This window comes from Bacillus sp. RC51 (genome assembly GCF_044908115.1).
Classification (GTDB): Bacteria; Bacillota; Bacilli; order Bacillales; family Bacillaceae_G; genus Bacillus_A; species Bacillus_A mycoides.
Genome location: NZ_JBIYCW010000010.1, coordinates 173,015 through 220,413, shown reverse-complemented (window position 1 = coordinate 220,413; position 47,399 = coordinate 173,015). Strand labels below are relative to the sequence as shown.

Below are 47,399 nucleotides of genomic sequence, written 5' to 3'. Positions count from 1 at the left end.
GCTAGTGCCGCTGCTTTTGCTTTTGCAGCTGCTGCAGCTTTCGCCTTCGCTTTGGCTTTTTCTTCGTCCGTTACTTCTTCTGATCCTTCTCGCTTCTGCTTCGCTAATACCGCTGCTTTTGCCTTTGCAGCTGCTGCGGCAAGACCTTTCGCTTCTTCTACATTAATCCCCTTATCTTTTGGTAGCGCTTTCTCTTTTTCTCGATGTTCTCCTTCAAGTTTAGACATTTCCGCCTCATGTTTCGCAGCAAGACGTTTTCGCGCTTCCTCTTTCGCATGACGGGCTGCTTCTCTTTTCATACTTTCTAAGTCTTTATTTGGATCACTCATTTATTCGTCACCTGCTTCCCGGTCCTCGCCTCGTAACGAATTTTTTCTTTTAATTTATTAATTCCATAAATTAAAGCAGCAGGATTTGGAGGGCATCCAGGAATATACACATCAACTGGTACAATTTGATCTACACCTTTCACAACAGCATACGAATTCACATACGGACCACCGGCTGTTGCACAAGATCCCATCGCAATTACCCACTTCGGTTCAGGCATTTGATCATATAGGCGCCGAACAATAGGTGCCATTTTCTTCGTTACCGTTCCTGACACAATCATGACGTCCGATTGTCTTGGTGAAGTCCGAAAAAATGACCCAAATCGATCTAAATCGTAATGTGATGAACCTACTCCCATCATTTCAATCGCACAACATGCCAGTCCAAATGTCATCGGCCATAAAGAGTTGCTCCGCGCCCATCCCTTCAACTGTTCCAATGTAGAAAAAAAGATATTTCTTTCTAATTCCGCTCGCTCCTGTGGGTGTAATTCCTCAAAATTTATAACCATTGTAACACCTTCTTTTTCCAAGCATACGCTAATCCAACTAGCAACATCACAACGAAAATTAGCATTTCAATCAGTGCAAATAAACCAAGCTTGTCATATGCAACAGCCCATGGGTATAAAAATAAAGTTTCTACATCAAAGATGACGAACAATAAAGCGAAAATATAATAACGAGCATGAAACCGAATATTTGCATCATGAAAAGGCTCAATTCCACTCTCATACGTCGTCGCTTTCGCTGCACTCGGTTTGTTTGGACGCAGCATTTTCCCTAATGTAAGAGCCACTACCGGCAGCAATATACCTAATAGCAAGAAAATCAAAACGATCATATAACTATTTTCATATACACTTGCCATTGTGAAACCCTCCCCCCTGAATTAAGAACAAGTTCACATAGTAAACAATATGTCTTACTTGCATCATTTATTATTTTTAAATTTTTCTAAATAATGCAACTATTTAATTCATTATAGCAAACTTCAAATTCCTATGTCGATATATTGGGAACAGAAACAACAATTAATACTTGCTGAGCAAATCTATTTTTACAACTCATAATAAATGTGTAAAATAAATATAGAAATTCTATATGTTTTCAAGCAATCATAAAAAACATAAACTACAAAAAGGTGGTTCTTATGTATATACAGTGGGTGATATAAATGAAAAAACAAACACATGTAAGTATTCTTATAAGCATTTCATTGTTGTATATAACTATTCATTACGTATCAATGCCCTTTTTATATGAATACGCACTCCCATTTCAAATTTTGACTGGAATAAGTACCATATTAATTGATATTACAATTTGCAGTTATATATTTTACTTTTCAAATGTAAAACAAGGATTAGCACGTTTATTTTGGATAATATTAACTATCGGAACCTTCTCTTATTTCATCGGTGATATAATAGTTGCTTATCAACGCTTAATTTTGCATGACTACTATACATTCGTTGATCCATCAGACTTTTTTTACTTATTATTTTTAGTTAGCTTTGCATTTGCCTTTCTATATGAAATTATTTATGGCCGAGACTTATTGGAACAGCTTTTTACGATATGTGATATTTGTATTATTGTTACGGCTCAATTTACTTTAAGCTACTATTTGCTTATTGAAAGAACCATTCATATTTTTACAACATCATATATCGACATGTTTGTTCAACTCACGTATCCAATGGCTGATTTACTCTTTCTTTTAATAGGAATCAATCTTTTATTCAGACCATTATTCTTACTACCAAAACAAGTTGGCGCTCTTCTTGGCAGTGCTTTAATTTTGTATGCTACTACGGATGCTATTTATGCTTATATAAAATATTTCCAGCCCGAGCACTCTATGTTCACAGTTGCTCCATTATATCAAGTAACCTTAGTATTAGTAGCAATCGCTTGTATACTTCACACAAAAGAGCCCGAAAAACAAGAACAAATATTACTAACGCCTCAATTTGGTGAATCAATCCGATTATCATTACCGTATATTTCTGTCGTGATGCTTATTGTTTTTATATTGGTCGAAAATGTTTTTGCACCTATCGTAGTAATTGGACTTATGGTAACTTTCGCCTTCGTTCTCATACGCCATACGTTAGTTCGAAGACAAAATAAAATATTATTGCTAGCCCAAATGCAATTCAGCTTAGAACTCGAGAAACAAATCGAACTACGTACAGAAGATTTAGTAGAACAAAAAAATGAGTTATATCATAACCAACAAATGTTTAAATCTTTATACGAGCATCATCCAGATCCAATTTTCACATTAGATTTGTACGGTAATTTTCTCAATGTGAACAACGCTGGAACTACTTTACTCGGTTATCAAACGAATGAATTATTAAACCAACCATACTATTCACTTATGTATGAAGAAGATTTGGAAGAAATCATTAATACCTTTCATCAAGTGAAAAAAGGGAAATCTATTTCTTTAGAAATACGGGCATATCATAAAAATAGAGATATTTACTACTTGCTTGTTACAGCTGTTCCCATCTTTTTAAAGGAACATATTTCTGGGGCCTATTTAATGATTAAAGATATTACAGAAAGCAAGCAGCAACAAGAACAAATTAATTTCCTAGCATATCACGATACTTTAACGGAACTTGCAAATCGCCGTTCATTTCATCAGTATTTAGAAAAAGCAATTGCACGAGCAAAAATATCGAAAAGCCCTTTTGCTGTTATGTTTCTAGACCTAGACCGCTTTAAAGTTATTAATGATACCCTCGGTCACCGGGTAGGAGATCTTCTATTAATTGCAGTAGCAAAAAGGCTCGAGCGAATATCAACACATAATATGAAACTTGCTCGGTTAGCTGGGGATGAATTCACAATCCTTATCGAAAATTATCAAAAAAGGACAGATGTAAAGAAGATAGCTGATATGATTGTAGCAGCCATGAACGAACCATTCGAAATCGAAAATCAACATTTACGAATCTCACCGAGTATCGGAATTGCCATATACCCTGAAGCAGGTGAAGATCCGCTGTCTATTTTACAACATGCCGATATGGCCATGTACGAAGCAAAAAATAAAGGGAAAAATCGGAGCTCTCTTTACACGAAAGAACTATATAAAAAAATGGAACGAAAAGCTCGAATCGAAAAAGATTTGCCACTCGCTTTAGTAAACAACGAATTTTATCTCGTCTATCAACCACAAATTGATACGACAGCAAATAAAATTATCGGTGCTGAAGCATTAATACGTTGGAAACACCCGCTCCTAGGTGACATTTCACCATGTGAGTTCATTCCAATTGTGGAAGAGACTCCGCAGGTCATCCCACTTGGACATTGGGTGCTACGAGAATCTTGTCTTCAACTAAAAATATGGCAAAGTTTTGGATACACAAACTTAAAAATGAGTGTCAATTTATCAGCGAAAGAATTTCAACAAAATCAATTAATCGAAAATATTTCACGAATACTAAAGGACGTTGAGATTGACCCGAAAGATGTAACACTTGAACTAACAGAAAGAATTGCGATGATTGATGAAAAAGAAACATTGTCTAGACTAAAGCAATTAAAAGAATATGGTATTCAAACGTCCATTGATGACTTCGGTACCGGCTATTCTTCTCTTGCTTATTTATCAATTTTCCCTATCGATACATTAAAAGTACCAAAAGAATTTACACAACTAGCCGATCATCGACCTGAAGAAAGAGCCATCGTTTCCACTATCCTTTCTCTTGCGAATACTTTAAATCTCTCCGTCGTTGCTGAAGGAATTGAAACAGAAAAACAGCTTAAATTCTTGAAAAAAAATAACTGTAAATACATGCAAGGTTACTATTTCAGTAAACCTCTAACAAGTAAAGAATTTATAAGGTTTCTACAAAAAACACCCAGTATGAACCAATAGTTCACACTGGGTGTTTTTATCCCGCTATTTAAAGTTTCACTTTATAGTGTCGGAATTTTTTTCTCGTAATGTTCTTCTGCAATCTCTTCGTAAAAAGCTGCTGACGTCGTATAAAAATATGGAATTAACCATAAAAATCCAATCCCTAATGTAATACAACTTAATATAAACCAACCAATAAAGCTTAAACATAAAATGAAATACTCCATTTTATGTCCATCCATCATACGACGACTTTCTGTAATAGCTTGATTTATGGAATACTCAGGATGATCATTTATAATAAAGTACGTCATTGCATAAGAAAATGATTTAATAATGCCTGGAATAATAAATAGTAAACACCATAAGAAAATATAAATGTTTACTACTATATATAATAAAAATGACTTTATAAACTTACTTCCTTCTGTAAACCATCTAAATATATGCCCAATACGCGCTTCTTTTTCACGAATTATATGTAGTGCTAAACAATAACCACCTAGCGTTAATGGACCTACCATCAATATTGCAATACCATCTACTAAAAGTGAATTATTCACTTCTTTCCAATCCCAAACCTGAGAGAAAATGAAATCAATACTAAAACTAAAAGCTGAAGTAAGAATCGAAATAAGTAATGTTGCCCCAACAGCTAATCCCCATTTCCCTTCTAGCGAGTCTAATGCTTCTCCTTTTAAATCGCTAATCATAGTCTTCCTCCTATACGTAATAATTCTATTAGTATAGCACGTCCCTACTGCAATTCACCTTTTGCAATATAGCGATAAAAATGTGCTGTCGTTGTACCTACATATGGACTAAGCCAAAGAAATCCTATTCCAAGAGTAAAAATCGCTAAGATAGCCCATCCTATGAAACTAAGCCATAAAAGAAATAAATCTAGTTTATGTCCCCTCATAAGGTTCTTACTTTCTTTCATCGCCTGTGAAACGCTATAATCTGGATTTTCAATCATAACATAATACGTCATCGCATAAGAAAAATACATCACAATCATTACAACAATCGAAATAGCTAATAGTACAAAGAAAGCAATTGTTAACGATACATTCCCTTCCTCACCAAAAAACGCGAATACACCTAGTAACAACATCGGAATCCACGTACCTGTATATAACAAAATCGCAAGCATAGCCCACATTGTTTTCATCATTCTTTTAAAGCCACGAAATCCTTCAAATAAATAATCTACTCTAGCATCTTCTCGTTTACTAATTTGTAGCAACACATTCGTATAACCGTATGATGTAATACCATAAGATGCATTACTCAAAATGATCATTATGCAATAAAAAATTCCAAATGTAATACCTGCCCCGACTGATATTGCTTCCTCTTCAAGTGATCCTGTTAAACCAGCAAATAAGAAAAATATAATAATTCCTGGAATTAAAAGTATAAGCATTGCAGCCATTGAAACAACATAACTTAAAATAATATGTAAAATCGTTGATCCAACACCTAGTCCCCATTTTCCCTTTAAAGAGTACAATGCTTCTCGTTTCATTTCACCGATCATTTGTTCATCTCCTTTATGAAATATAAATTGTTATATATTCTCTACTTATACAAACAATAATATAATTATACCAATTTTGTTAGTCTATTCCATATATTAAATTGAGTTTCAGTTTCGACATTTAAATAAAGCACAGCTATGCATGGCTAGATGCTCTCTCCTACCTAAAGGGAGGCGTTTTTTTCCCACCTAAATTTATAGCTATATATAACAAAAAGATAATCTGCAGTTCTTTTTATTTCTTGATTTTCACACTTGGCATCGGGCAGAAAAAGGCTCTGACCGCTTCTATGCACGGCTAGATGCTCTCTCCTACCTAAAGAGAGGCGTTTTTTTCCTCTTTTTATTTATATCCACAACAAAAAATCCGTAAAGGCAAGAGCCCTTACGGATTTTTTTACTTCATATCAGAAACGTTTAAACGGTTCACAGCACGCTGCAAGGCCATTTCTGCACGTCTAAAGTCAACATGCGCTTGTTTATCTTGCATACGTTGCTCAGCGCGACGTTTCGATTCATTTGCACGATGGATATCGATATGGTTTGCTTCTTCAGCAGATGATGATAATACAGTTACTTTATCTGGACGAACTTCGATAAAGCCACCGCTTACTGCTACATAATCAGTGTGCCCACCATTTTTCAGACGAACCGCACTAATTTTTAAAGGTGCAACAGTTGGAATGTGACCTGGTAAGATCCCCATTTCCCCACTCTCTGCTTTTACGCTTACCATTTCTACTTCTTTTTCGTAAACCGGTCCATCAGGAGTTACAATACTGACTGGAAATGTCTTCATAATTCGTCCCTCCTAAGGCCTTACGCCATCATTTTCTTCGCGTTTTCAATAACTTCTTCAATGCTACCAACAAGACGGAACGCATCTTCTGGAAGGTCATCATATTTTCCTTCTAGAATTTCTTTGAAACCACTAACTGTATTTTTTACAGGTACGTAAGAACCTTTTTGACCTGTAAACTGTTCAGCTACGTGGAAGTTTTGTGATAAGAAGAATTGAATACGACGAGCACGATGTACAACTAACTTATCTTCTTCAGATAACTCATCCATACCTAAGATAGCGATGATATCTTGAAGCTCTTTATAACGCTGTAAAGTTTGCTGTACTTGACGAGCTACTCCATAATGCTCTTCTCCTACGATTTCTGGAGAAAGCGCACGAGATGTAGATGCTAATGGATCTACGGCTGGGTAAATACCCATTTGTGTTAAACGACGCTCTAAGTTTGTTGTTGCATCTAAGTGAGCGAACGTTGTAGCTGGTGCTGGATCCGTATAGTCATCGGCTGGTACGTATACCGCTTGGATAGACGTGATAGATCCTTTATTTGTAGATGTAATACGCTCTTGTAATTGACCCATTTCTGTTGCAAGTGTTGGCTGGTAACCTACCGCAGATGGCATACGACCAAGAAGGGCAGATACTTCAGAACCCGCTTGCGTGAAACGGAAGATGTTATCGATGAACAATAGTACGTCTTGTCCTTGCTCATCACGGAAATGTTCAGCCATTGTTAAGCCTGTTAATGCAACACGTTGACGTGCTCCAGGTGGCTCGTTCATTTGTCCGAATACCATCGCAGTTTTCTTAATTACGCCAGAATCGCTCATTTCGTGGTATAAGTCGTTACCTTCACGAGTACGCTCACCTACACCAGCGAATACAGAGATACCACCGTGCTCTTGTGCGATGTTGTTAATTAATTCCTGAATTAATACTGTTTTACCTACACCGGCACCACCGAATAGACCGATCTTACCACCCTTAATGTAAGGAGCAAGTAAGTCTACTACTTTAATACCAGTTTCAAGAATTTCTACTTTAGTAGATAACTCTTCGAATGCAGGCGCTTGACGGTGAATTGGATCACGACGTACATCCGCAGGAACATCACCATCTAAGTCAATTGCATCACCTAATACGTTAAATACACGACCAAGTGTTGCATCACCAACTGGTACAGAGATTGCTTTACCAGTATCTTCTACTTCTGTGCCACGAACAAGTCCATCTGTGGAAGACATTGCAACTGTACGAACTGTGTCATCACCTAAATGAAGTGCAACTTCAAATGTTAAGTTAATGCTTGCTCCGTTTTCGTTGCTTTGTTTTACCGTAAGGGCGTTGTAGATTTCTGGTAGCTTTCCGCCATCAAACTTAACGTCTACAACCGGACCCATGATTTGCGTAACGCGCCCTTTATTCATCGGGTTCCCTCCTAGCTTTCTTTTAATTAGCCAGCTTTCTAAGAGAAGTCGGCTTTTAATTTTTATTAGTTTATAGCTTACGCGACTCTCCTGTTCTGGACGAGCCGCTTACGCTTTTTATTGAATCTAGCTCCAGCGGTTAGAATGTTCGGTGGCTTCGCTTTTTCCTGCGAGGCACAAATCGCCTCTACGTCAAAAGCTCCATCCCCCTCTCATTCTGAACGAACCGCCTACGCTTTTTAATACTATTCTAACGCCGCTACTCCACCAACGATTTCCGTAATTTCTTGCGTAATCGCTGCTTGACGTGCACGGTTGAATGAAAGTGTAAGTGAATCGATAACTTCCATTGCGTTGTCTGTAGCACTCTTCATTGCTGTCATACGCGCCGCATGCTCACTTGCTTTACCGTCTAGTAACGCACCGTACACTAAGCTTTCTGCGTATTGTGGCAATAATACTTTTAAAATTTCTTCTTCAGAAGGTTCGAATTCATAGGCTGTCGTCGGTTTATCAGACGCCACATCCGTAAGCGGTAAAATTTTATTTTCCGTTACTTCTTGTGAAATTTTACTTACATAATGATTGTAGTAAATATACAGCTCGTCATAAGCACCATCTGCGAACATCGCAATTGCTCGAGAAGCAATATCTTTAATATCAGTAAATGATGGGTGGTCAGATAATCCAACTACTTCATCAATGATGTTAAAGCCGCGACGTTTTAAATAATCACGTCCTAGTCGTCCAAGCACAATAATTGAATATTGGTTTGAATCCATATTATGACGTTCACGAATTACGTTACTTACTGTACGTAATACGTTACTGTTATAACCACCTGCTAGTCCGCGATCAGATGTAATAACGATGTATCCTGTACGCTTTACAGGACGCGCATTTAGCATTGGATGATTAATCCCTTTACTTCCTTGCGCAATGCTCGCTACTACTTCTTGAATCTTTTCCATATACGGAACGAAAGATTTAGCATTTTGCTCTGCACGGTTTAACTTAGATGCAGATACCATCTCCATCGCTTTCGTAATTTGACTCGTTTTCTTTGTCGAGTTAATCTTCGCTTTTATATCGCGTAAAGATGCCACAGGTTTTCACCACCTTTTTTCCGGAAGTTGGCACGATTAGTAAGAATCCTCTTCCTAATCTACGTTGCAAGATATTCTTGCTCATGATTGAAGGAAAAGAATAGGTGCACCTACTCTTTTCCTTTACATAACCGTCAGCAATCTCAAAAGCTGAGATGCCTTTTATATGATCTAGCTAAGCCACAGTCGACTTCACTTTTTATTTATCTAGCTCCAGCGGCTTGAATGCTCGGTGGCTTCACTTCTTCCTACGAGGCAAAGACCGCCTCTTCGTCAGAAGCTCCATCCCCCTCACATTCAGAACGAGCCGCTTCCGCTTTTATTTATTATTCAGAAGCTACGAATACTTTTTTAAATCCGTTAATTGCTGCTGCAAATTTGTCGTCATCCGCAAGTTTCTTAGTTGTGCGAATTTCGCTTAATAAGTCAGTTGCATTTGAATCTAACCAAGCATGGAATTCTTCTTCGAAACGAGTGATATCTACTACTGGGATATCATCTAGGAATCCACGTGTTAAAGCGTAAAGAATGATAACTTGTTTCTCTACACGTAACGGTTTGTGTAATCCTTGTTTTAATACCTCAACTGTACGAGCACCACGGTTTAGTTTCGCTTGTGTTGCTTTATCAAGGTCAGAACCGAACTGAGCGAACGCTTCTAACTCACGGTAAGATGCAAGGTCAAGACGAAGTGTACCTGATACTTTACTCATCGCTTTAATCTGAGCAGATCCACCAACACGAGATACAGAAGTACCCGCATCGATCGCTGGACGTACGCCAGAGAAGAATAGGTCAGATTGTAAGAAGATTTGTCCATCCGTAATAGAAATTACGTTTGTTGGGATGTAAGCTGATACGTCCCCTGCTTGTGTTTCGATGAAAGGTAGTGCAGTTAAAGAACCGCCGCCTCTTGCATCACTTAATTTTGCTGCACGCTCTAATAAGCGAGAATGTAAGTAGAATACATCCCCTGGATATGCTTCACGACCTGGAGGACGACGTAATAGTAATGAAAGCTCACGGTAAGCCGCTGCTTGTTTTGATAAGTCATCATATACTACTAATACGTGTTTACCATTGTACATGAACTCTTCACCCATTGTTACACCAGCGTAAGGAGCTAGGTATAATAATGGAGCTGGTTGAGAAGCTGATGCAGTTACAACGATTGTGTAATCTAATGCACCGTGCTTACGTAGTGTTTCTACTACGTTACGTACAGTTGATTCTTTTTGTCCGATAGCTACATAGATACAAACCATATCTTCATCTTTTTGGTTAATGATTGTATCAAGTGCAACTGCTGTTTTACCTGTTTGACGGTCACCGATGATTAACTCACGTTGACCACGGCCAATTGGTACAAGAGCATCGATCGCTTTAATACCTGTTTGAAGTGGCTCATGAACAGATTTACGATCCATTACACCTGGTGCTGGACTTTCGATTGGACGAGTGTTTGTTGTATTGATTGGGCCTAAACCATCAACTGGTTGACCTAATGGGTTTACAACACGACCGATTAGTTCTTTTCCTACTGGTACTTGCATGATGCGACCAGTACGACGAACTTCGTCACCTTCACGGATTTCTGTGTAAGGTCCTAAGATAATGATACCTACGTTGTTTTCCTCTAAGTTTTGTGCTAGTCCCATAACGCCGTTAGAGAACTCTACAAGTTCACCAGCCATAACGTTATCAAGACCATGAGCACGCGCAATACCGTCACCAACTTGGATAACTGTACCAACATCACTAACTTCGATTTCAGACTGATAGTTCTCGATTTGTTGCTTTATCAGTGCGCTAATTTCTTCAGCTCTGATGCTCATGTGCTTCACCCCTATCTATTCTTCATTAATTCACGCTGAATACGTGCTAATTTTCCTTGTAAGCTTCCGTCGTAAATGCGATTTCCAATACGTACTTTAATGCCGCCTAGTAAATCTTCATCTACAACATTTTTCACGCGAATTGCATCTTTTCCTGTTTTTTTTGCAAATGCTTCTGCAATGTTAAGTTTTTCGTCTTCTGATAGAAGACGAATAGAATATACAGTTGCATCCGCTACGTTACGTTCTTCATTAGCAAGAACAACATATTCATCTGCAATTTCAGGTAGAATATCAATACGCTTGTTATCAATTAAAATATATAACGTATTTAAAATAGATTCAGAAACAGATGCGAATACGTTTGCAAGAAACGTTTTCTTCTGCTCTTTTGAAATGTTCGGTTGCGTTAAAAAGCTATGTAGTTCTCCGTTCTTTACATAAACGTTTTGTACAAGGCGTAATTCCTCTTCAAACATTTCTAATACGTGTTTTTCTTTTGCAATTTTGAAAAGAGCGACAGCATAACGTTTTGCTACAATCCCATTGCTCATCGCGCTTCTCCTACTTCTTTAATATAATCGCGAATTAACTTCACTTGATCTTCTTCTTTTAACTCTTTTTCAATTACTTTAGAAGCAATTTGAACAGATAAAGAAGCGACTTGTTCTTGTAAAGCAGCAATCGCTTGCTCTTTTTCGCGTTGAATTTCTTGTACAGCAGATGTTTTAATTGATTCTGCTTCTTCTTTCGCAGCAGCAACAATAACATCTTTTTGATCTACAGCTTGTTTTTTCGCTCTTTCGATTAACTCTTGTGCTTCAACACGCGATTGTTTTAACATTTCACGTTGTTCTTCTACTAACTTCTTCGCTTCAGTGTTACTTCTTTCTGCAGCGTCGATTTCATTAGTAACATGCTCTTCACGTTCTTTCATAATTCCCATTAAAGGACCCCACGCAAATTTGCGTAGCATTACTAATAGAAGTAAGAAAATGAACAATGTATAAGCAATCGTTCCAAATGGAATGGAAGCCCCTAATAATAAAGTTGGCACAAGGATTCACTCCCTTCAAAATATCTAAATTGATCATATGAAAAAAAAAGACATACGTTTAGTTCATAAAGCAATGGCGAAGAAAGTTCAAAAAACACTCTTCGCCATCTATGTAAGGGGAGTCTCCCTTATTTGTTCATTACGATGAAAGCAATAACTACACCGATAATTGGAAGTGCCTCAACTAATGCAACCCCGATGAACATAATTGTTTGAAGTGCGCCTTTTAATTCTGGTTGACGAGCAACACCTTCGATTGTACGTGATACGATAAGACCGTTACCAATACCTGCACCTAATGCTGATAAACCAATTGCAATTGCAGCTGCGATTACACCTAAACTCATTTAATTTGTCCTCCTTTGTATTATAAAAAAATAAATTTTTTCTTACTTAAATTATATTAATGGTCATGGCTTACTTTATGAGCCATATAAACCATCGTTAACATTACGAAAATAAATGACTGGATTGAACCAACGAATACGCTGAATCCCATCCATGCTAACATCGGTACAAGTGCACCTAATGCTCCTAAGAATGATGCCCCACCTAACTTAGCAAGTAATCCTAATAAGATTTCACCTGCGTAAATGTTACCAAATAAACGAAGACCTAACGTTAATGTGTTAGCAAACTCCTCAATAACCTTTAATGGGAATAAGAATTTCATAGGTTGGAAATAACCTTTAGCATATTCTTTCGTACCCTTCATCTTAATTCCATAGTAATGGGTGAGGGTAACTACCATCACGGCTAATGTTAATGCAACTGCTGGATCAGACGTTGGTGATCTCCACCATGCAATATGTTCGCCAGCCTCAACTGTTGAATACATGAATGGTAAACCAAGGAAGTTCGATACGATGATAAACATGATAAGCGTAACGCCAAGCGTTAAGAATCGTCCACCTGTTTTCCAGTCCATCGTACTATTGATAATCCCTTTCACGAAGTCAAACACCCATTCCATGAAGTTTTGCATTCCGGTTGGGCGAAGCGCTAAGCTGCGAGTTCCGATAACAGCGATTAAGAAAACAATAACTGCTGCTACAGTAACCATCATAACTGATGACAAATCGAACGTTAAACCTAGAAATTCAACTAATTTACCGTGTTCCACTAGTAATTCACCTCTCTTCCCTGCTCGTATACTCTAAATAAAGAAAATCTATGATCATGACAAGGTATCCTGTCAGCAATCCTACACCTAAGCCCCACATCGCAATTAACTCTTGATATTTGGCTGCAAATAAAATTAATAACCCAATCGTGGCGAATCTTGAATATGTACTTACCGCTGTCGCCTTAAACTTCACGTTTTCTCCATTTGTTACGCGATCTAATAGCTTGTCTGTTCTACGTGCAATGATGCGCAAACTAAGAAAACTGAAAATCGTTCCGATAATCAGCCCAAGAAATACATCCTTGTAAGAGGTAATTCCCCATCCTAGCACTAGAAGCGCAAGCAAGTAGTACATATATTTCTTTTGTCGTTGGACAAGTCCATGTACGTCTATCATCATTGCTCTCCCGAATAGTAATGTTGAATGAGTCGAATCATTGCGTATACCCCTGTTCCTAACCCGAGTAATAACCCTATAATAAGAAACAACGGAAACGTTCCAACCTTATTATCAATCCATTGCCCACCAAAGATTCCAATAAGAATAGAACCAACTAACTGAGCAAGTATTCCTGACATTAAAGCATACGCTTTTATATGGCTGCGATCGTTTTTTTGCAAGGATTCATCCCTCCAATATGTAACCCTCATTCACGATGTGTTAATAATAACTCATTTTTCTGCATAAATTCTATACAAAATAAAAAGTTTACATTTTCGTCACGGAATAGATGCATTTTTGTCACTGAAAGCCCTACCATCTATCCCCGTTGTTAGCATACAATAGGGTATTAACAGTGTCAACGAGAAATCGTAAAAAATCAAAAAATTTGAGTATTAGGCATTTCCTCCCAAAAATGAAAACGTTCCCCTTCTAAATACTGGTTAGAGATATGCAATTTCTAACAGTTTTCTCTTTATAATAGAAGAAAATGTTCACAAGTTTGTCACTATTATATTTTTAAGATATAGCGCTTTCCTTCCATAATATAGTGTCCCCGAGACGTAAGACTTCTATATTATATGTGATGTGTATATAACTTATGTTGTATATACCCTGTATATTTATCTCCCCCTCCCCCGTGCGCTGAGGGCGAAAAAAAAACGAGCGGGGAATCCCCCTCTCGTCTGTTGTCTTACTTCGTTCCGAATAAACGGTCACCAGCATCACCAAGACCTGGAACTACATAACCATGGTCATTTAACTTCTCATCTAATGCCGCTACATAAATATCAACATCAGGATGCTCTTCCTGCACTACTTTTACTCCTTCTGGAGCAGCTACGATACACATTAATTTAATTTGCTTTGCACCGCGCTTTTTCAGAGAATTAATTGCTTCAGCCGCAGAACCACCTGTTGCTAGCATCGGATCTAGTACGATAAAGTCACGCTCTTCTACATCCGTTGGAAGTTTCACATAGTATTCTACCGGTTGCAATGTTTTAGGATCACGGTATAGACCAACGTGTCCTACTTTTGCTGCTGGAATTAATTTCAGAATTCCATCAACCATTCCTAAACCTGCACGTAAAATCGGAATTAAACCAAGTTTTTTACCAGCGATCACTTTTGTTGTCGCTTTGCTTACAGGTGTTTCAATTTCAATGTCTTGAAGTGGAAGGTCGCGAGTAATTTCGAAAGCCATTAAGCTTGCTACTTCGTCCACTAATTCACGAAAATCTTTCGTACCTGTATTCTTATCGCGAATATATGTAATCTTATGTTGAATTAACGGGTGATCAAATACATACAGTTTTCCCATGTGAATCTCTCCTTTAGATGATATTCATGCGTTTACACGCTTTTTTACACTATTTACGATTGTAAAGAAAACGCTACTAATATTCAAGGGCAAATTTGGTAAAATCGTGAATTAGAATGAATCTATCTAGTATCTTTACCAATTATGGGAGCTGTATCCTTCATTATATCGCCAAAATTTATTCATCATTTGTATACATACTTTAAAAATAATATATGTCCACAAAAAAGACTGCCAAAACAATTACGTTTCAGCAGTCTTTTTCAATCTATTATAGATCTGTATACATTGGGAATTTGCTCGTTAACGCTTCTACACGCTTACTTGCTTCTTCTAATGCAACTTCATTCTCATGATTTTTTAATGTATAAGCAATAAGTGCCGCAATTTCATCCATTTCTTCTAAACCGAAACCACGAGATGTTACAGCTGCTGTACCGATACGTACGCCGCTTGTTACAAATGGGCTTGCTGTTTCAAATGGAATTGTATTTTTGTTCACTGTAATACCAACTTCATCTAATACGTGCTCTGCTACTTTACCTGTAATTTCTAAGTTACGAACATCAATTAAGATTAAATGATTGTCTGTTCCACCAGAAACAAGTGTAAGTCCTTCTTTTTGAAGACCTTCAGCTAAGCGGTTCGCATTATTAATGATATGTTGTGCATATGTTTTAAACTCATCTTGTAGTGTCTCACCAAATGCAACAGCTTTTGCAGCAATTACGTGCATAAGTGGGCCACCTTGAATACCCGGGAAGATTGATTTATCAATTTGTTTTGCAAATTGCTCTTCACATAAAATCATACCACCACGTGGACCACGTAATGTTTTATGTGTTGTCGTTGTAACGAAATGTGCATGTGGTACTGGGTTTGGATGTAAACCAGCAGCTACTAAACCAGCGATATGTGCCATATCAACCATAAAGTATGCACCCACTTCATCTGCAATCTCACGGAATCGTTTGAAATCGATAACACGAGGATATGCACTTGCACCTGCAACGATTAATTTTGGTTTATGTTCTTTCGCTTTTGCTAATACATCATCGTAATTAATACGGTGAGATTCAGCATCCACGCCATATTCTACGAAATTATATTGTACTCCACTGAAGTTAACAGGGCTTCCGTGTGTTAAGTGACCACCATGAGATAAATTCATGCCAAGTACTGTATCGCCTTGCTCTAAAATCGTGAAGTATACTGCCATGTTCGCTTGTGCACCAGAATGTGGTTGAACATTTACATGCTCTGCGCCAAAAATTTCTTTCGCGCGATCACGTGCGATATCTTCTACTACGTCTACGTGTTCACAACCACCATAGTAACGTTTTCCAGGATATCCTTCAGCATACTTATTCGTTAGAACAGAACCTTGCGCCTCCATTACTGCTTCACTTACGAAGTTTTCCGAAGCAATTAACTCGATCTTTGAACGCTGTCTTCCTAGTTCTGCCTCAATTGCAGCAAATACCTTTTCATCTTGACGTTTTAAATGATTCACCAAAATCCCCCTTTTCTGAACGAATTACATCAATTCCCAATAGTTTTTTCTCATTTATTCAGAAAAAACGAAAATTCAGGTTGTAATTCTTTCGAACCTTCATGTTTTCAACTACATTCTAACATGACTTTCTATATCATAAAAGAAAAAAAAAGACCAAAATTGGTCTTTTCTTTCTTCTATTATAAAGTCAGACCACATACCTTTTACCTTTCGATATAAAGCTGTTATAAGACTTTATAATTTTTCATGTTTAACGGCACGGAATAGCTTCTTCATTTGCCGCATAAACGGCACGTGCTCCACCTATTAGTTTCCCACGTGTTTTCGCCATCGTTACATGCGCACTTCCTATTTCCTTCACACTTGTACGAACCGGTACAGCTACATGCTTTAAATGCATACCGATAAATGTATCGCCGATATCCATTCCTGCATCTGCTTTAATAAACTCAATTACTACCGGATCTTTAAAATTGTGATACGCATACGTCGCTAATGCACCACCTGCTGATCTAACAGGCGTAACTGTTACAATTTCAAATTGATATTTCATCGCTACATCTCTCTCAACTACTAAAGCACGATTTAAATGCTCACAACATTGAAACGCCAATTCAATACCTGTTCTCTCTTGAAATTGTTTTAATTCAGAAAAAATCGCCTCTGCCACTTCCATCGTTCCTGATGTTCCAATTCTTTCACCTAGCACTTCGCTCGTGCTACACCCCACTACAAAAATTTGGCCTCTTTGCAGCGTGGCTTGTTCTTGGAAATCAGAAAGCGACATTTGCAGCTGTTCTCTTACCTTTACGATCTCTGTCATTACGCCTCTTCCTTTCACAGGTTGGTTCACCAAATTATATTTCATACTACTTATAGTTAGAATCTATTACTTTGTTTCGTACGTTTTAATTTTTCCTACGCGGTTTTCGTGACGGCCACCTTCATAGTCAGTTGTTAGCCAAATTTTCGCGATATCACGCGCTAGACCAGCTCCAATTACACGCTCGCCCATTGCTAACATGTTAGTGTCATTATGCTCTCTCGTTGCTTTCGCACTGAAAGTATCATGAACTAATGCACAACGAATACCATTTACTTTGTTTGCTGCGATTGACATACCAATGCCTGTCCCGCAAACTAAAATGCCACGATCTACTTCACCATTCGCGACCATTTCTGCTGCCGGAAACGCAAAATCAGGGTAATCAACAGAACCAGCTTCACATTCACAACCTAAATCAATATATTCAATATTTAACTCTTCTAATAAACTTACAAGTTCTTTACGGATATTCATACCGCCGTGATCAGATGCTACTACTACTTTCATTTTTACCCCTCCAAAGTTTCAATCAATTATCTTCATTTCACACTCGCTACCTTAATGCAACAAAGTGATCTCCAATATCGTATTATACACGAAACATTAACCTTCTGAATGTTTTTCCAGTAAAGTTTGTACAAGTTTTTCCATCTCTTCTAACGTTTCTTTATAAATAGAAAGCGATCCGCCAAATGGATCTGAAATATCCTTACTTATACCCTCAGTTAATCCATATAATGTATCCAATTTCTTTTCAACACTCGGATAATGCCCAAGTACAATTTGCTTATGGTTTTCCGTCATTGTTACTACAATATCCGCCCAATCAACCAAAGTATCGTTTACCTGCTGCGCGGCATGATCGATTACAATTCCTTTTTCAGCTAAAGCTTCCTTTGCATGTACCGACGCATCGCTTCCAGGATAGGCGAAAACACCAGCAGATTGCACTTCAAATTTACCTTCTCCATAATGGCGAAGCAAAGCCTCAGCCATCGGACTACGGCATGTATTTCCAGTGCAAACAAATAACACCCGTTTCATCTAAACCCACCCCTTTTTTCTGTTTCCTACCATTTATCATAGCGTACATTAGAATAGAACAAAAGGAATGTGAATATACGAAAGGCGCATTTCTCTTATATTTTTTCTAAGAAAAATGCGCCTTATCCACATATATGTGAAACCCTATTTCCAAGTGCCCAAAGTATTTCACCATACATAATGAACACACTACAAAACAAAATAAGGAATCCATTTCATACGAAACAGATTCCTTTCATACAATAATTATTTCATTGTAACTTTCATTACTTCTGTTGAACCTTTTGTAGCTGTTACACCTACAGTTGTCTTAATAGACTCAGCTGCATCTGTGTTTGTAATAACGATTGGAGTAATTGTGCTTTTCGCTTTTTCACGAATTAATTCTAAGTCGAATGAGATTAATTTATCTCCAGCTTTTACAGCTTGTCCTTCAGAAACGTGAGCTTCGAAACCTTCACCTTCCATTTTTACAGTTTCTAATCCAACGTGGATTAAAATTTCTGTACCGTTTTTCGCTTTAATTCCAATAGCATGTTTCGTGTGGAATAATTGTACGATTTCACCATCAACTGGAGATACAACTACACCTTCAGTAGGATCGATCGCAACACCGTCACCCATCATACGACCAGCGAATACTGGATCTGGTACTTCTTCAATATTTTTCACTGCTCCAGTTAATGGAGCTACGATTGTTTCTTCATTTGTTTTTGAACCAAAACCGAATAATTTTTTAAACATAGGATAGTCCTCCTTATAATTTACCTAAAAGTTTATAGGGCAATCTCTATTCAAGATCGAAATACACGTAAGACTTCATACTTCGAATGTTATACTGTAAAAACGCTTTCGAAATAAATTATGCCATTACTACTAGACTCTTATTGTAGCGCCTCACAAAATTCCAGTCAATTCTGATTGTCTGAATAACAATGAGAAGTTAACTTCTACTTATATTTTCTCTTTTTTTACCCAACTTGTCTAGAGGTCTTCACTACATTTTGTTTTTTGTTGTTAATTTGTAAAATTTAATTCAAACTTTTTTCGAAATCCACTTGACTAAAGTAAGTAACTATTTTATTATTACTTACATAAGGTAAGTTAATAACTTTTAGGAGGTTTTTTAAATGATGGATTTCGGTCTTCTTATTATTCGTCTTATTATAGGTATTACATTCATGGGTCATGGCGCTCAAAAATTATTTGGGTGGTTCGGCGGTTACGGTTTAAAAGGAACAGGTGGCTGGATGGAATCAATCGGTTTACGCCCTGGTGTATTCATGGCATTTATGGCTGGTGCAACTGAACTATTAGGTGGTTTCTTATTCGCATCAGGTATTTTCATTACAATTGGTTCATTATTTATCGTCGGAACAATGTTAATGGCAATCTTCACTGTTCACGGAAAAAATGGTTACTGGGTAACACAAAACGGATATGAGTATAATTTAATGTTAATCGCTGTTGCTGTTGGTGTAGCTTTAATTGGCCCTGGTGCTTACGTTTTACTTTAATATTTATCTCTATTTCAAGATATTTACCAAAAAAGAGATTACTTCAGTACAATCGAGGTAATCTCTTTTTTTTACATCATCAAAAAAATATTATTTTCAGCAGGAGATTCCCATTGATATCTTGTAAAGGAACAATAAGTATTCATATTTAGAAAGGGGATTACAACATGTTATCCATTAATCCAAACGAACAAACCGAAAAAGATAATTACAAATTACTAACAGGAAGTATCATTCCACGTCCCGTTGCATTCGTTACTTCTGTAACTAAAGATGGTGTATTGAACGGTGCGCCATATAGTTATTTCAATATCGTCGCTGCCAATCCACCACTTATCTCGGTTTCAGTACAACGAAAAGAAGGAAAACCAAAAGACACTTCCCGAAACGCAATCGAAAAAGGGGAATTTGTCGTACATATTTCTGATGAGTCTTACGTAGAAGCGATCAATGAAACAGCTGCCAACCTACCACCCGATGAAAGTGAAATCGAATTAGCAAAACTAACACCGATCGACAGCGATGTCATTTCTGTACCAGGGGTGAAAGAAGCAAATATTCGAATGGAATGTGTATTAGAACGCGCTATCCCGCTCGGCGGAACTGAAGACTCACCAGCTTGCGACCTACTAATCGGCCGCGTCGTTCGCTTCCACGTTGCAGAACACTTATACGAAAACGGCCGAATTCACGCCGAAGAACTAAAACCAATAAGCCGCCTAGCAGGACACAACTACGCAAAACTAGGAGAACAATTTGAATTAGTGAGGCCCATTTAAAGGCGGAAGCGGCTCGTTCAGAATCGCAGGGCATTGGAACTCTCGACCTTGAAGCGCTTTTTGCTTCGAGCGAGAGAGTGAAATGACCGGAGATTCTAGCCGCTGGAGCTGGATATATTTAAAAGCGCAAGCGGCTCGCTCAGCTCCTGCACTCAAACATAAAATCCCCCGCTAAAAGCGGGGGATTTTTTCACTGTAATTCTTCCTTCTTCTCTTCTAATGCAGGTAATTTCTCTTTTTTAGATTTACTAAGCTTTATTACAAAGAAATATAAAGAAAGCAATGTAATAAGGAAAACTATTAAAAACGGGTACGGAGAATAAAAAGTACGCGCTGCCTCCGTTTTCCCCGCAACAAATTTCAATGACTCAATATCTAAAAACTCAGCAAACATTTGTACACCGAGCATACTAAACCAAAAAACAAAAAAACTAATAATAATACCAAAAACTTGCTTCAATCTCGTCATCCATCTCATCCTTTCTATATTTGTAATTTTTTAGCGCGATCAATATAGTACAAACAGAACTATGCACAGAAAGGAACGATCTCACCATTCACAAATTAACTTAATCCAACCTAACATCGAAATTTGCAAAATAATACCCCAGATTATTAGCCTTCTTAGCCATCTAGGAAAGAAGGTTAAAAACTTAACATACCATTCCAATAACTTGTTCATAATTCCCTCCTATATAAAATTATATAGGAAAAAGGAGATATAATCCAAATCCAACCAGAATGATACCACCTACTATTTCACCATATGTACCAAGCATATTTTTGGCATGCCTACCGAGCAATAAACCCATCCACGCCAGTAACATACTTATTAGTCCGAACAATAATATCGTAATAATTGTCTCTGCTCCGTAAATTCCAAGACTAAGACCTACTGAAAAACTATCTATACTGACACCAAATGCAAATACAAATAAACTAATTCCAATTGGAGCAGTTCTAGTCTCTTCACTTTCTAAAATAGATGAATATACAATATAGAACCCTAGCCCAATCAATAAAATAGCTCCTGCAAAATTCGCGACATCCCCATACTTCTCTGATAGAAAACGTCCTAGTACCATTCCGATAAATGGCATAATAATATGAAATATCCCAATCGTCATACCTATATAAAGGATTTGTCTTAACTTTAATGTTACCATCCCCATACCGAGGCTCACTGAAAATGCATCCATCCCCAGGGCAAATGCCATAATTATTAAAGGTATTAATTGTTCAAGTGTCATTCATATCCCCCCTCGGACGTGCTACTTCACAATATGCTTATCCGAGGAAAAATATTCTGTTTGCTAAAGGTACATTATCATTCAGTGATAATATGATGTCCCGCAGCTTTTGTTAAACGATTCATAATTGCATTTCCTATACCTTCATTCGGGAATGATTCACTAAAAATAACATCTACTTCACTTGCATCAAACGTTCTAAGCACATCATATAACTTAGTCGCAACGCTGGCTAAATCGCTTCGCACACCACAAGACAATACAACATCTGCACTATACACATGTTGATACTCTTCGGTCGTTAATACACCTACTTTAAATCCTTCTTTCTTTTTCTCATCTACAATACGTTGAATAAACTCACGGGATCCTTCAACAATACTAAGTGGCGCTTTCGGTGCATAATGTGTATATTTCATTCCAGGCGATTTCGGTTTTTCTTTCTCATCCTTTAAAGCTGGATCTAAAGAAACATTTCCTATTACTGCTTCCAATTGTTCCTGCGTAATCCCACCAGGACGTAAAATCGTCGGAACTTCGCTCGTACAATCAATTACAGTTGATTCAACACCTACTCCTGTCGCCCCGCCATCAACAATACCAGCAATTTTCCCATTTAAATCTTCATACACATGAGAAGCTAACGTTGGACTTGGGCGTCCTGAACGATTCGCACTCGGTGCCGCAACAGGCACGTTTGCCTCTTCAATAAGGGCGAGCGCTACTGGATGATCCGGCATCCTCACTCCGACTGTATTAAGTCCTGCCGTAACCCTCTCTGAAATCCCTTTTTTTCTCGGTAAAATGATTGTTAATGGTCCTGGCCAAAAATGCTCCATTAACTTTTCTGCAACCGGCGGAATTTCTTTTACGATACCATCTAACTGAGATTTTGTTCCTATGTGGACAATCAGTGGATTATCGCTCGGTCTCCCTTTCGCTTCAAAAATTTTCGCTATCGCTTCATCATCCATTGCGTTTGCTCCTAACCCATAAACCGTTTCCGTTGGGAAGGCCACCGCTTCATTTTCTCTTAATAATCTCGCTGCTTCTTTTAATTGTGGATAATATTTTTTTCTTTCCACAACATTATCCACAACCCACATATTTGTATGCATTTTTTCCCACGTCCTTTTCTACCATGAAATACTTGTCTATTTTTAGTTTACTATGAGATTTATCCAAAAGACAAACAAGGTTTATCCACAAAATGTGGATAAACCTTGTTAATCCGTGGATAACTTTGTGAATAGCTGACAATTTAGTATTATTGCATTTAGCTCTTTTATATTTTTACAAAAGTGTTCTAACTGTCGAATTTCCTCTGGCACTTCCTCTTTCTCTATAATGACAAAGTTAAAAAACTGAAAGATGGTCACAGATTGTGGATGATTTGTGAGTAAGTACAATTGTCGAATATCTTTTTCTTTCATATACTGCAAAAACATCTCGAAAAAATATAAGAAAGTCTGTTTATCCACATTAGGTGTGAATAAACAAGAACGGATAAGTGCATTTTCTCCACTTTGTTCATATCCAATTACCGCTCGTATTTCTCCCGCCTCTTCCAAGATCATAAATTGTGCGTACAACTCATTTATTTTATCATCTTTTTTATTAGCTTGTCCGAAAAAAGAATGTAATCTTTCTACATCTGCTTTCGTAGCAAAATACACGTTCTTCATAGTAAATCCCTCCTCATTGATATATATGAGGAAGGATTTATTAATAGCACTATTTAGAGAATAAAGATGTAAAAGCTTCGACGATAAATAATTTAACCTCTGGTTTCTCTTCCTCTTCTACTGTTACATACTCATTTTGCTTTTCTTGTTTTTGCTCCACAGGTTTCTCCACTTTTTCCACAGTTTTTGTTTCTACTTTTTTTACAGGCTGTTCTTCTACTTGTGTTTCGTGTTTTACTACTTTCTTTTCAGAATCTGTTACTTTTTTTGCGACTTCCTGCTTTACAACCTTCGTTTCTTTCACTTTATCCTCTTTCTTCTCTGGTACACCCACTACTTCCTCATCTTGCTCCTTAACTTCCCCCTCCTCAGGAGATTCAGCCTTCACAACATGTTCTTCTTTCCTTACAGCTGTACCACTTGAAAAATCTAAGAAACACATCGGTGGAAATAATACACACCACCAGTTTGCACCTTCACCTTTTCCAATTGTAATAAGTACCGCTTCATATTCTCCTGCCGGATAAATAAAATTCCCATATACCTTTGTAGGAAACTTCACATTCTTACCGAATTTCACTTGAAACGCCTCTTTACTTCCTTCTCTTTTCAGCGTATTCGCCACTGTCTTTTCAATTTCAGGAATATGATTTTGAATTACTTTTCGAGCTTCTTCAAATGACGTTAAATCCGCTACCCATCCATCAATTTGCACTTTCACTTCATCACGTACTTTACGTTTTAATGCCTGATCTTTATCGGAATCACTATTAGCTAAAATACGTAATCGAACGGCCTCTTTCGGAATAACAGTAGGCCCTTTTGCATCAGCTTTCATATATCCAAACTGCACAAGTAACTGTGCACCAATTAATAATAAAAGAAAGTAAGCAATAACTTGTTTTTTCATTTCCTCCACCGTCCCCTCTAAAAACAGTGTGGACAGACTTTCATCTTTCTAAACTATTAAATTCGAAATCTATATAAAAAACCGATAGAAAAGCATTTTTTTAATTGGCGAGAGGGACTGGCTATGTATAGGAGCGGTCAGGGCCTTTTCCTGCCACGCGCAAAGTTTTAAAACAAAGACAGGCAACAAGGTGTATGTCCATTTTTATCTTTATGACAGCAATCTATAGGTAATAAGAGGCGTATTTTCTCTGGAATAATACCCCTTACCAAAATTCTAAATAAAATGTATGGCTGAGTAGTTACGAATTTTTCATACAAAAAATAGAGTAAGGCTTATGCCTTACTCCATCTCTGCAAATACCATGCGATCTTTTCCATTAATATCAAATACAACTTCGACTTGAGCGCGCGGGAAAGTTTGCTGTAATAATGCTTTCACATCTTCACCTTGCCCTACACCAATTTCAAACGCCACAATCGCCTTTTTCTGTAATACATTCGGCAATTCTTCCATAAAACGACGATAGAAATCTAGTCCATCTTCACCACCAACAAGCGCACGCTTCGGCTCATGCTCCTTCACAACAGTAGAAAGACCACGCCAATCTTCCTCTGGTATGTACGGAGGATTGGAAACAACAACATCTAACTTCTGACCTGTTTCATAAAACGGAGACAGTAAATCGCCGTGATAGAAAGTTACATCCGCCCCTAAAGTTTTTGCATTTTCTTTTGCAACTTCAATCGACTCCTGTGCGATATCTACTGTATACACATGAAGATTTTTATTTTCTAAAGCGAGCGTAATAGAAATCGCTCCACTACCTGTTCCAATATCCGCTATGTGAAGCTCCTCATTACCGAAATGGCGCTCAATTCTCTCTAGCACTCCAACTATAAGTTCCTCTGTTTCCGGTCTTGGTATCAATACCTCTTCATTTACAAAGAATGATCGGCCATAAAACATTTCATAACCGAGCATATATTGGATCGGAATACCTTCTACATGGTTGTGGATAAATTCTGCAAAACTTTTCTCTTGTTCCGCAGTTATTTCTTCACGCATATTCATGAGCATTCCGGTTCTGTTTGTCTTTAATACATGACAAAGGACAATTTCTCCCGCATTTTCATCTCGTCCATTTTCCTGTAAAAAAGAAGAAGCCCATTTCAGGGCTTCATAGACACGCATTACTCAGCTGCCTCCATCTTTTGCGCCTGATCTTCCATCACTAAGGCATTGATGAAATCATCTAACTTACCTTGTAGGATTTGATCTAGCTTTTGAATCGTTAAACCGATTCGATGGTCTGTAACACGGTTTTGCGGGAAGTTATACGTACGAATACGCTCTGAACGATCTCCCGTACCAACAGCTTGTTTACGGTTTTGATCATACTCAGCTTGCGCTTCTTGTCTAAATTTATCATAAACACGTGCGCGTAATACTTTCATCGCTTTTTCTTTATTCTTAATTTGTGATTTCTCATCCTGACAAGATACAACTACACCAGTCGGTAAATGTGTTAAACGTACCGCTGACATCGTTGTATTAACGCTTTGTCCACCAGGGCCACTAGAAGCAAACGTATCAACACGAACATCTTTTTCATGAATATTAATTTCTACTTCTTCTGCCTCTGGTAGTACAGCTACAGTTGCTGTAGATGTATGAATACGTCCACCAGATTCCGTTTCAGGAACACGTTGTACACGGTGAGCACCATTCTCGAATTTCAGCTTCGCGAAAGCACCTTTACCATTAATCATAAAGATAATCTCTTTATATCCACCTAACTCTGTATAGCTCGCTTCGATAATTTCAGTTTTCCAACCTTGTACCTCAGCATAACGGCTATACATACGATATAAATCACCAGCAAATAAAGCTGCCTCGTCACCACCAGCAGCGCCACGAACCTCAACGATAACGTTTTTATCATCATTAGGGTCTTTTGGAACAAGTAAAATTTTCAGACGTTCTGATAATGTTTTCTCTTGTCCTTCTAATTCAGAAACCTCTTCTTTTACCATATCACGCATATCAGCGTCTAACTTATCTTCTAACATTGCTTTTGCATCTCGTAATTGCTCACGAACATCTTTATACTCACGGTACACCTCTACCGTGTCCTGAATATCAGATTGCTCTTTTGAATACTCACGAAGCTTATTTGTATCGCTAATAACCTCTGGGTCACTTAACAATTCATTCAACTTCTCATAACGATTTTCTACAGCTTGCAAACGATCTAACACACCATTCACCTCTACATCCTAGTATCTAATACAAATAGTATATGGTACTTAATCAAAAAAACGCAAATTATATTTAAAAGCGTAAGCGGCTTGTTCAGAATCGCAGGACATTGGAACTCTCGACCTTGAAGCGCTTTTTGCTTCGAGCGAGAGAGTGAAATGGCCGGAGATTCTTGCCGCTGGAGCTAGATAATATTTAAAAGCGCAGGTGGCTTGTTCAGAATCGCAGGACATTGGAACTCTCGACCTTGAAGCGCTTTTGCTTCGAGCGAGAGAGTGAAATGGCCGGAGATTCTTGCCACCAATCTTCATCTATTTTCGAAAAAAACCCGCTCTACATAGCGAGTTTAATTTATCTTTGTTTTGTAGGTACTGCATGACAATGACGACAACGTGGTTCGTACGATTCTGAAGCCCCAACTAAAATAATTGGATCATCAAATGCCGCTGGTTCTCCATCAATTAAACGTTGCGTACGACTTGCAGGAGATCCACATTCAGAACAAACTGCCTGCAATTTAGTTACATGTTCAGCAATCGCCATCAGCTGAGGAACTTGTCCAAATGGTAGACCACGGAAATCTTGGTCTAATCCAGCTACAATGACACGATAGCCACGATTTGCCAATACTTGCACCACTTCCACAATGTCCCCATCAAAAAATTGTACCTCATCGATTGCAATAACATCCATTTCTTCTGTTACATGGTTAAATATATCTTTTGAAGCTGAAACAGGAACTGCTTTAACCTTTAATCCATTATGTGATACAACATCTTCTTCACTATAACGATTATCAATACATGGTTTAAATACAATTGCATGTTGTTTCGCAAATTGTGTACGGCGTATACGGCGGATGAGCTCTTCTGATTTTCCAGAAAACATACTCCCGCAAATCACTTCAATCCAACCATTTTGATTCATTAAGTACATTGAGCTCTCCTTTCATCTACTTTCCTAATCCAAAGTAGGGCAAAGGTTTAATATTTTCGCAAAAAAAACAGACAAGCGAATACATACACTTGCCTGTTTTATGTTCTTTATTACTTAATACCGTATTTCTTATTGAAGCGGTCAACACGTCCGTCTGCAGTAGCAAACTTCTGACGTCCAGTGTAGAATGGGTGAGAATCAGAACTGATCTCAATTTTTAGTAATGGATAAGTGTTACCATCTTCCCACTCAACAGTTTCGCTAGAGCCTTTTGTAGACCCGCTTAAGAATTTGAAGCCAGTGTTCGTGTCCATAAATACAACTTTATTGTAATTTGGATGGATTCCTGCTTTCATTCTTTTCATCTCCTTCCGCCCTGAATCATTTTCGAAACAGAGTTTTTCATCTTCAGCTGCTTACACAACTATATTGATGAAACACATATGATGAAATTATAACAAGGCTAACTCCATTTTGCAACTACCTGTTTTTGTCTTTTTAAAAATTAAAAGCACAAGCGGCTCGTTCAGAATCCAGGTCACTTCAAGCTCTCGACCAAGAAGCGCTTTTTGCTTCGACCGAGAGAGCGAAATGACCGGAGATTCTTGCCGCTGGAGATGGATATACCTAAAAGCACAAGCGGCTCGTTCAGAATGAGAGGGGGATGGAGCTTCTGACGTAGAGGCGCTTTTTGCCTCGTAGGAAGACGCGAAGCCACCGACCATTCTAGCCGCTGGAGATGGAACTAGATACACCTTAAAGCGCAAGCGGCTGGCCCAGAATCGTAGGGCACTTCAAGCTCTCAATCCAAATATGATTTTCATCTCAAAAAACAAATTTTTCCATATATTACTCTCTCTAATATTCCCTTAAAAACATAAAAAACTCGCTTACTACGAAATAAGCGAGTCCCCATCTTTTCCCTTTACTTAGTGGTTACATACCTTTTTGAGTCTGCAACAATGTTTTGTAAAAATTCTTCATTTGTCTTTGTTTGACGAAGTTTACGTAAGAAGCCTTCAACAAAGTCTGGTGTATCACGCATTGTTTTACGAATACCCCACAGCTTGTCTAAATGTTCTTTCGGAATTAATAGGTCTTCTTTACGCGTACCAGAGCGACGAATATCAATCGCTGGGAAGATACGGCGCTCAGCTAATGAGCGATCTAAGTGAAGTTCCATATTTCCAGTTCCTTTAAACTCCTCGTAAATTACATCATCCATACGAGACCCTGTATCAACAAGCGCTGTTGCTAAAATCGTTAGGCTACCGCCCTCTTCGATATTACGCGCAGCCCCAAAGAAACGCTTCGGTCTATGAAAAGCAGCAGGATCAATACCACCCGATAAGGTTCTACCACTTGGCGGAATAACAAGGTTGTAAGCACGCGCTAAACGGGTAATACTATCCATTAAAATAACAACGTCCCTTTTATGTTCTACAAGACGCATTGCACGCTCTAATACAAGCTCAGCTACTTTAATATGATTCTCTGGCACTTCATCAAAAGTAGAACTTACAACATCACCTTTAACAGAACGTTCAATATCTGTTACTTCCTCTGGACGCTCATCAATTAAAAGTACAATTAATTCTGCTTCCGGATGATTTGTTGTGACACTGTGTGCAATTTCTTTTAACAGACTTGTTTTACCAGCCTTTGGAGGCGCAACAATTAAACCACGTTGTCCAAATCCAACTGGTGCGATTAAATCCATGATGCGTGTCGGTAACTTTTTCGTTTCCGTCTCCAATTTCATTTGGCGATCTGGGTATAACGGTGTTAATGCAGGGAAATGTACACGCTCTTTTGCTGAGTCTGGATCATCTCCATTTACAGCTTCAACTTGTAGCAATCCAAAATAGCGCTCATTTTCTTTCGGAGGTCGTACTTTACCAGAAACCTTATCTCCATTACGTAAATCGAAACGACGAATTTGCGAAGCCGAGATATAAATATCTTCTGAGCTTGGAGAATAATTGATAGGACGTAAGAATCCAAATCCTTCTGATTGAATAATTTCTAATACGCCTTCCATGAAAAAGAAACCTTCTTTTTCTGCTCGAGCTTTTAAGATAGAGAAGATTAGCTCTTTTTTCGTTAACTTGCTGTAATACGAAATCTTAAATTCCTTCGCAAGCTCGTATAACTCTTTTAATTTCATGTTTTCTAATGCTGCAATTGACAAATTCATTCAGACACCACACTTTAACTTTATTCTCTTTTCACATGGGTAAAGGGAAAAATACGGAAGGCAAATAAATAATAATGAAAGGCAATAAGTTCAAGTAGGATAATATTCACTATTGTAACCCTTTTATCTAGTTTTAATCAATACGTTGAAACACAAATACAAGAAGCGAAGACAAGAAAATTTGTCTTCGCCTTTTCATATTTCTTTCTTTTTTCTACTCACCTGATTTTAAGGCAGAATAGATAAGGTATTTCTGCTTGTATTTAATCCAGCTTCAGCAGCTAGAATGGTCGGTGGCTTCACTTCTTCCTGCGAGGCAAAAAGCGCCTCTACGTCAGAAGCTCCATCCCCCTCCCATTCTGAACGAGCTGCTTACGCTTTTTATTTAATCCAGTTCCAGCGGCTAGAATCTCCGGGCATTTCACTCTCTCACTCGAAGCAAAAAACGCTTCAAGGTCGAGAGTTCCAATGCCCTGCGATTCTGAACAAGCCGCTTGCACTTTTTATTTAATAACCAAATTCGGTTTTTTATTTAAGCTATGGCGGCCGTCTACGAAGCGTACTGTGCCTGATTTTGCACGCATAACAAGTGATTGTGTTGTTCCGACGCTACCTTTAAATTGAACGCCTCGTAATAGTTCTCCGTCTGTTACACCTGTTGCTGCAAAGATTGCATCGTCACCTTTTACTAAGTCTTCCATACGAAGGATACGATTGATATCTTCAATACCCATTCTTTTACAACGAGCTAGTTCAGCTTCGTTTTGAGGTAAGAGCTTCCCGTGAATTTCTCCACCTAAGCATTTTAATGCGACCGCAGCTAATACACCTTCAGGTGCTCCACCAGAACCGAATAGAATATCTACACCAGTACGGTCAAATGCTGTATTGATTGCTCCAGCTACATCTCCATCGTTAATTAATTTAATACGAGCACCAGCTTTACGAATTTCTTCGATAATTGCTTGATGACGTGGACGGTTTAAAACTGTCGCTACAACATCTTCGATATCTTTATTTTTCGCTTTCGCCACTGCACGTAAGTTGTCGATAATAGGTGCGTCAATATCAACTGCACCAACTGCTTCTGGACCAACCGCTATTTTATCCATGTACATGTCAGGAGCATGTAACAAATTGCCGTGATCTGCAATTGCAATAACAGCAAGCGCATTCCATCCGCCAGCTGCTACGATATTTGTCCCTTCTAAAGGATCAACTGCAACGTCTACGCGTGGTCCATATCCTGTACCCAACTTCTCTCCGATATATAGCATTGGCGCTTCATCCATTTCACCTTCGCCAATTACAACTGTACCTTTCATCGGAATTGTATCAAATACATCACGCATAGCTGATGTTGCTGCACCATCTGCCTCATCTTTTTTTCCGCGCCCCATCCAACGCGCTGATGATAATGCTGCAGCCTCTGTTACACGTACTAACTCCATAGATAAACTTCTTTCCACGATAATCCCTCTCCTTTAAATCTTTATATTTCTGCCGTATTTTGTGAACCTTGTTTTTCTATAAAGTGTACTTCCGTTAGTAGTGATTCTTCGCTCCCCATTAACGGAAGTATCACCACCTTATCCCGATTGGTGAGGGTTAATAATCAGCGTGGGATACCCCATACTGATTAAAGTTTCACTTTATGCATTCTTCATTTCTTCAATTTCTTGCTTTGTCATTTGTTCTCGCCAAATGTTTGCACCAAGCCCTTTAAGCTTGTCTACTATATTTTCGTAACCTCGATCAATATGATCAAGTCCCGTCACTTCTGTAATGCCATCCGCCATTAAACCCGCAATAACAAGGGACGCACCAGCTCGTAAGTCACTCGCTTTCACCTTCGCACCTTGTAATAAAACAGGTCCAGTCACAATTGCTGAACGGCCTTCTACTTTAATTTGCGCGTTCATACGGCGCAATTCGTCAATATGCTTGAAACGTGCGCTGTAAATTGTATCGGTTACAACTCCTGTTCCATGCGCTTTTGTTAAAAGCGTTGTAAACGGCTGTTGTAAATCTGTTGGAAACCCTGGATATACAAGCGTTTTTATATCAACTACTTTTAACCTTCTATTGCCGTTCACTGTAATTTGGTCATCGTTCGTTTCAACTTGAACACCAGCTTCTCTTAGCTTCGCCGTAACGGACTCTAAATGCTGAGGAATAACATTATCAACTGTTACTTCTCCTCCTGACGCTGCTCCTAAAATCATATACGTACCAGCTTCAATACGGTCTGGAATAATAGTGTGGTGACAACCGTGCAGTGAATCCACACCATCAATTCGGATTACATCTGTACCAGCACCTTTAATACGTGCGCCCATACTCGTTAACAATGTAGCTACATCAATAATCTCTGGTTCTTTCGCTGCATTTTCAATAACAGTTCTACCTTTCGCTCGTACAGCCGCTAGCATAATATTAATCGTAGCTCCTACACTAACAACATCTAAATAAATACGTGCCCCACGTAGTTCGTCTGCTCTTAAATAAATGGCACCTTGTTCATTTGTAACATATGCCCCTAACGCTTCAAACCCTTTAATATGCTGATCAATCGGTCGTGGCCCTAAATGACATCCACCTGGAAGCCCAATAACAGCTTTTTTAAAACGGCCAAGCATTGCACCCATTAAATAATAAGAGGCGCGCAATTTTTTCACTTTTCCATTTGGTAAAGGCATCGCAACCATGTTAGAAGGATCGACTACCATCTCTTCTTCCTGCCCATAAGTTACTTTCCCTCCAATTTCCTCTAGTAAGTCTCCTAACATTTTCACGTCCGAAATATTAGGAACACCGCCAATAGTTACTGGAGTATCTGCTAAAATTGTCGCTGGAATTAGTGCAACAGCACTGTTCTTTGCACCACTCACACGAATCGTTCCATTTAAAGCTCTTCCGCCTTCAATTAGCAACTTTTCCATATTGAGCTCCCTTCTTGTGAATGTATTTATCTTCTACTTCTTTATAAGAAGTAGAAGATTCCCCCTTAAGAATCTCAATCACTCTTTCCATCCTGAAACTCAATAAGTAGAAAACCATCACCTGTAGCTCCCCTGCTATACAAATAGATGAAGATTAACTATTCATCGAATCAAATTACTCAATTCAGATACTTACCACATTTATTAATAGGACTATGCACATTATTTTCTATATTCGCAAACCAAAAATTCACTTTATAAAATCTTTAGACTTGTTCGCGCTTTCATTATACAACGAAAGGAAACCGTCTAAAAGACTAGACGGTTTCCAAAACGGAATTTTATTCTTACGCTTTACCGTTAGAACCGAACTCACGCATTTTACCAGCAACAGTTGCTTTGATAGCGTCGCGGCCAGGTCCAATATATTTACGAGGATCGTAAACTTCTTGGTCTTTGTTTAATGCTTCACGAACAGCTTTTGTAAACTCAATTTGGTTCTCAGTGTTTACGTTAATTTTTGAAGTACCTAAAGAAATAGCTTTTACGATATCAGCAGTTGGGATACCAGTACCACCGTGTAATACTAAAGGTACGCCAGTGAAGTCGCGAACTTGTTCCATTTCAGCGAATCCTAAGTTAGGCTCACCTTTGTAAGGACCGTGTACAGAACCTAAAGCTGGAGCTAGGCAATCGATACCTGTTGCTTCAACAAGGTGCTTACACTCTGCTGGATCAGCGTAAATTACGCCTTCAGCGATGATGTCGTCTTCTTGTCCGCCAACTGTTCCAAGCTCAGCTTCAACAGATACGTTACGAGCGTGTGCGTATTCTACCACTTTTTTAGTAGTTTCAACGTTTTCATCGAATGGGTGGTGAGAAGCGTCGATCATTACAGATGTGAAACCTGCATCAATTGCTTCTTTACATTTTTCGAAGCTTGAACCATGGTCAAGGTGAATCGCTACAGGAACAGAAATGTTCATTTCTTCGATTAAAGCTTTAACCATAGCTACAACTGTTTTGAAACCAGTCATATGACGAGCTGCACCCTCAGATACACCTAAGATTACAGGAGATTTTTCTTCTTCCGCAGCAGCTAAGATAGCTTGAGTCCACTCTAAGTTGTTCATGTTGAATTGACCAACTGCGTATTTTCCTTCTAGTGCTGTGTTTAGCATTTCTTTCATAGAAACTAAAGGCATGGTGAATCCTCCTAAAAAACGTTTTTTGTATCCGATAAATTCTTATCGCTGGTAGTATGACCAGAATAAGGTAAAATATGTATATTTACATACCGGACTTCTTTCTACACTCAATAGGATAACAACTTGTACTCAAAAACTCAACTGTATTCACCTGCTCAATAGTCCATGTAAACGCTTTTTTCCATATTTTTTATAAAAAATTCATTTTTTACGCCTCTACAGCAAGCTGATCTCTCACTGCTTGACGAATCTCATCAATATCAAACGGTTTAGCAAAGTGCATTAAAGCTCCTAAATCTTTCGCTTCTTGAATCATATCCAATTCTCCATAAGCAGTCATTAAAATCACTTTAATACTCTCATCAATTTCTTTTACATGTTTTAAAATCTCTATACCATCCATACCTGGGATTTTCATATCTAACACTACTAAATCCGGATTATCTTTTTTCACGATATCTAAAGCTTGAAATCCATTCGCTGCTTGGAACGTCTGATAACCTTCTTTTTGGAACACTTCATGCAATAAAACACGAATGCCATATTGATCATCAACGATTAAAATTTTCCCTTCCATAACTCCCAACCTTTCTGTGTAAGTACAAGATTTAAAGCTTCTTATATCTTATCGGTTTATTTTCGCTACTCTTTGCCAAATCCCTTCCTATTCTTTCTTATTTTACCGTTTCCTATTTTGTTATGCCACCCTACTATTTCCCCTTTCCAAAAAAAATAAGCTATAATGAGAACCAGCTAACACGAAAGAAAGGAGCAACAACATGTTAAAAATTTTCTCGACTCAATTAAGTGGATATTTCTCTCGAATTTCTCAAAAAGAGGAATTGAATATAGAAGATAGCGCTCGTCTACTTGCCCAGGCGTTAGTTGGCGACGGCTTCATTTACTTGCATGGTACAAACGAAATGGAAGGTATTGTTTCAGAAGCATTATTTGGCGCCGAACCAATGAAACAAGCAAAACGTTTAATAGAAAACGGTGAACCGGCGGCAGTGACTTCTGCGGACCGCGTACTTCTTATTAGTCGTTTTTCGACAGATGAAGAAATTATAAAAACCGCGAAAAAACTTCATGAAGAAGGCCAATCTATCGTTGGAATCTCGGCTATTCAAGAAGGTCTTGAATCACTGGAACAATATACAGATGTACATATTGATACAAAGCTGTTAAAAGGTCTTATTCCAGATGATGAAGGTAACCGCTATGGGTTCCCAAGTTTAATTATAGCTTTATTTGCTTATCACGGATTGAAATTTACAATTGATGAAATGTTAAACGAATATTAAAAAAAGCGCCCTATTTCAGGCGCTTTTTTTATTACTTGCTCTCTTTATTCGTAATAGAAGCACTTACGAAGTCATGGAACAATGGTTGTGGACGGTTTGGACGAGATACAAGTTCTGGATGGAACTGTGCTGCCACGAACCAAGGGTGATCTTGTAATTCAATAATTTCCACTAGACGACCGTCTGGGCTTGTACCAGAGAATACAAATCCTGCTTTTTCCATATCTGGACGGAATTGATTGTTGAACTCATAACGATGACGATGACGCTCATATACAACCGGCTCATTGTAAGCATTGTAAGCATTTGTTTCTTCAGCAAGCTTACATGGATATAGACCAAGACGAAGTGTACCACCTAAATCTTCTACATCTTTTTGTTCTGGTAATAAATCGATAATTGCATAAGGTGTGTCAGGATTAATTTCAGAAGAGTTAGCTCCTTCTAATCCTAATACGTTACGTGCAAATTCGATTGATGCAAGTTGCATACCTAGGCAAATTCCTAAGAATGGAACTTTGTTTTCACGAGCATATTGAATTGCAACGATTTTACCTTCTACACCACGATCGCCGAAGCCACCTGGTACAAGGATACCATCTGTGTCGCCAACTAATTCTTTTACGTTCTCTGCTGTTACGTGCTCAGCATTTACCCATTTTACTTCTACATCTGTGTCGAATGAATAACCTGCATGACGAAGCGCTTCTACAACAGAAATATATGCATCTTGAAGCTCTACGTATTTACCAACAAGAGCGATTTTTGTTTTCTTAGAAAGGTTACGTACTTTATTAACTAGCGCAGTCCAATCTGTCATATCTGCAGCTGGATTGTCTAACTTCAAGTGATCACAAACGATTTGGTCCATGTTTTGTTCTTGAAGAGATAATGGAACCGCATATAAAGTATCTGCATCGCGTGCTTCGATAACTGCTTTTGTATCGATGTCACAGAATAATGCAAGCTTGTCTTTCATGTCCTGAGAAACAGGTAGTTCTGTACGAACAACGATAATATTTGGTTGAATACCTAAGCTGCGAAGCTCTTTAACGCTATGTTGCGTTGGTTTTGTTTTCATTTCACCCGCTGCTTTTAAGTACGGGATTAACGTACAGTGAATGTACATTACATTGTCACGACCGATGTCGCTCTTAATTTGACGAATTGCTTCTAAGAATGGTAAAGACTCGATATCACCAACAGTTCCACCGATTTCTGTAATAACAACGTCGGCATTTGTTTCGCGACCAGAACGATATACACGTTCTTTAATTTCGTTAGTAATGTGAGGAATAACTTGAACTGTTCCTCCTAAATATTCACCACGACGCTCTTTTTGAAGAACTGAAGAGTAAATTTTACCTGTTGTTACGTTGCTGTATTTGTTTAAGTTGATGTCGATAAAACGCTCATAGTGACCTAGGTCTAAGTCCGTTTCTGCACCATCATCTGTTACGAATACCTCACCGTGTTGGTATGGGCTCATAGTCCCTGGGTCTACGTTAATGTATGGATCAAACTTTTGAATAGTTACGTTTAAACCACGATTCTTTAAAAGTCTTCCAAGAGATGCTGCTGTAATACCTTTACCTAAAGACGATACTACACCGCCTGTTACAAAAATATACTTAGTCATGAAAATACTCCCTTCTACTTCGTTGTTATATAATCACCGTTGCAAAGCGCAACGTATGTAGATAACACTGTATCTATCTTATTGTTAGGCTCTTTTTATTTTCTAAACAAAAAACAAAAAAGAAAATTGCTCCCCTCATCACATAAAGTAATAAGTAGGGAGCAATTTTCTTTTATATTTACACTTTAAAAGTATTATCGTCTTTTTTTAAAGAGCCCAAAAATGATTCTACATGGACGATAATGAAAAGTCAAGAACTACCGCTCTTCCTCTTCTTCTTCTTCAGTTTCATCATACTCAAGTTCTTCTTCTGCGAAGTCTTCATTATCTTCTTCTAAATCATCAAGATCATCATCTTCATCGTCTGCGTCTTCGTCTTCAAGAACTTTGTCCAAATCTACTACATCTTCTTCTACTTCTTCTGCTTCTTCTTCTACATCATCTTCTTCAATGTAGTCGTCAAAACCGTCTTCTTCAACTTTGCGTTTCTTCTTCGGTTTTGGCTGAGGCAGAATTTCTTCATCAATTTGCTCATATGGGTACCAGCTACGTAGCCCCCAACGATTTTCTCCTAAATTAATGAAACGTCCATCGATGTTTAAATCTGTATAAAATTGTGCGAGTTTCGTATTAACTTGCCCTTGAGATAGTCCCAGCACTTGAGCGATTTCTTGAACCAACTCGTTGAATGTCGTTGCTTGTCTTTTATTCCCTAAAACACTATGTACAACTTCAATCATTGAACATTCTTTTAGCTCTTCTGGTGAATATTGCTTAAAACCCACTTATGCGGCACTTCCTTTCTTCAAATATAAGCTTATATATAACGGTCTGCTTAAAAAAATCCATACTATTCATTATAAACAAAAGTCGCACAAATATGCTACAAAAAAAACGGGAAACTTTTATCCCGCTATTTACGGGCAATAAAATTATAATTTGTCCATTCTTTATTTCGGAGACATATGTGCTCCTTGCAGTACATACCTAATTTGCATTTCTGTATATTCTTCGAGAGTATACAGTTTTTGCAGGGCCCAACGTCTAAATCCCCACATTTGTCCTTGTATGAAAATATTATGTGCAAGAAGCTGTATTTCCTTTTTATTTAGTGTAAATGTCCCATTTTCCGTACACTGCTCTAAAATATCCTCAAACATCCCGACCATTTGAAACTCTTTTTCTAATACATATGGGAGTGATTCTTTCGGTAAAAAACGTACCTCTTGATACATAATTAATACTTCTTCTTGCAATTCATCCATCACTTTAAAATAATTCATTATCGCTATCTTTAAGCTTTCTATACTTCCCTTCTCTGTACACACTACTTCCTCTAACCGCTCTTTTACATGTTCATAAATACTATCACAAACTAAATATAATACATCATCTTTTGTGCGAATATACTCATAAAGTGTTCCGATACTAAATCCAGCCGCTTTCGCAATTTCTCTCGTTGTTGTACGTGGGAATCCTTTTTGCTTAAACAGCTGCACCGCACCTTTAATCATTTGTTCACGTCTTAACGCAACTAATTTTTCATCTTTCACTGACGCATGTACATTATGTTTAACCATCCCTTCACCTCTCTCTATTATTTTTGGAAGTAAAAAGCGTAGGAAAATACCTACGCTTTCGTTCCTACTTCGTTAACATACGAGAAATTACAAGCCTTTGAATCTCTTGTGTTCCCTCATATATTTGTGTAATCTTTGCATCGCGCATATAACGCTCTACTGGATAATCTTTCGTATAACCATAACCACCAAATACTTGTACCGCTTCAGTCGTTACCTTCATCGCTGTATCACCTGCAAATACTTTTGACATCGCTGACTCTTTCCCATACGGAAGCCCTTCAGATTCAAGCCAAGCCGCTTGATATGTTAAAAGACGCGCTGCCTCTACATCCGTTGCCATATCCGCAAGTTTAAAGCCAATTCCTTGTTGCGCCGCAATTGGCTTCCCAAACTGATGACGTTCTCTTGCATATTCTACAGAAGCATCTAAAGCGGATTGTGCAATACCGACTGCTTGTGCCGCAATACCATTACGGCCGCCATCTAATGTCTGCATCGCAACTTTAAATCCTTGGCCCTCTTCCCCTAGTAAATTCTCTACAGGAATACGGCAGTCTTCAAATATAATTTCAGTTGTTGGCGAAGAACGAATCCCTAGCTTACTTTCCTTCTTCCCAACCGAAAATCCTAGCGTATCACTCTCCACAATAAATGCACTCGTGCCGCGCTGCTTCGAATCAGGATCTGTTAATGCAAAAACAACATAAATATCAGCGATGCCGCCATTTGTAATAAAAATTTTCGAACCATTTAAAATGTAATGGTCTCCATCTCGTTTTGCAGTCGTCCTCATTCCACCAGCATCTGATCCAGAGCTTGGTTCTGTTAAGCCATATGCACCAATTTTCTTCCCTTCAGCCATTGGGCGCAAAAACTTTTGTTTTTGCTCTTCCGTTCCAAATTTAAAAATTGGCCATCCAGCAAGTGAAGTATGTGCAGACAACGTTACACCTGTAGAAGCACAAACGCGGGATAATTCTTCAACGGCAATTACATACGCCAAGTAATCGCTTCCAATTCCACCGTATTCTTCAGGCCACGGAATACCGGTTAAACCAAGCTCTGCCATTTGATCAAATAAAGCGCGATCAAACCTTTCTTCCTCATCACGTTCAGCTGCTGTCGGTGCTACTTCATTCCTTGCAAAATCCCGAACCATTTTTCTTATCATTTCATGTTCTTCTGATAATTTAAAATGCATTCCCGTCTCCCCCTCTGCCTTTTTATAAAGCTCGACTAATTACAAGCTTTTGTATTTCGCTCGTTCCTTCATATATTTGCGTGATCTTCGCATCACGGAAAAATCTTTCGACTGGATAATCTTTCGTATAACCATAACCACCAAATACTTGCACCGCTTCAATCGCAACTTCAACAGCCGTCTTAGAAGCAAATAATTTCGCAATAGAAGCCTCTTTACCGCATGGTAATCCTTGTGCTCTTAGCGATGCTGCTCTGTATACAAGTAATCGCGATGCTTCTACACTTGTTGCCATATCTGCAAGTTTGAATCCGAGTCCTTGCTGCGCCGCAATTGGCTTTCCGAATTGCTCACGCTCTTTCGCATAATCAATCGCACATGCAAGCGCCGCTTCCGCGATTCCTAATGCTTGCGCTCCGATTCCAATTCGCCCAACATCTAAATTCGCCATTGCCACCTTAAATCCTTGTCCTTCTTCACCAAGTAAATTCTCGGCCGGCACTTTCATATCTTCAAACGTAAGTTGCACTGTACGAGAACCAAGAAGACCCATCTTATGCTCATCTTTTCCAATGATTAAGCCTGGTGTATCTTTCTCTACTATAAATGCTGAAATACCACTTTTCCCCGCCTCTGGATTTGTAGACGCGAAGACGATATATGTACTTGCTTCACCACCATTTGTAATAAAGACTTTCGATCCATTAATGATGTAGTGATCGCCCTTTTTTACAGCTCTTGATTTCAAACTACCTGCATCTGATCCTGCATTCGGTTCTGTTAGAGCAAATGCGCCTAAATATTCACCAGTCGCCAGTTTAGAAACATATTTCTGCTTCTGTTCTTCTGTTCCGAAGTATAAAATCGGATTCATTCCAACTGACGTATGTACAGCTAAAATTACACCAACCGTTGCACTTACCTTTGAAATTTCCTCAATTGCTAGAATGTAAGAAATAAAATCCATTTCTGCCCCACCATATTTTGCAGGCGCTGGAATACCCATTAGTCCAAGCTCACCCATCTTTTGCAAAATCTCTTTCGGGAACACCCCTTGTTCCATACTAGGAACAAAGGGAGCTATTTCCTTCTGCGCAAAATCTCGAACCATTTTCCTCATCATTTGTTGCTCTTCAGTAAAGTGAAAATTCATGTACTTCGCCTCCGTTTGCTATATATCTTTTTAACAATCTGGTAAGACCACTACTTCAATAAAGGGAGGCCTTTATTCGTAAACGTAGAAACCACGACCCGTTTTACGTCCTAACCATCCTGCATTCACATACTTACGTAATAATGGACATGGGCGATATTTACTATCTCCTAATCCTTCATGCAACACTTCCATAATGTATAAACACGTATCTAAACCGATAAAGTCAGCTAACGTAAGTGGTCCCATCGGATGGTTCATACCAAGCTTCATTACGTCATCAATCGCTTCCTTCGTCGCTACTCCTTCGTATAACGTATAAATCGCTTCGTTAATCATCGGTAATAAAATACGGTTCGATACAAACCCTGGGAAATCATTTACTTCAACTGGCACTTTCCCGATTTTTTTCGTAATATCCTCAATCGTTTCGTACACTGCATCATCTGTAGCTAAACCACGAATAATTTCAACGAGTTTCATAACTGGAACCGGATTCATAAAGTGCATGCCGATTACTTTCTCAGGACGTTTCGTTACCGCTGCAATTTCCGTAATTGGTAACGATGACGTATTCGTCGCTAAAATTGCGTGTTCTGGAGCGATTTCATCTAAATTCGCAAAAATTTTCTTTTTAATATCCATTTTTTCAACAGCTGCTTCAATAATAAGATCAGCTTCTTTGACACTATTTAAATCGAGCGTCCATGTAAGACGATTTAAAGTCGCATCTTTCTCTTCTTCCTTCATACGGCCTTTTTCTACTTGGCGGGCTAAATTTTTTGAAATAACAGCTAGCCCTCTATCTAATTGCTCTTGCTTTAAATCTTGCACTTTCACATCATAGCCTGCCATTGCACACACTTGTGCGATACCTGAACCCATTTGCCCTGCACCGATTACAACAATCTTTTGTACACTCATTTTTTCTTCCCCCTTAATTGTTAATAAACTATATATCTTCTAATCTTAATTAGTGAACTTCAATCATCACTGCATCACCTTGACCGCCACCGCTACAAATAGAAGCAATTCCAATTCCGCCGCCGCGCTGCTTCAGTGCATGGATAAGTGTAACGATAATACGTGCTCCGCTCGCTCCAATTGGATGCCCCATTGCTACAGCACCGCCATTTACATTCAATTTTTCCGGATCGATCCCTGCGATTTCTGTACTTGCAATTGCTACAGCCGCAAATGCCTCATTGATTTCAAATAGATCTATGTCTTCAATTGTCTTACCTGTCTTTTTCAGCAATTCATTAATTGCATAACCTGGCGTTCTTGGGAAATCCTTCGATTCTACCGCAATCGCCGTATGCGCCAAAATTGTCGCTAATGGTTTTCTTCCTTCTTGCTTCGCTCTGTCCTCGCTCATTAATACAAGTGCAGCACCGCCATCATTTAGTCCCGGAGCATTACCTGCTGTCACCGCTGACGTCTTATCAAATACAGGCTTTAATTTCGCTAATTTTTCAATCGTTGTATCCGCGCGTGGTGCCTCATCCTTAGCCACGACGATAGGATCGCCTTTTCTTTGCTGAATTGTTACTGGTACAATCTCCTCTTCAAAACGCCCTTCTTTATGTGCCGAAACCGCACGTTGATGGCTACGATATGCCCATTCATCTTGTGCTTCGCGAGAGATTCCATCTTCCTTCGCAACTTCTCCGCCATAAACACCCATGTGTATACCTGAAAATGCGCATGTTAAACCGTCTGCAACGTTTAAATCGATAACTTCGTTGTTACCCATTCTGTATCCCCATCTTGCGCCTCGTAAAATGTAAGGGCTGTTACTCATCGATTCCATTCCACCAGCTACAATCAGTGATTGATCACCAGTACGAATAATTTGATCTGCTAACGTAACTGCGCGAAGCCCTGATGCACAAACTTTATTTATTGTTTCTGTCTGTACTTCCCAAGGAATGCCGGCCGCTCTTGCTGCTTGGCGTGATGGAATTTGTCCTTGCCCTCCTTGGATAACCGTTCCAAATATAACTTCTTCAACATCACTAGCGGAAACATTCGCCCTTTCAAGCGCTGCCTTAATTGCGATTCCTCCAAGCTCTGTTGCTTTCACGTCTTTTAAAGTTCCTCCAAATTTTCCAACCGGTGTTCTTGCAGCACTTAAAATAACTGTTTTACTCATGTTTCTTTCCCCCATTTCTTTTTTTAGCACCGAGCGCTCGCTCGGTATCCTTGCGCCTAGAAGAGGTGCAATTATTGCACCTCTTTCTAATTTTGAATGCATTCCTACAAACTACATTGCTTCTTTCTTCTGTCCGATAACTGAGCGTTCTAAAATCTCTGTTACGTCCAAAGTTTGAACTGTTTCTTCAACTTCTTTCGCTTTCGTGCCATCACTAATCATCGTTAAGCAATACGGGCATCCTGTACCGATAATTGACGGCTGTACAGCTAGCGCTTGTTCTGTACGAGCAACGTTAATACGAGAACCTGTCGTTTCTTCCATCCACATTAGGCCGCCACCCGCACCACAGCACATTCCCGTTTCACGGTTACGCGCCATTTCTACAAGGTTTACACCTGGAATTGCTTTTAGAATATCGCGCGGCGCTTCGTATACTTCGTTGTATCTTCCTAAGTAACAGGAATCATGGTACGTAACTGTCTCTTCAATAGAATGGACAGGTTTTAAACGACCTTCCTTCACCCACTGGGCTAGTAATTCTGTATGATGATAGACTTCTGCTTGTAAGCCAAAGTCCGGGTACTCATTTTTAAAAGTGTTATAAGCATGAGGGTCGATCGTAACGATTTTCTTCACTCCTGCTTTTTCAAATTCTTCAATATTTTTTGTCGCCATTTCCTGGAATACAAATTCATTTCCAAGGCGGCGCGGTGTATCACCAGAGTTCTTTTCCTTATTACCAAGAATTGCGAATGAAATGCCTGCTTCGTTCATTAGCTTCGCAAATGATATCGCAATCTTCTGACTGCGATTGTCATACGAACCCATTGATCCAACCCAGAATAAGTATTCAAACTCTTCGCCAGCTTTTGATTTCTCCTTTACAGTTGGAACTGTTACTTCATCGTCACCTTGGCGCCATGTTTCACGCTCTTTACGGTTCAGTCCCCACGGATTACCTTGACGCTCAATGTTTGTCATTGCACGCTGCGCTTCCGCGTCCATTTTTCCTTCTGTTAAAACGAGATAGCGGCGTAAATCAATAATTTTGTCAACATGCTCATTCATAACTGGGCACTGGTCCTCACAGTTACGACACGTTGTACATGCCCAAATCTCTTCTTCTGTAATAACGTCTCCGATTAAACTTGGGTCGTACGCTAGCGCTGTAGCCGCTGATTCTTGTTGTCCTTTTCCAGCTGCCATCATCGCTAACTGATTTCCTTGTGTATTATTAAAAGCAACAACTGGAACCCACGGTGCTTTTGATGTTACCGCTGCTCCTTTATCAGTTAAATGATCACGAAGTTTTAAAATTAAATCCATCGGTGATAACATTTTCCCTGTTCCTGTTGCCGGACACATATTTGTACAACGACCACATTCGACGCAGGAATATAAGTCGATAAGTTGATTTTGTCTAAAGTCTTCAATTTTACCAACACCGAATGTTTCTTGCGTTTCATCTTCAAAATCGATTTTTTCAAGTTTTCCTGGATTTGAAAGACGACCAAAAAATACGTTAACTGGTCCAGCAATTAAATGCGCATGTTTTGATTGTGGAACATAAACTAAAAACGTTAACAAAATTAGTAAATGCACCCACCAAGAGAAATAGAACACTGAAATGGCTACGGTTTCATTTAATCCCGAGAAAACGTAAGCGATTGCAGAAGCGATTGGTTCACTCCACGAAAGCTCTTCGCCGTGCCATATAATTCCCATCCCATTACCAAGTAGCACAGAAATCATTAAGCCACCAATAAAGATAAGAACAAGACCTGATTTGAAATTACGTTTCAAACGAACAAGCTTTTCAACATAGCGTCTATGAAAAGCCCAAAAGACTGCAATTAAAATAACGAGTGTGACAATTTCCTGGAAGAATGTAAATGCAGGGTATAGTGGTCCAAGTGGAAGATGCGATCCTGGTGCAAGTCCTTTCCAAACGAAGTCAATTGCTCCAAATTGGACAAGAATAAATCCGTAAAAGAACATAACGTGAATGATGCCGCTCTTTTTATCTTTCAGCAGCTTTTTCTGACCGAAAACATTGACCTTAAGAAGATCCCAACGCTCTTTAAAACGACGGTCAAATTCGATCTTTTTTCCTAATTGTATGTAGGCCATCCTTGTTCGTATAAGATATACAAACAAATACCCCGCATAAGCAATAACAGCAATGGCAGCCAGCCAATTAATGATTAGTAAGCTATTCATTTTATGCTACCCCTCTCTTTGTAAGCTCTCTTTCTTTTTTAGAATCTTCGAAAATATATAATTTTCTGAATTATATCCCCTATTCCCATTATATAATGAGTGAGCATTCAGTCAACAGTTTTTTGTTATACAACAACACATTTTTTAATAAAGCTGTTTATTTCGGTGAAACTATAAAGTGAAACTTTAATCGGCGGAGAGCTATTCATCCCCACTAAGTATTAGCCCTAACCAATCGGGCTTTTACGGGCGGCCCGAATCCCAACCAACTTCTTTGCTTTAGTTGGGCGTCTTACTGCCCGCAAATAGCGGGATACAGTGAAATTTTGATTTGTAAAAAATTGATGGTGAAAAGACCGTGAAGGAGGGAATTTACTTATGTTTTTCTTATCTCTCTTGTTATTAGGCAGCGCTCTCTGGATTACAATCGACCTTTCATATGGGAGAATTGTTCATTTAAAGCGTGTACGTTCTCGTTCTTTCCCTTTACGTCAAAGTGATTTTCGCCTTTATACATATGGAAATGATCTATACGATGCTCTCTTTACTGATATAAAACAAGCTAAACACCATGTGCACGTTTTATTTTTTATTGTAAAAAACGATGATATAAGTCGTACGTTTTTAAAGTTACTTATCGATAAAGCACAAGAAGGAATTGAAGTAAGACTTTTACTCGACCGGTTTGGAAGTCATTATTTATCAAAAGAAGCGATTTACTCCCTACAAAAACATGGTGTCTCTTTTTCATTTTGTCATAAAGTGAAATTTCCTTTTCCTTTCTTTTCTGCAAATCAAAGAAACCATAGAAAAATTACAGTTATTGACGGGAAAATTGGTTATATTGGTGGATTTAACATTGGCGAGGAATATTTAGGGCATAATCAAAGGTTAGGGTTATGGCGAGATTATCATTTACGTCTTACAGGAGAAGGAATACAAGATTTACAAAAACAATTTTTACATGATTGGCTCGACGATACAGACCAAAATTTATTAGATTCATCTCTTTATTTTCCTACGCAACAACCAGGGACCATTCTACATCGTTTCATCCCTACTGATGGTGCCTATTTACAAAATACATTTTTACATTTGATCGAAAGCGCGAAAAAAGAACTCTTTATCGGTACACCATATTTTATTCCTGGAAAAAAAATTATGAATGCATTATTAAAAGCGCGAAAACGTGGGGTTCAAATAACTATTCTCGTTCCACAAAAGGCTGATCACGCCCTCGTTCGAGAAGCAAAATTCCCATATTGCCGAAAGTTAATACAAGCTGGTTGTAATATTTACGCTTTTCAGCAAGGATTTTTCCACGCAAAAATTATTATAGTAGACGATCATACTTGTGATATCGGAACTGCTAATTTCGATATGAGAAGTATATATATTAACCATGAAATCAATTGCCTTTTATACGATAAACATTTCATACAAGAAGTAAAACGTAAATTCGAGGAAGATTTGGGACGCTCCTCATTACTTTCCTTTGAAGATGTCAGCCCCCTCTCCATTATCGATAGAGGAAAAGAATGGATAGGAACGATACTCGCGTTCTTTTTATAGAGAAATTTCAAGAGCCAAGGAGGTGCATCACATATGATAATTCGATTTGGATATGTCTCACATGCTACGGCATTATGGGACTGTTCGCCTGCCAAAACAATGACATTTACAAGCTGGAAAAAGCTAAAAAAACAAGAGCGTGAAGATAAATTATATAATGTTACACTGCAAAATCTAGAACACACAATACGCATCCTTCATTACAATATTGCACACGAAATTCCATTATATCGTTTATCATCTTCTATCGTCCCGCTTGCAACACATCCTGAAGTTGAATTTGATTACATTCAACTATTTGCTCCACTATGGCGTAAAATAGGAGCATTAATTCAAGAACACAATTTACGCGTAAGTTTTCATCCCAACCAATTCACACTATTTACAAGCGACAAACCACATATTACAACCAATGCTATTACAGATATGACCTATCATTATAATGTGTTAAATGCTATGGGAATTGCAGATTCTTCCTACATTAATATCCATGTAGGTGGTGCGTATGGAAATAAGGAGAAGGCAATCGAACGTTTTCATGAAAATATACAAAAACTCCCTTACCATATAAAAGGACAAATGACTCTTGAAAATGACGATAAAACGTATACAAC

Annotated in this window: 50 protein-coding genes and 1 pseudogene (1 of these 51 cut by a window edge); 6 read left to right on the top strand and 45 right to left on the bottom strand. The window is 38.5% G+C overall.

The features are described from left to right. The 3 genes and pseudogenes from ABH959_RS20075 to nuoA form a co-directional block, all read right to left on the bottom strand. Positions 1 to 329, bottom strand: a pseudogene (locus ABH959_RS20075) (NADH-quinone oxidoreductase subunit C); the annotation flags it as partial. Next, the gene (gene nuoB / locus ABH959_RS20070; protein WP_002089729.1) at positions 326 to 844 is read right to left on the bottom strand and encodes an NADH-quinone oxidoreductase subunit NuoB; all 519 of its coding nucleotides are present in this window, start codon (positions 842 to 844) and stop codon (positions 326 to 328) included. The pseudogene ABH959_RS20075 and the gene nuoB, both read right to left, overlap by 4 nt. Continuing rightward, positions 835 to 1,203: an NADH-quinone oxidoreductase subunit NuoA gene (nuoA, locus tag ABH959_RS20065; RefSeq protein WP_000179270.1), complete on the bottom strand. Its 369-nt coding sequence runs from the start codon at positions 1,201 to 1,203 to the stop codon at positions 835 to 837. The genes nuoB and nuoA overlap by 10 nt, the downstream gene beginning before the upstream one ends. A gap of 306 nt (positions 1,204 to 1,509) precedes the next feature. On the opposite strand from nuoA, the gene ABH959_RS20060 reads away from it, so the two are divergent. Continuing rightward, a complete protein-coding gene (locus tag ABH959_RS20060) occupies positions 1,510 to 4,239 on the top strand; it encodes a putative bifunctional diguanylate cyclase/phosphodiesterase (protein WP_404493084.1) in 2,730 nt (909 codons plus the stop codon). 41 nt (positions 4,240 to 4,280) lie between these two features. On the opposite strand, the gene ABH959_RS20055 is transcribed toward ABH959_RS20060, so the two are convergent. The 19 genes from ABH959_RS20055 to ABH959_RS19965 form a co-directional block, all read right to left on the bottom strand. Next, complete coding sequence (locus tag ABH959_RS20055; protein ID WP_404493083.1) at positions 4,281 to 4,934, bottom strand: DUF975 family protein; 654 nt, start codon at positions 4,932 to 4,934, stop codon at positions 4,281 to 4,283. Between the two features lie 44 nt (positions 4,935 to 4,978). After that, positions 4,979 to 5,764: a DUF975 family protein gene (locus tag ABH959_RS20050; protein WP_404493082.1), complete on the bottom strand. Its 786-nt coding sequence runs from the start codon at positions 5,762 to 5,764 to the stop codon at positions 4,979 to 4,981. A 397-nt stretch (positions 5,765 to 6,161) separates the two neighbouring features. Further along, a complete protein-coding gene (gene atpC / locus ABH959_RS20045; protein WP_002016279.1) occupies positions 6,162 to 6,563 on the bottom strand; it encodes a F0F1 ATP synthase subunit epsilon in 402 nt (133 codons plus the stop codon). Positions 6,564 to 6,583: 20 nt separating this feature from the next. Beyond that, the gene (atpD, locus tag ABH959_RS20040) at positions 6,584 to 7,993 is read right to left on the bottom strand and encodes a F0F1 ATP synthase subunit beta (RefSeq protein WP_002139020.1); all 1,410 of its coding nucleotides are present in this window, start codon (positions 7,991 to 7,993) and stop codon (positions 6,584 to 6,586) included. 245 nt (positions 7,994 to 8,238) lie between these two features. Further along, the gene (gene atpG / locus ABH959_RS20035; protein WP_002016283.1) at positions 8,239 to 9,099 is read right to left on the bottom strand and encodes a F0F1 ATP synthase subunit gamma; all 861 of its coding nucleotides are present in this window, start codon (positions 9,097 to 9,099) and stop codon (positions 8,239 to 8,241) included. 326 nt (positions 9,100 to 9,425) lie between these two features. Next, entirely contained in the window at positions 9,426 to 10,934 is a 1,509-nt protein-coding gene (gene atpA / locus ABH959_RS20030) for a F0F1 ATP synthase subunit alpha (RefSeq protein WP_113936192.1), read from the bottom strand. A gap of 11 nt (positions 10,935 to 10,945) precedes the next feature. Then, positions 10,946 to 11,488 (bottom strand): F0F1 ATP synthase subunit delta, encoded by a 543-nt coding sequence (gene atpH, locus ABH959_RS20025; RefSeq protein ID WP_002113044.1) that lies wholly within the window; start codon positions 11,486 to 11,488, stop codon positions 10,946 to 10,948. Continuing rightward, on the bottom strand, positions 11,485 to 11,991 hold the full coding sequence (gene atpF, locus ABH959_RS20020; protein ID WP_002113045.1) for a F0F1 ATP synthase subunit B: 507 nt from the start codon (positions 11,989 to 11,991) through the stop codon (positions 11,485 to 11,487). Before atpF ends, atpH begins: the two co-directional genes overlap by 4 nt. A 128-nt stretch (positions 11,992 to 12,119) precedes the next feature. Continuing rightward, complete coding sequence (atpE, locus tag ABH959_RS20015; RefSeq protein WP_000052064.1) at positions 12,120 to 12,338, bottom strand: F0F1 ATP synthase subunit C; 219 nt, start codon at positions 12,336 to 12,338, stop codon at positions 12,120 to 12,122. Between the two features lie 56 nt (positions 12,339 to 12,394). Beyond that, positions 12,395 to 13,114: a F0F1 ATP synthase subunit A gene (atpB, locus tag ABH959_RS20010; protein WP_002089740.1), complete on the bottom strand. Its 720-nt coding sequence runs from the start codon at positions 13,112 to 13,114 to the stop codon at positions 12,395 to 12,397. 7 nt (positions 13,115 to 13,121) lie between these two features. Continuing rightward, a complete protein-coding gene (locus ABH959_RS20005) occupies positions 13,122 to 13,514 on the bottom strand; it encodes an ATP synthase subunit I (RefSeq protein ID WP_002016288.1) in 393 nt (130 codons plus the stop codon). Then, complete coding sequence (locus tag ABH959_RS20000) at positions 13,514 to 13,738, bottom strand: AtpZ/AtpI family protein (protein WP_002089742.1); 225 nt, start codon at positions 13,736 to 13,738, stop codon at positions 13,514 to 13,516. The genes ABH959_RS20005 and ABH959_RS20000 overlap by 1 nt, the downstream gene beginning before the upstream one ends. Positions 13,739 to 13,764: 26 nt before the next feature. Then, the gene (locus ABH959_RS19995; RefSeq protein ID WP_000232963.1) at positions 13,765 to 13,878 is read right to left on the bottom strand and encodes a DUF4024 domain-containing protein; all 114 of its coding nucleotides are present in this window, start codon (positions 13,876 to 13,878) and stop codon (positions 13,765 to 13,767) included. A gap of 375 nt (positions 13,879 to 14,253) precedes the next feature. Continuing rightward, positions 14,254 to 14,883 (bottom strand): uracil phosphoribosyltransferase, encoded by a 630-nt coding sequence (upp, locus tag ABH959_RS19990; RefSeq protein WP_002139017.1) that lies wholly within the window; start codon positions 14,881 to 14,883, stop codon positions 14,254 to 14,256. 271 nt (positions 14,884 to 15,154) lie between these two features. Next, the gene (glyA, locus tag ABH959_RS19985) at positions 15,155 to 16,396 is read right to left on the bottom strand and encodes a serine hydroxymethyltransferase (protein ID WP_002016291.1); all 1,242 of its coding nucleotides are present in this window, start codon (positions 16,394 to 16,396) and stop codon (positions 15,155 to 15,157) included. 253 nt (positions 16,397 to 16,649) lie between these two features. Further along, complete coding sequence (locus ABH959_RS19980) at positions 16,650 to 17,222, bottom strand: TIGR01440 family protein (protein WP_002089746.1); 573 nt, start codon at positions 17,220 to 17,222, stop codon at positions 16,650 to 16,652. Positions 17,223 to 17,288: 66 nt separating this feature from the next. Further along, entirely contained in the window at positions 17,289 to 17,732 is a 444-nt protein-coding gene (rpiB, locus tag ABH959_RS19975; RefSeq protein ID WP_000869917.1) for a ribose 5-phosphate isomerase B, read from the bottom strand. A gap of 96 nt (positions 17,733 to 17,828) precedes the next feature. After that, positions 17,829 to 18,269 carry a low molecular weight protein arginine phosphatase gene (locus tag ABH959_RS19970; protein WP_113936191.1) on the bottom strand — a complete coding sequence of 147 codons (441 nt, stop codon included), beginning with the start codon at positions 18,267 to 18,269 and terminating at the stop codon, positions 17,829 to 17,831. A 246-nt stretch (positions 18,270 to 18,515) separates the two neighbouring features. Continuing rightward, the gene (locus ABH959_RS19965; RefSeq protein ID WP_002016294.1) at positions 18,516 to 19,013 is read right to left on the bottom strand and encodes a PTS sugar transporter subunit IIA; all 498 of its coding nucleotides are present in this window, start codon (positions 19,011 to 19,013) and stop codon (positions 18,516 to 18,518) included. Between the two features lie 386 nt (positions 19,014 to 19,399). Between ABH959_RS19965 and ABH959_RS19960 the strand changes: the two genes are divergently transcribed. Together ABH959_RS19960 and ABH959_RS19955 are read left to right on the top strand one after the other, a co-directional pair. Further along, entirely contained in the window at positions 19,400 to 19,786 is a 387-nt protein-coding gene (locus ABH959_RS19960) for a DoxX family protein (RefSeq protein WP_113936190.1), read from the top strand. Positions 19,787 to 19,953: 167 nt separating this feature from the next. Continuing rightward, on the top strand, positions 19,954 to 20,565 hold the full coding sequence (locus tag ABH959_RS19955; protein WP_113936189.1) for a flavin reductase family protein: 612 nt from the start codon (positions 19,954 to 19,956) through the stop codon (positions 20,563 to 20,565). Positions 20,566 to 20,755: 190 nt separating this feature from the next. On the opposite strand, the gene ABH959_RS19950 is transcribed toward ABH959_RS19955, so the two are convergent. The 15 genes from ABH959_RS19950 to spo0F form a co-directional block, all read right to left on the bottom strand. Further along, positions 20,756 to 21,034 (bottom strand): DUF3935 domain-containing protein, encoded by a 279-nt coding sequence (locus ABH959_RS19950; RefSeq protein ID WP_000197480.1) that lies wholly within the window; start codon positions 21,032 to 21,034, stop codon positions 20,756 to 20,758. Between the two features lie 81 nt (positions 21,035 to 21,115). Continuing rightward, entirely contained in the window at positions 21,116 to 21,247 is a 132-nt protein-coding gene (locus tag ABH959_RS19945) for a hypothetical protein (RefSeq protein WP_001037633.1), read from the bottom strand. Positions 21,248 to 21,266: 19 nt separating this feature from the next. Next, the gene (locus tag ABH959_RS19940; RefSeq protein WP_113936188.1) at positions 21,267 to 21,815 is read right to left on the bottom strand and encodes a manganese efflux pump MntP; all 549 of its coding nucleotides are present in this window, start codon (positions 21,813 to 21,815) and stop codon (positions 21,267 to 21,269) included. 77 nt (positions 21,816 to 21,892) lie between these two features. After that, positions 21,893 to 22,933 (bottom strand): L-threonylcarbamoyladenylate synthase, encoded by a 1,041-nt coding sequence (locus tag ABH959_RS19935; RefSeq protein WP_113936187.1) that lies wholly within the window; start codon positions 22,931 to 22,933, stop codon positions 21,893 to 21,895. A gap of 108 nt (positions 22,934 to 23,041) precedes the next feature. After that, on the bottom strand, positions 23,042 to 23,500 hold the full coding sequence (locus ABH959_RS19930) for a GNAT family N-acetyltransferase (protein WP_002016300.1): 459 nt from the start codon (positions 23,498 to 23,500) through the stop codon (positions 23,042 to 23,044). Between the two features lie 49 nt (positions 23,501 to 23,549). Continuing rightward, a complete protein-coding gene (gene spoIIR, locus ABH959_RS19925) occupies positions 23,550 to 24,410 on the bottom strand; it encodes a stage II sporulation protein R (protein ID WP_404493081.1) in 861 nt (286 codons plus the stop codon). Between the two features lie 342 nt (positions 24,411 to 24,752). Further along, positions 24,753 to 25,604, bottom strand: coding sequence for a peptide chain release factor N(5)-glutamine methyltransferase (prmC, locus tag ABH959_RS19920; RefSeq protein ID WP_002143879.1), 852 nt, complete (start codon positions 25,602 to 25,604; stop codon positions 24,753 to 24,755). Then, a complete protein-coding gene (gene prfA / locus ABH959_RS19915; protein ID WP_002139009.1) occupies positions 25,604 to 26,671 on the bottom strand; it encodes a peptide chain release factor 1 in 1,068 nt (355 codons plus the stop codon). The genes prmC and prfA overlap by 1 nt, the downstream gene beginning before the upstream one ends. A 352-nt stretch (positions 26,672 to 27,023) precedes the next feature. Further along, positions 27,024 to 27,608 carry a thymidine kinase gene (locus ABH959_RS19910; protein ID WP_002016305.1) on the bottom strand — a complete coding sequence of 195 codons (585 nt, stop codon included), beginning with the start codon at positions 27,606 to 27,608 and terminating at the stop codon, positions 27,024 to 27,026. 110 nt (positions 27,609 to 27,718) lie between these two features. Then, the gene (locus ABH959_RS19905; RefSeq protein ID WP_000643447.1) at positions 27,719 to 27,964 is read right to left on the bottom strand and encodes a type B 50S ribosomal protein L31; all 246 of its coding nucleotides are present in this window, start codon (positions 27,962 to 27,964) and stop codon (positions 27,719 to 27,721) included. Positions 27,965 to 28,533: 569 nt separating this feature from the next. After that, positions 28,534 to 29,805, bottom strand: a complete 1,272-nt coding sequence (rho, locus tag ABH959_RS19900; protein WP_002016308.1) for a transcription termination factor Rho — start codon at positions 29,803 to 29,805, stop codon at positions 28,534 to 28,536. 503 nt (positions 29,806 to 30,308) lie between these two features. Next, entirely contained in the window at positions 30,309 to 31,274 is a 966-nt protein-coding gene (gene glpX / locus ABH959_RS19895; protein WP_002016310.1) for a class II fructose-bisphosphatase, read from the bottom strand. 183 nt (positions 31,275 to 31,457) lie between these two features. Next, on the bottom strand, positions 31,458 to 32,747 hold the full coding sequence (gene murA, locus ABH959_RS19890; RefSeq protein WP_113936184.1) for a UDP-N-acetylglucosamine 1-carboxyvinyltransferase: 1,290 nt from the start codon (positions 32,745 to 32,747) through the stop codon (positions 31,458 to 31,460). 347 nt (positions 32,748 to 33,094) lie between these two features. Then, positions 33,095 to 33,952 (bottom strand): class II fructose-bisphosphate aldolase, encoded by an 858-nt coding sequence (locus ABH959_RS19885; RefSeq protein ID WP_002016312.1) that lies wholly within the window; start codon positions 33,950 to 33,952, stop codon positions 33,095 to 33,097. 211 nt (positions 33,953 to 34,163) lie between these two features. Then, the gene (gene spo0F / locus ABH959_RS19880; RefSeq protein WP_000398592.1) at positions 34,164 to 34,532 is read right to left on the bottom strand and encodes a sporulation initiation phosphotransferase Spo0F; all 369 of its coding nucleotides are present in this window, start codon (positions 34,530 to 34,532) and stop codon (positions 34,164 to 34,166) included. A gap of 202 nt (positions 34,533 to 34,734) precedes the next feature. Between spo0F and ABH959_RS19875 the strand changes: the two genes are divergently transcribed. Next, positions 34,735 to 35,259: a DUF2529 domain-containing protein gene (locus ABH959_RS19875; RefSeq protein ID WP_404493080.1), complete on the top strand. Its 525-nt coding sequence runs from the start codon at positions 34,735 to 34,737 to the stop codon at positions 35,257 to 35,259. 31 nt (positions 35,260 to 35,290) lie between these two features. On the opposite strand, the gene pyrG is transcribed toward ABH959_RS19875, so the two are convergent. From pyrG to ABH959_RS19835, 8 genes are all read right to left on the bottom strand, one after another. Beyond that, positions 35,291 to 36,898, bottom strand: coding sequence for a CTP synthase (pyrG, locus tag ABH959_RS19870; protein ID WP_002016314.1), 1,608 nt, complete (start codon positions 36,896 to 36,898; stop codon positions 35,291 to 35,293). 257 nt (positions 36,899 to 37,155) lie between these two features. Further along, positions 37,156 to 37,683 (bottom strand): DNA-directed RNA polymerase subunit delta, encoded by a 528-nt coding sequence (gene rpoE, locus ABH959_RS19865; protein WP_002130074.1) that lies wholly within the window; start codon positions 37,681 to 37,683, stop codon positions 37,156 to 37,158. Positions 37,684 to 37,848: 165 nt separating this feature from the next. Next, positions 37,849 to 38,478: a TetR/AcrR family transcriptional regulator gene (locus ABH959_RS19860; protein WP_002034889.1), complete on the bottom strand. Its 630-nt coding sequence runs from the start codon at positions 38,476 to 38,478 to the stop codon at positions 37,849 to 37,851. A 64-nt stretch (positions 38,479 to 38,542) separates the two neighbouring features. Then, positions 38,543 to 39,682, bottom strand: a complete 1,140-nt coding sequence (acdA, locus tag ABH959_RS19855; protein ID WP_002016320.1) for an acyl-CoA dehydrogenase AcdA — start codon at positions 39,680 to 39,682, stop codon at positions 38,543 to 38,545. Between the two features lie 22 nt (positions 39,683 to 39,704). Beyond that, positions 39,705 to 40,835 carry an acyl-CoA dehydrogenase gene (locus ABH959_RS19850; RefSeq protein ID WP_113936183.1) on the bottom strand — a complete coding sequence of 377 codons (1,131 nt, stop codon included), beginning with the start codon at positions 40,833 to 40,835 and terminating at the stop codon, positions 39,705 to 39,707. 72 nt (positions 40,836 to 40,907) lie between these two features. Beyond that, positions 40,908 to 41,759, bottom strand: coding sequence for a 3-hydroxybutyryl-CoA dehydrogenase (locus ABH959_RS19845; protein ID WP_002089768.1), 852 nt, complete (start codon positions 41,757 to 41,759; stop codon positions 40,908 to 40,910). Between the two features lie 49 nt (positions 41,760 to 41,808). After that, the gene (locus ABH959_RS19840; protein WP_080019283.1) at positions 41,809 to 43,092 is read right to left on the bottom strand and encodes an acetyl-CoA C-acetyltransferase; all 1,284 of its coding nucleotides are present in this window, start codon (positions 43,090 to 43,092) and stop codon (positions 41,809 to 41,811) included. Between the two features lie 9 nt (positions 43,093 to 43,101). Further along, complete coding sequence (locus ABH959_RS19835) at positions 43,102 to 45,213, bottom strand: (Fe-S)-binding protein (RefSeq protein ID WP_219300812.1); 2,112 nt, start codon at positions 45,211 to 45,213, stop codon at positions 43,102 to 43,104. Between the two features lie 378 nt (positions 45,214 to 45,591). Between ABH959_RS19835 and cls the strand changes: the two genes are divergently transcribed. After that, positions 45,592 to 46,785, top strand: a complete 1,194-nt coding sequence (gene cls, locus ABH959_RS19830; RefSeq protein ID WP_113936181.1) for a cardiolipin synthase — start codon at positions 45,592 to 45,594, stop codon at positions 46,783 to 46,785. Positions 46,786 to 46,818: 33 nt separating this feature from the next. Beyond that, positions 46,819 to 47,399, top strand: partial view of a UV DNA damage repair endonuclease UvsE gene (gene uvsE, locus ABH959_RS19825; RefSeq protein WP_113936180.1) — the 5' portion only. The gene runs 373 nt beyond the window's last position; only the first 581 of its 954 coding nucleotides appear in the window; the start codon lies at positions 46,819 to 46,821; its stop codon lies off the right edge, out of view.

Coding starts and splice junctions, on each gene's coding strand:
- nuoB (WP_002089729.1), bottom strand. CDS start 844: ATGGTTATAAATTTTGAGGAATTACACCCACAGGAGCGAGCGGAATTA.
- nuoA (WP_000179270.1), bottom strand. CDS start 1,203: ATGGCAAGTGTATATGAAAATAGTTATATGATCGTTTTGATTTTCTTG.
- ABH959_RS20060 (WP_404493084.1), top strand. CDS start 1,510: ATGAAAAAACAAACACATGTAAGTATTCTTATAAGCATTTCATTGTTG.
- ABH959_RS20055 (WP_404493083.1), bottom strand. CDS start 4,934: ATGATTAGCGATTTAAAAGGAGAAGCATTAGACTCGCTAGAAGGGAAA.
- ABH959_RS20050 (WP_404493082.1), bottom strand. CDS start 5,764: ATGATCGGTGAAATGAAACGAGAAGCATTGTACTCTTTAAAGGGAAAA.
- atpC (WP_002016279.1), bottom strand. CDS start 6,563: ATGAAGACATTTCCAGTCAGTATTGTAACTCCTGATGGACCGGTTTAC.
- atpD (WP_002139020.1), bottom strand. CDS start 7,993: ATGAATAAAGGGCGCGTTACGCAAATCATGGGTCCGGTTGTAGACGTT.
- atpA (WP_113936192.1), bottom strand. CDS start 10,934: ATGAGCATCAGAGCTGAAGAAATTAGCGCACTGATAAAGCAACAAATC.
- atpH (WP_002113044.1), bottom strand. CDS start 11,488: ATGAGCAATGGGATTGTAGCAAAACGTTATGCTGTCGCTCTTTTCAAA.
- atpE (WP_000052064.1), bottom strand. CDS start 12,338: ATGAGTTTAGGTGTAATCGCAGCTGCAATTGCAATTGGTTTATCAGCA.
- ABH959_RS20005 (WP_002016288.1), bottom strand. CDS start 13,514: ATGATAGACGTACATGGACTTGTCCAACGACAAAAGAAATATATGTAC.
- ABH959_RS19995 (WP_000232963.1), bottom strand. CDS start 13,878: ATGGTAGGGCTTTCAGTGACAAAAATGCATCTATTCCGTGACGAAAAT.
- upp (WP_002139017.1), bottom strand. CDS start 14,883: ATGGGAAAACTGTATGTATTTGATCACCCGTTAATTCAACATAAGATT.
- ABH959_RS19980 (WP_002089746.1), bottom strand. CDS start 17,222: ATGACAGAGATCGTAAAGGTAAGAGAACAGCTGCAAATGTCGCTTTCT.
- rpiB (WP_000869917.1), bottom strand. CDS start 17,732: ATGAAAGTAGTAGTAGCATCTGATCACGGCGGTATGAATATCCGTAAA.
- ABH959_RS19970 (WP_113936191.1), bottom strand. CDS start 18,269: ATGAAACGGGTGTTATTTGTTTGCACTGGAAATACATGCCGTAGTCCG.
- ABH959_RS19965 (WP_002016294.1), bottom strand. CDS start 19,013: ATGTTTAAAAAATTATTCGGTTTTGGTTCAAAAACAAATGAAGAAACA.
- ABH959_RS19960 (WP_113936190.1), top strand. CDS start 19,400: ATGATGGATTTCGGTCTTCTTATTATTCGTCTTATTATAGGTATTACA.
- ABH959_RS19955 (WP_113936189.1), top strand. CDS start 19,954: ATGTTATCCATTAATCCAAACGAACAAACCGAAAAAGATAATTACAAA.
- ABH959_RS19950 (WP_000197480.1), bottom strand. CDS start 21,034: ATGACGAGATTGAAGCAAGTTTTTGGTATTATTATTAGTTTTTTTGTT.
- ABH959_RS19945 (WP_001037633.1), bottom strand. CDS start 21,247: ATGAACAAGTTATTGGAATGGTATGTTAAGTTTTTAACCTTCTTTCCT.
- ABH959_RS19940 (WP_113936188.1), bottom strand. CDS start 21,815: ATGACACTTGAACAATTAATACCTTTAATAATTATGGCATTTGCCCTG.
- ABH959_RS19935 (WP_113936187.1), bottom strand. CDS start 22,933: ATGCATACAAATATGTGGGTTGTGGATAATGTTGTGGAAAGAAAAAAA.
- ABH959_RS19930 (WP_002016300.1), bottom strand. CDS start 23,500: ATGAAGAACGTGTATTTTGCTACGAAAGCAGATGTAGAAAGATTACAT.
- spoIIR (WP_404493081.1), bottom strand. CDS start 24,410: ATGAAAAAACAAGTTATTGCTTACTTTCTTTTATTATTAATTGGTGCA.
- prmC (WP_002143879.1), bottom strand. CDS start 25,604: ATGCGTGTCTATGAAGCCCTGAAATGGGCTTCTTCTTTTTTACAGGAA.
- ABH959_RS19910 (WP_002016305.1), bottom strand. CDS start 27,608: ATGTACTTAATGAATCAAAATGGTTGGATTGAAGTGATTTGCGGGAGT.
- ABH959_RS19905 (WP_000643447.1), bottom strand. CDS start 27,964: ATGAAAGCAGGAATCCATCCAAATTACAATAAAGTTGTATTTATGGAC.
- rho (WP_002016308.1), bottom strand. CDS start 29,805: ATGAATTTGTCAATTGCAGCATTAGAAAACATGAAATTAAAAGAGTTA.
- murA (WP_113936184.1), bottom strand. CDS start 32,747: ATGGAAAAGTTGCTAATTGAAGGCGGAAGAGCTTTAAATGGAACGATT.
- ABH959_RS19885 (WP_002016312.1), bottom strand. CDS start 33,952: ATGCCTTTAGTTTCTATGAAAGAAATGCTAAACACAGCACTAGAAGGA.
- spo0F (WP_000398592.1), bottom strand. CDS start 34,532: ATGGAAGGGAAAATTTTAATCGTTGATGATCAATATGGCATTCGTGTT.
- ABH959_RS19875 (WP_404493080.1), top strand. CDS start 34,735: ATGTTAAAAATTTTCTCGACTCAATTAAGTGGATATTTCTCTCGAATT.
- pyrG (WP_002016314.1), bottom strand. CDS start 36,898: ATGACTAAGTATATTTTTGTAACAGGCGGTGTAGTATCGTCTTTAGGT.
- ABH959_RS19860 (WP_002034889.1), bottom strand. CDS start 38,478: ATGGTTAAACATAATGTACATGCGTCAGTGAAAGATGAAAAATTAGTT.
- acdA (WP_002016320.1), bottom strand. CDS start 39,682: ATGCATTTTAAATTATCAGAAGAACATGAAATGATAAGAAAAATGGTT.
- ABH959_RS19850 (WP_113936183.1), bottom strand. CDS start 40,835: ATGAATTTTCACTTTACTGAAGAGCAACAAATGATGAGGAAAATGGTT.
- ABH959_RS19845 (WP_002089768.1), bottom strand. CDS start 41,759: ATGAGTGTACAAAAGATTGTTGTAATCGGTGCAGGGCAAATGGGTTCA.
- ABH959_RS19840 (WP_080019283.1), bottom strand. CDS start 43,092: ATGCATTCAAAATTAGAAAGAGGTGCAATAATTGCACCTCTTCTAGGC.
- ABH959_RS19835 (WP_219300812.1), bottom strand. CDS start 45,213: ATGAATAGCTTACTAATCATTAATTGGCTGGCTGCCATTGCTGTTATT.
- cls (WP_113936181.1), top strand. CDS start 45,592: ATGTTTTTCTTATCTCTCTTGTTATTAGGCAGCGCTCTCTGGATTACA.